The organism is Pseudomonas sp. ADAK21 (assembly GCF_012935735.1).
Taxonomy (GTDB): domain Bacteria; phylum Pseudomonadota; class Gammaproteobacteria; order Pseudomonadales; family Pseudomonadaceae; genus Aquipseudomonas; species Aquipseudomonas proteolytica.
This window is the reverse complement of record NZ_CP052857.1, coordinates 5448951-5504092: the sequence shown is the minus strand read 5'-3', so window position 1 is coordinate 5504092 and position 55142 is coordinate 5448951. Positions and strand designations below refer to the sequence as shown.

General features: G+C 61.5%; 54 protein-coding genes and 1 pseudogene (1 of these 55 only partly in view). 27 read left to right on the top strand and 28 right to left on the bottom strand.

What is annotated here, in order from left to right:
* The 4 genes from HKK57_RS24650 to HKK57_RS24635 all read right to left on the bottom strand — a co-directional run.
* Positions 1 to 4148 carry the 5' portion of a glycosyltransferase family 32 protein gene (locus tag HKK57_RS24650; RefSeq protein ID WP_237150427.1) on the bottom strand. 691 nt of this gene lie to the left of the window's left edge, so 4148 of the gene's 4839 nt are visible here — the first part of the coding sequence; its start codon is at positions 4146 to 4148; the stop codon falls past the left edge of the window.
* A 372-nt stretch (positions 4149 to 4520) separates the two neighbouring features.
* Positions 4521 to 6932, bottom strand: a complete 2412-nt coding sequence (locus tag HKK57_RS24645) for a TonB-dependent siderophore receptor (RefSeq protein WP_169390979.1) — start codon at positions 6930 to 6932, stop codon at positions 4521 to 4523.
* A 65-nt stretch (positions 6933 to 6997) separates the two neighbouring features.
* Positions 6998 to 7933, bottom strand: a complete 936-nt coding sequence (locus tag HKK57_RS24640) for a FecR family protein (RefSeq protein WP_169390978.1) — start codon at positions 7931 to 7933, stop codon at positions 6998 to 7000.
* On the bottom strand, positions 7930 to 8445 hold the full coding sequence (locus HKK57_RS24635) for a sigma-70 family RNA polymerase sigma factor (RefSeq protein ID WP_169390977.1): 516 nt from the start codon (positions 8443 to 8445) through the stop codon (positions 7930 to 7932). The genes HKK57_RS24640 and HKK57_RS24635 overlap by 4 nt, the downstream gene beginning before the upstream one ends.
* A 625-nt stretch (positions 8446 to 9070) precedes the next feature.
* On the opposite strand from HKK57_RS24635, the gene HKK57_RS24630 reads away from it, so the two are divergent.
* Genes HKK57_RS24630 through HKK57_RS24620 form a run of 3 tightly spaced genes read left to right on the top strand, consistent with a single transcriptional unit; the run spans position 9071 to position 13146 of the window.
* Positions 9071 to 10480 carry an NAD(P)/FAD-dependent oxidoreductase gene (locus HKK57_RS24630; protein WP_169390976.1) on the top strand — a complete coding sequence of 470 codons (1410 nt, stop codon included), beginning with the start codon at positions 9071 to 9073 and terminating at the stop codon, positions 10478 to 10480.
* Positions 10467 to 11705 (top strand): NAD(P)/FAD-dependent oxidoreductase, encoded by a 1239-nt coding sequence (locus HKK57_RS24625; RefSeq protein WP_169390975.1) that lies wholly within the window; start codon positions 10467 to 10469, stop codon positions 11703 to 11705. Before HKK57_RS24630 ends, HKK57_RS24625 begins: the two co-directional genes overlap by 14 nt.
* A 25-nt stretch (positions 11706 to 11730) precedes the next feature.
* Positions 11731 to 13146: an FGGY family carbohydrate kinase gene (locus HKK57_RS24620; protein WP_169390974.1), complete on the top strand. Its 1416-nt coding sequence runs from the start codon at positions 11731 to 11733 to the stop codon at positions 13144 to 13146.
* 4 nt (positions 13147 to 13150) lie between these two features.
* On the opposite strand, the gene HKK57_RS24615 is transcribed toward HKK57_RS24620, so the two are convergent.
* Positions 13151 to 13930, bottom strand: a complete 780-nt coding sequence (locus tag HKK57_RS24615) for a DeoR/GlpR family DNA-binding transcription regulator (protein ID WP_029294548.1) — start codon at positions 13928 to 13930, stop codon at positions 13151 to 13153.
* Positions 13931 to 14317: 387 nt separating this feature from the next.
* Between HKK57_RS24615 and eutH the strand changes: the two genes are divergently transcribed.
* The 9 genes and pseudogenes from eutH to HKK57_RS24575 all read left to right on the top strand — a co-directional run bounded on the left by eutH (position 14318) and on the right by HKK57_RS24575 (position 23395).
* Entirely contained in the window at positions 14318 to 15562 is a 1245-nt protein-coding gene (gene eutH / locus HKK57_RS24610; protein WP_029294550.1) for an ethanolamine utilization protein EutH, read from the top strand.
* A 56-nt stretch (positions 15563 to 15618) separates the two neighbouring features.
* Positions 15619 to 15975, top strand: a complete 357-nt coding sequence (locus HKK57_RS24605; RefSeq protein WP_169390973.1) for a DUF1937 family protein — start codon at positions 15619 to 15621, stop codon at positions 15973 to 15975.
* A 180-nt stretch (positions 15976 to 16155) separates the two neighbouring features.
* Positions 16156 to 17007 carry an urea carboxylase-associated family protein gene (locus HKK57_RS24600; protein WP_070996318.1) on the top strand — a complete coding sequence of 284 codons (852 nt, stop codon included), beginning with the start codon at positions 16156 to 16158 and terminating at the stop codon, positions 17005 to 17007.
* 237 nt (positions 17008 to 17244) lie between these two features.
* Positions 17245 to 17880 carry a glutathione S-transferase family protein gene (locus HKK57_RS24595; protein ID WP_092236276.1) on the top strand — a complete coding sequence of 212 codons (636 nt, stop codon included), beginning with the start codon at positions 17245 to 17247 and terminating at the stop codon, positions 17878 to 17880.
* Between the two features lie 23 nt (positions 17881 to 17903).
* Positions 17904 to 18929 (top strand): LLM class oxidoreductase, encoded by a 1026-nt coding sequence (locus HKK57_RS24590; protein WP_169390972.1) that lies wholly within the window; start codon positions 17904 to 17906, stop codon positions 18927 to 18929.
* Between the two features lie 75 nt (positions 18930 to 19004).
* Positions 19005 to 19511: a sigma-70 family RNA polymerase sigma factor gene (locus HKK57_RS24585; RefSeq protein WP_092236282.1), complete on the top strand. Its 507-nt coding sequence runs from the start codon at positions 19005 to 19007 to the stop codon at positions 19509 to 19511.
* A complete protein-coding gene (locus HKK57_RS27455; RefSeq protein ID WP_442962260.1) occupies positions 19508 to 19906 on the top strand; it encodes a FecR/PupR family sigma factor regulator in 399 nt (132 codons plus the stop codon). Before HKK57_RS24585 ends, HKK57_RS27455 begins: the two co-directional genes overlap by 4 nt.
* A pseudogene (locus HKK57_RS27450) lies at positions 19822 to 20052 on the top strand (FecR domain-containing protein); the annotation flags it as partial. The gene HKK57_RS27455 and the pseudogene HKK57_RS27450, both read left to right, overlap by 85 nt.
* A 505-nt stretch (positions 20053 to 20557) precedes the next feature.
* Positions 20558 to 23395, top strand: coding sequence for a TonB-dependent receptor (locus HKK57_RS24575; RefSeq protein ID WP_070996314.1), 2838 nt, complete (start codon positions 20558 to 20560; stop codon positions 23393 to 23395).
* 103 nt (positions 23396 to 23498) lie between these two features.
* Here the strand turns inward: HKK57_RS24575 and HKK57_RS24570 are convergent, their stop codons facing one another.
* Positions 23499 to 24308 carry a helix-turn-helix domain-containing protein gene (locus HKK57_RS24570; RefSeq protein WP_169390971.1) on the bottom strand — a complete coding sequence of 270 codons (810 nt, stop codon included), beginning with the start codon at positions 24306 to 24308 and terminating at the stop codon, positions 23499 to 23501.
* Positions 24309 to 24454: 146 nt separating this feature from the next.
* On the opposite strand from HKK57_RS24570, the gene HKK57_RS24565 reads away from it, so the two are divergent.
* Complete coding sequence (locus HKK57_RS24565; RefSeq protein ID WP_169390970.1) at positions 24455 to 24766, top strand: DUF2834 domain-containing protein; 312 nt, start codon at positions 24455 to 24457, stop codon at positions 24764 to 24766.
* Positions 24763 to 25194, top strand: a complete 432-nt coding sequence (locus tag HKK57_RS24560) for an MAPEG family protein (protein ID WP_029294573.1) — start codon at positions 24763 to 24765, stop codon at positions 25192 to 25194. Before HKK57_RS24565 ends, HKK57_RS24560 begins: the two co-directional genes overlap by 4 nt.
* Here the strand turns inward: HKK57_RS24560 and HKK57_RS24555 are convergent.
* Positions 25184 to 25786: a glutathione S-transferase family protein gene (locus HKK57_RS24555; RefSeq protein ID WP_169390969.1), complete on the bottom strand. Its 603-nt coding sequence runs from the start codon at positions 25784 to 25786 to the stop codon at positions 25184 to 25186. The two genes, HKK57_RS24560 and HKK57_RS24555, sit on opposite strands and share 11 nt — an antisense overlap.
* A gap of 107 nt (positions 25787 to 25893) precedes the next feature.
* On the opposite strand from HKK57_RS24555, the gene HKK57_RS24550 reads away from it, so the two are divergent.
* Together HKK57_RS24550 and HKK57_RS24545 are read left to right on the top strand one after the other, a co-directional pair.
* Positions 25894 to 26796: a LysR substrate-binding domain-containing protein gene (locus HKK57_RS24550; protein ID WP_029294577.1), complete on the top strand. Its 903-nt coding sequence runs from the start codon at positions 25894 to 25896 to the stop codon at positions 26794 to 26796.
* A gap of 135 nt (positions 26797 to 26931) precedes the next feature.
* Positions 26932 to 27108, top strand: coding sequence for a DUF2188 domain-containing protein (locus HKK57_RS24545; protein ID WP_169390968.1), 177 nt, complete (start codon positions 26932 to 26934; stop codon positions 27106 to 27108).
* A gap of 97 nt (positions 27109 to 27205) precedes the next feature.
* Here HKK57_RS24545 and HKK57_RS24540 read toward each other — a convergent pair whose 3' ends face one another.
* Positions 27206 to 27490 carry a hypothetical protein gene (locus tag HKK57_RS24540; protein ID WP_029294579.1) on the bottom strand — a complete coding sequence of 95 codons (285 nt, stop codon included), beginning with the start codon at positions 27488 to 27490 and terminating at the stop codon, positions 27206 to 27208.
* Between the two features lie 295 nt (positions 27491 to 27785).
* Here HKK57_RS24540 and HKK57_RS24535 point away from each other — a divergent pair, with 295 nt between their 5' ends.
* Positions 27786 to 28520, top strand: a complete 735-nt coding sequence (locus HKK57_RS24535) for a tellurite resistance TerB family protein (protein ID WP_029294582.1) — start codon at positions 27786 to 27788, stop codon at positions 28518 to 28520.
* 58 nt (positions 28521 to 28578) lie between these two features.
* On the opposite strand, the gene HKK57_RS24530 is transcribed toward HKK57_RS24535, so the two are convergent.
* The 6 genes from HKK57_RS24530 to HKK57_RS24505 form a co-directional block, all read right to left on the bottom strand.
* Positions 28579 to 29307, bottom strand: coding sequence for a hypothetical protein (locus tag HKK57_RS24530; protein ID WP_029294584.1), 729 nt, complete (start codon positions 29305 to 29307; stop codon positions 28579 to 28581).
* Positions 29308 to 29573: 266 nt separating this feature from the next.
* Complete coding sequence (gene mgtA / locus HKK57_RS24525; protein WP_442962259.1) at positions 29574 to 32285, bottom strand: magnesium-translocating P-type ATPase; 2712 nt, start codon at positions 32283 to 32285, stop codon at positions 29574 to 29576.
* A 204-nt stretch (positions 32286 to 32489) separates the two neighbouring features.
* Positions 32490 to 32774: a hypothetical protein gene (locus HKK57_RS24520; protein ID WP_154905812.1), complete on the bottom strand. Its 285-nt coding sequence runs from the start codon at positions 32772 to 32774 to the stop codon at positions 32490 to 32492.
* 309 nt (positions 32775 to 33083) lie between these two features.
* A complete protein-coding gene (locus HKK57_RS24515; RefSeq protein WP_092236314.1) occupies positions 33084 to 33695 on the bottom strand; it encodes a LysE family translocator in 612 nt (203 codons plus the stop codon).
* Between the two features lie 52 nt (positions 33696 to 33747).
* Complete coding sequence (locus HKK57_RS24510; protein WP_169390966.1) at positions 33748 to 34575, bottom strand: helix-turn-helix domain-containing protein; 828 nt, start codon at positions 34573 to 34575, stop codon at positions 33748 to 33750.
* Positions 34576 to 34616: 41 nt separating this feature from the next.
* Positions 34617 to 35900, bottom strand: coding sequence for an arsenic transporter (locus HKK57_RS24505; RefSeq protein ID WP_169390965.1), 1284 nt, complete (start codon positions 35898 to 35900; stop codon positions 34617 to 34619).
* 142 nt (positions 35901 to 36042) lie between these two features.
* On the opposite strand from HKK57_RS24505, the gene HKK57_RS24500 reads away from it, so the two are divergent.
* The 4 genes from HKK57_RS24500 (at position 36043) to HKK57_RS24485 (ending at position 37877) form a co-directional block, all read left to right on the top strand.
* Positions 36043 to 36258, top strand: coding sequence for a hypothetical protein (locus tag HKK57_RS24500; protein WP_003212603.1), 216 nt, complete (start codon positions 36043 to 36045; stop codon positions 36256 to 36258).
* A 191-nt stretch (positions 36259 to 36449) separates the two neighbouring features.
* On the top strand, positions 36450 to 37145 hold the full coding sequence (locus tag HKK57_RS24495) for an AzlC family ABC transporter permease (RefSeq protein WP_070996350.1): 696 nt from the start codon (positions 36450 to 36452) through the stop codon (positions 37143 to 37145).
* Complete coding sequence (locus tag HKK57_RS24490) at positions 37142 to 37453, top strand: AzlD domain-containing protein (RefSeq protein WP_029294610.1); 312 nt, start codon at positions 37142 to 37144, stop codon at positions 37451 to 37453. Before HKK57_RS24495 ends, HKK57_RS24490 begins: the two co-directional genes overlap by 4 nt.
* Before the next feature lie 70 nt (positions 37454 to 37523).
* On the top strand, positions 37524 to 37877 hold the full coding sequence (locus HKK57_RS24485; protein ID WP_169390964.1) for a hypothetical protein: 354 nt from the start codon (positions 37524 to 37526) through the stop codon (positions 37875 to 37877).
* 137 nt (positions 37878 to 38014) lie between these two features.
* Here the strand turns inward: HKK57_RS24485 and HKK57_RS24480 are convergent, their stop codons facing one another.
* From HKK57_RS24480 to HKK57_RS24430, 11 genes are all read right to left on the bottom strand, one after another.
* Positions 38015 to 38719 carry a YoaK family protein gene (locus HKK57_RS24480; protein WP_029294615.1) on the bottom strand — a complete coding sequence of 235 codons (705 nt, stop codon included), beginning with the start codon at positions 38717 to 38719 and terminating at the stop codon, positions 38015 to 38017.
* An 80-nt stretch (positions 38720 to 38799) separates the two neighbouring features.
* Positions 38800 to 40434 (bottom strand): ABC-F family ATP-binding cassette domain-containing protein, encoded by a 1635-nt coding sequence (locus HKK57_RS24475; protein WP_169390963.1) that lies wholly within the window; start codon positions 40432 to 40434, stop codon positions 38800 to 38802.
* A 255-nt stretch (positions 40435 to 40689) separates the two neighbouring features.
* On the bottom strand, positions 40690 to 41706 hold the full coding sequence (locus HKK57_RS24470; RefSeq protein WP_070996300.1) for a DNA topoisomerase IB: 1017 nt from the start codon (positions 41704 to 41706) through the stop codon (positions 40690 to 40692).
* Positions 41707 to 41772: 66 nt separating this feature from the next.
* Positions 41773 to 42858, bottom strand: a complete 1086-nt coding sequence (gene modC, locus HKK57_RS24465) for a molybdenum ABC transporter ATP-binding protein (protein WP_178121972.1) — start codon at positions 42856 to 42858, stop codon at positions 41773 to 41775.
* Entirely contained in the window at positions 42858 to 43538 is a 681-nt protein-coding gene (modB, locus tag HKK57_RS24460; protein ID WP_070996299.1) for a molybdate ABC transporter permease subunit, read from the bottom strand. Before modB ends, modC begins: the two co-directional genes overlap by 1 nt.
* Positions 43539 to 44294, bottom strand: a complete 756-nt coding sequence (gene modA, locus HKK57_RS24455) for a molybdate ABC transporter substrate-binding protein (protein ID WP_371923826.1) — start codon at positions 44292 to 44294, stop codon at positions 43539 to 43541.
* Between the two features lie 113 nt (positions 44295 to 44407).
* On the bottom strand, positions 44408 to 45472 hold the full coding sequence (locus HKK57_RS24450; protein WP_169390962.1) for an NAD(P)H-dependent flavin oxidoreductase: 1065 nt from the start codon (positions 45470 to 45472) through the stop codon (positions 44408 to 44410).
* A gap of 70 nt (positions 45473 to 45542) precedes the next feature.
* Entirely contained in the window at positions 45543 to 46619 is a 1077-nt protein-coding gene (gene ada, locus HKK57_RS24445) for a bifunctional DNA-binding transcriptional regulator/O6-methylguanine-DNA methyltransferase Ada (protein WP_169390961.1), read from the bottom strand.
* Positions 46620 to 47012: 393 nt separating this feature from the next.
* Complete coding sequence (alkB, locus tag HKK57_RS24440; RefSeq protein ID WP_104912233.1) at positions 47013 to 47681, bottom strand: DNA oxidative demethylase AlkB; 669 nt, start codon at positions 47679 to 47681, stop codon at positions 47013 to 47015.
* Positions 47682 to 47713: 32 nt separating this feature from the next.
* Entirely contained in the window at positions 47714 to 47881 is a 168-nt protein-coding gene (locus HKK57_RS24435; protein WP_092236342.1) for a hypothetical protein, read from the bottom strand.
* A 26-nt stretch (positions 47882 to 47907) separates the two neighbouring features.
* The gene (locus HKK57_RS24430) at positions 47908 to 48210 is read right to left on the bottom strand and encodes a DUF1883 domain-containing protein (RefSeq protein ID WP_003173824.1); all 303 of its coding nucleotides are present in this window, start codon (positions 48208 to 48210) and stop codon (positions 47908 to 47910) included.
* A 213-nt stretch (positions 48211 to 48423) separates the two neighbouring features.
* On the opposite strand from HKK57_RS24430, the gene HKK57_RS24425 reads away from it, so the two are divergent.
* The 4 genes from HKK57_RS24425 to HKK57_RS24410 all read left to right on the top strand — a co-directional run bounded on the left by HKK57_RS24425 (position 48424) and on the right by HKK57_RS24410 (position 50832).
* Complete coding sequence (locus HKK57_RS24425; RefSeq protein WP_029294633.1) at positions 48424 to 48774, top strand: hypothetical protein; 351 nt, start codon at positions 48424 to 48426, stop codon at positions 48772 to 48774.
* A 182-nt stretch (positions 48775 to 48956) separates the two neighbouring features.
* Positions 48957 to 49607: a c-type cytochrome gene (locus tag HKK57_RS24420; RefSeq protein ID WP_169390960.1), complete on the top strand. Its 651-nt coding sequence runs from the start codon at positions 48957 to 48959 to the stop codon at positions 49605 to 49607.
* Entirely contained in the window at positions 49604 to 50527 is a 924-nt protein-coding gene (locus HKK57_RS24415; RefSeq protein WP_092236345.1) for a c-type cytochrome, read from the top strand. Before HKK57_RS24420 ends, HKK57_RS24415 begins: the two co-directional genes overlap by 4 nt.
* Before the next feature lie 74 nt (positions 50528 to 50601).
* The gene (locus HKK57_RS24410; protein WP_029294639.1) at positions 50602 to 50832 is read left to right on the top strand and encodes a hypothetical protein; all 231 of its coding nucleotides are present in this window, start codon (positions 50602 to 50604) and stop codon (positions 50830 to 50832) included.
* A gap of 9 nt (positions 50833 to 50841) precedes the next feature.
* On the opposite strand, the gene HKK57_RS24405 is transcribed toward HKK57_RS24410, so the two are convergent.
* Together HKK57_RS24405 and HKK57_RS24400 are read right to left on the bottom strand one after the other, a co-directional pair.
* A complete protein-coding gene (locus HKK57_RS24405; protein WP_029294641.1) occupies positions 50842 to 51123 on the bottom strand; it encodes a hypothetical protein in 282 nt (93 codons plus the stop codon).
* Positions 51124 to 51268: 145 nt separating this feature from the next.
* On the bottom strand, positions 51269 to 51454 hold the full coding sequence (locus HKK57_RS24400; RefSeq protein WP_029294643.1) for a hypothetical protein: 186 nt from the start codon (positions 51452 to 51454) through the stop codon (positions 51269 to 51271).
* Positions 51455 to 51762: 308 nt separating this feature from the next.
* On the opposite strand from HKK57_RS24400, the gene galU reads away from it, so the two are divergent.
* Positions 51763 to 52602, top strand: a complete 840-nt coding sequence (gene galU, locus HKK57_RS24395; RefSeq protein ID WP_029294645.1) for a UTP--glucose-1-phosphate uridylyltransferase GalU — start codon at positions 51763 to 51765, stop codon at positions 52600 to 52602.
* A gap of 101 nt (positions 52603 to 52703) precedes the next feature.
* The gene (gorA, locus tag HKK57_RS24390) at positions 52704 to 54062 is read left to right on the top strand and encodes a glutathione-disulfide reductase (protein ID WP_169390959.1); all 1359 of its coding nucleotides are present in this window, start codon (positions 52704 to 52706) and stop codon (positions 54060 to 54062) included.
* On the opposite strand, the gene HKK57_RS24385 is transcribed toward gorA, so the two are convergent.
* Entirely contained in the window at positions 54063 to 55070 is a 1008-nt protein-coding gene (locus HKK57_RS24385; protein WP_169390958.1) for a DNA-binding protein, read from the bottom strand.
* Between the last annotated feature and the right edge of the window lie 72 nt (positions 55071 to 55142).

Below are 55142 nucleotides of genomic sequence, written 5' to 3'. Positions count from 1 at the left end.
ATCTCACCATTTTTCAGTTGCTTGAACACCTCATCGTCATTGAGGTTCATCACGGTCAGGCCAGGGGCTTTGCGCTCCAGGTCAGCTTTTATTTTTTGAAAGATGGCGGGGTTGTCGGCATCCACGTGCAGGATGGATTTGTACCCCGGGGCCTTGGCTGCATTGTTGGCCATGTTTTCCACCAGGTTTGGCGGGATATCCTGCCCGGCCCAAAAATAGTGCAGCTGTTGGGGCAGGGGCTTTATATCTTTGGGGATGGAAACCGTTGTCGGCGCGGCAACATCTACAAACTGGAAGTGATGGGCGTCAGTCTGCTTGGCCTTTTTCAACTCACTGAACGGCCCCCGCTGCCATTTGCCTTTGCCACTTCTCCAGAAATACGTAGCGCTGTGTGCCTCAATGCCGGTCGAGACGTTGGTGGCTTTCCATGCACCGGCTGAACTGTCGAAGGTGACGCTATGGTCCACGCCCTTGTAGTTGAGCGAGTAGGGGGAAGGTGGATTATTGGTGACTTTGATGTCGTCTATCGGCACGACATAAGTGCTGTCGCCAAGCTTCCAGGGCGTGGGCGCATTTCCCGTACCGCCGAGCAGACGGTGGCTGCGTGAGGTGGGTTCCCATCCGCCGGCACCGAGGTCCCGCACGGGGATATCCGGGCCGGCGCCGCCCGCGTGACGGATCACGCGCTGGCCTTCGCTCAAGCGCGACTCATACAACTGCCCATCGACTTTTACATATTCCTTGCGGCTGCGGCCCACATAGATATTGCTCTGTGGACCCTTGAGCTGGAGCTCGTCTAGCGCGATATGTTTGGCTTCATAACCCAATAAGTCGGTGTTGAGCGATCGCACCTCGCCATTGGCGGCCACCTGATTGGCTTTGAAGTCTTTTAGCGGCGGGCCGAAGGCGCGTTTTTTCAGTGTGTCGTATTGATGCCAGTTGCCTTGGAACATCACCACCGGGCCCTCAACCGTTTCTTGCCCAACCTTGAACGTGCCGGTGGCCGCCAAGCCATGCTCTTGGCTTGCCGCTTGCGCGCCATCCTGGCTGCCGATAGCACGCAGGCTGTTGGGGTCATTTGCCTTGGGGGTATCCACCGCAAATTTTTCCAGGGCTTTGCCGTAGGCCTGTTTTGTACGTGGGTCAAAGGCGTACCACTTGTGGGTCGCCTCATCGAATTTAGCCAGGGTTCTGCTTTCAGCGGCGCCATTGAGCGCCTTGTAAGTGCCTTCGGCCAGGTCGGGTTTTTTGGCCAGTTCAAGCAGATTGATGCTGCGGTAAGAACCGCGCAGGTATTTAACTCCCTTGTGAGCGGTACGCCCCAGGCTCACCACGCCGCGGGCCAAGTCATCCACACCGCCCAATGGGTTGAGCGCGCCGATTGCCGCCCGGCCAATGATCTTGCCGGCGTTGGCAACTTTTGAAAGGGTCGAGGCCCCGACAGCCAGGGCTTTCGCGCCTTTGGCCGCAGCCCCCAGGCCCACGGCGAAACCGAAGATATCAAAGGCCAGGTCGACAATGCCGTTACCGACTTTTCCGTCGATAAAGTTCTTTATCGCGGAGCGGAACGGGATCAGACTCAACGCCACTTCTTCAAGGACTTTGTACGCCGGTACTTCTGTCTGAAAGGTTGTTGCGCCTTTGGCGTAGGCCTCGACCGCCGGCAGTTCCATATCGGTGATTATCGCATCGGCAATGTACTGGGTCCTGGGACTACTGAAACTGTTGGGTGCGCTGTGTGCCGCTGGCTGTTCATCTGTTATTGCGGGCGAAGATTGCCCCGTCGGTTTGACCGTATCAAAGCGTTTACCTTCCGAGTAGTGCACAAAGCCGCTGCGGGGCTCGAGCTCCTTGTAGGCCTGATCTGGCCGTCGAGTCACGGTGCCTTTCAAGCGGTCGATGGCGTAGGTCATGACCTTGCCATTGCGTTCGGTCTCGACCAGCAGCACGCCCGGCTCCACACGAATCGGGTGATCGGCACGGTGGTAGCGTATTTCCTTGCGCACGGATATTTTGCCGAACTCCAGGTTCTCCCGATCTTCCAGCGGCAGTTTCGAGATAAGCAGCTTGATTTGCGCCGACGTAGCTTTTTTGACGGTGTGGGCGTAATCGGCAAATGTCTTTTTGAAGATTTCCAGCGGGCGCGGCAGGTCTTTGAGCTTGGGTAAAACCTTGTTGAAGTCGACCGCACTCGAGGACGAGACCCAGGCGGCCGGTCGGCCATCAGCGGGAATCTTGACTTGGTCAAGTGTCACAACCTGTACAAAACCCCGGCCAAATTCGCCCCAGTTATCGGCCGAGACCGGCGCGCCAAGCAGTGCACGGCCATCGATATACAGATCCAGTATCGAGTAGGGGCCCGGAAAGAACCTGCTGGATGGCTGCGAGTCGATGCATTTTTTTTCGAACAATGCCGGGTCCATGTCCGGCAGCGCTTTCTTCAACTGCTCCAGGGCTATGGCCTTGGTCGTAGGCATCTCTGAGGGGGGCGATTCGGCAGCTTCGCGTAGCTCGCGAACCTGCGCATTGAAGGCCTCGCGCACGGCATCGACTTCGGCTTTGGTCACGGGGTAACGCATGCCGTTGGCGACTCCCCAGTTCTTGATCGCTTCGTTCTGCGCGGCAGATTCAACCTGGCGCTCTTCATCGGTGATCGGCGCTGTCTCGGCTTCGAGCATGACTTGCGCGTAGGTCATGGTTGCCGTTGCCCCTGGCGCTTTTGCTTCAATGCGCGCGGTCGCTGTGACGAAGCTGACCCAACTGTGGGTGCCCACCACCACCTGTTTGGGAATGTCCTTGACCAGGAAGGCGGGCGCCCGGTTGGCCAGTAACAAGTGCGCCTGGATCAGGGCCTTCTCCGGCGACGACGCTCGGTCGACGTCGAGCAGGTGGGCAGCCAATTCCTCGATGATGGTGGCGGGCGACTTGCCGGTGTTGGCCGGCGAGATCAGTCGGTAACCCTGGATCTCGCTGGGCGGTTTACCCGTGCCGCTGTCCAGCTCCACGTTCATCGCCGCCAGGGTCCAGTCGTTGGCAGTGCCTTTGATGCTGCGCGCCTCGAATGTGGATGCGATGGCGTTCCCCAGTTGCTGGCCCCTGGGCGAATTGATCAAGTTGGCAATCAACAGGCGTGGATTGCGCAGCTCTTCAGGGGTGATGGGCCGATTGTTCAGCAGATAGTCGAGCACGCTCCTGAAGGGCGATAACGAGACATTGCCGAACTTGCCGGCGCTTATGTCCGTGCGCAGTTGTGCCTGGCTGCCCTGGTCAAGAGGGGCGGGCCAGGCCAGCGCACCGCCCAGGTTGCCATGGGGGGCAGCCTGGGGAGGCGGGGTGCCAAGGGCAGTTGCCAGGTTTTCCAGTTGTTGGTGGGTGGTGGGGATATCCCAGCCGTGATCCTGCAGCAATTGCAACAGGCTGATCTCATTCCAGGTGCCGCGATTGGCGGGCTGATAGCTGCCGTCGAATGACAGGCTGACGGTCCTGTTCTTCAATTCATCTTTGATCTGCCCGGCACTGTGGCCGCCGTCTTTTACGGCGCTCGCCAGGTGACGCAGTTGGTTGCTGGCCTGGCTGCGGTTGTAGACGTCGCCCAGGTAGGCCTTCTGGACCAGGAGCGCGTTGTCGCTGCGCGCTTGAATCAACGTGCCTGCGGTCGCCGGGTCAAGTTGCTTGAACCCTTGGGCCCGGTCTATCTCTTCTGCACGCCGGCGCATGGACGGCCCGGTCAGGTTCTGTGGCTCATTGTAAAAATTGCCCACGAGCGAATAGGGAACCGGCTGGTCAACGTCGCTTTGCGGGGGGGTGAAGGTGGTATCGCCGTGGCCGGCATCAATCACCCGTGCGGCCTGCAGGATTGGCCCGCTGATCGCGGCCCAGTGCCTGTCGTCTTGCCCAAGGGTGTGACGCTTTTGTTCGGGATCAAGATGACGTCGGCGCTTGAAAGAAATTTCGCCGGTATTCAGATTGAGGGTGATGGAGTCCGGGCTGATGCCTTTTTCGTCCATCCACTGACGCACGTCGGGGGATTTGAGGGTGTCTCGCAAATGCGCCCACCACTGGCCGAAGGTGGAGTCTGGCGCAATGGTGTTGATCGTGACATTTTTCTCGCGATTGGCGGCCAGGATCAGCGCCGAGTGGTACTCCATGGCCAATGCGCGATCACCTTCAGCGCGAGCACTTTGGGGCGATTGCGCCGGCGGTGGGGCATCACGCTTGGGTCGAGCGAGCGCCAGCGCCTGGGCAGGATTGGCTAAGGCGAGCGGGTTAGGGTGTGCGGGGAGGCGATTGGAAACAGTGGTCATAAGGTCGGCTGCCTGAAGGTACGAGAAGGGGCTACGGCGGTTGTGGTCTCAACCTTGTGTAGCGATTTCCCGCAGGTGATTCCCTCGCTCGGCCAACAGTCCATTTGCCTTATGTTTCATGGGATTGTTCTGAAGCAAAAAATCCCTGGTTTTCAACCGCTGCAATCGAGCGTTGAAAACCAGGGATCTACGTGACACCTACACCCTGCGTGTGGCTCAGAAGCTCCAGCGCGTGGTGAGCATCACGTTGCGCGGGTCACCGTAATAAGCGGTGTTATAGAAGCCGATGTTGGTGTAGTACTTCTTGTCGAAGGCGTTGTTCAGGTTCAGGGTCGCCGACAGATTCTCGGTCACCTGATAACGCGCCATCACGTCCACCAGCCAATAGGCCTCCTGGGCAAACTCTTCATTTTTGCTTTTGTAGCGGTTGTACAGCTCTTGCCAGCTGCGACTCTGCCAGCGCGCACCACCGCCTACGGTCAGGCGGTCCAGGGGGCCCTTGAGTTTGTACGTGGTGTAGAAGCTGAGCTGGTCCTGCGGCTCCCAGGTCGAGACTTTCTTGCCGCTTTCGTCGCGGATGATCTTGTGGGTGTAACCGGCCTGGGCCTGCCAGCCGGGCGCCAGTTCCCCGGACATTTCTGCTTCAAAACCCTTGGTCTTGGCTTCGATGCCCTTGGAGGCATAACCCACGGACGGGTTGGTCGGCGCGGCGTTGTATTCGGCGTCGGGTTCTGCACGGTGGCTCTGGTGTACTTCAAAATAGGCCAGGCTGGTATTGAGTCGGCCGTTGAAGAATTCACCCTTGATGCCGCCCTCGTAGTTCTTGCCTTCGGAGGGCTCCAGCAGCTTGTTGTTACGGTCGCGGTTGTAGCTTTCCGGCATGAAGATGTCGGTGTAGCTGGCGTAGGCGGTGAAGTTTTCGTTCAGGTCATAGGTCACCCCGGCGTAGGGCACCAACCGCCCGGTTTCCGTGGAGTCGTCGGTGCCGCGCAGTTTGTAGTTGGCGACGCGGCCGCCAAGGAACAGGTTCAGCGGGTCGGCCAGGCTGAAGCGCGAGGTCATGTAGCCCGCGCTTTGGCGGGTGGTCAGGTCGTTGATGTAGGTGGGCGCGCCCCAGTCAGGTTCGGCAAAATTGCCATCGAAGTTCCAGAAGTCCACCACTTTGCCATTGGCGTGTGTGGGGCTGCCGTAGTCCTTGCCTTTCCAATGGGAGTTGGAGGCCGAGGCGCCCACGACCAGTTCATGCTCACGGCCCAGCAGGCTGAACGGGCCGCTGAGGTATACATCGGCGGAATTGGCGCGGGTCAGGCCGGTGAATTTGTTGGCATACACCGTCGACAGGCCAGTGTCGGGGCTCGGCGCACTCTGGATCGAACCCAGGGGCGCGTCGTAGCCGCTGAGTTGGTGGGTCACTTGCGCCTTGGCTACCCAGCCGTTGGCGAAGCTGCGCTCCAGGGTGGCGAAGGCACCCCGGTTGTACTGTTCCCAGCGGCTCCACTTGGCGCCGTTGTTGTAAGAGCGCTTGACGTCGATGCGGTCGCCGTTGGTGTTGAACAACGGCCGGCTGCCGGACCAGCCCGAGCTTTGCGGATCGTTGTTCTGATAGTCAAAGCCCACGGTCAGCAAGGTGTCGTCGTCGAGGTCCGCTTCCAGCGAGCCGAAGTAGACGCTGGTCTTGCGCTGGTAGCGTTCCATGAACGAATGCTTGTCCTGATAGGCCGCCACAGCGCGCCCACGGATATTGCCGCTGTCGGTCAGGGGGCCGCTGACGTCGACTTGGGAGCGGTAGTTGTCCCAGCTGCCGGCACCCAGTTCGATACTGGCCTTGAAGTCGCGGGTGGGCTTTTTGCGGATCAGGTTGAGGGTCGCGCCCGGCGCCCCGGCACCGGTCAGCAGGCCGGTGGCGCCCTTGAGAATCTCCACACGGTCGTAGATCGCCATGTCGGTCAGGGTCTGCCCCGACGAGTAGGCCGAGTTGCGCAGGGTGGGGATGCCGTCGTACTGGAAGTTTTCGATGGAAAACCCACGGGCAAAATAGTTGGTGCGCTCGCTGTCATAGGTCGACACGGTGATGCCGGGGGTGTGGCGCATCACATCGTCAATGGCGTTGAGGCCGAAGTCGTCCATGTGCTGGCGAGTGATCACGGTGATCGACTGTGGGGTCTCCTTGGGCGTCAGGACCATGCGCGTGGCGGTGGCGATAGTGCCCGGGGTGTAGGACCCGGTGCCCTCGGTGACGGTGCCCAATTGGTTGGAGGTGATTTCGGTGGCAGCCAGTGCCAGGGTGCCATTGGCTTGGGGCAGTGCCTGCAACTGGTAGCCATCGGCACTGGCCTGCGCGGCGAAGCCGGTGCCTTCCAGGACCTTGGCAAAGCCATCCACCACGTTGTAGCTGCCGCGCACGCCAGCACTGTTCACGCCGGCCACCTGTTGCGACTGGAACGCAATCGGTGCGCCGGCAGCCTGGGCGTAACGGCTCAGGACTTCGCTGAGGGGGCCAGGGGCTATATCGAAGGCCTGGACCTGTTGCTGCGCGTAGGCAAAGGCCGGCAGTGCCAGTGGCAGGCAGCCAAGCAGCAAGCGGCTGGCCAGCAGCAGGCTGCCACGGGTGGAGGGGTTGGAAGACATGTAATCGGTGCTCCTTTGGATGTTGGCCAAGGAAAGGACGCGGCAAAACCGAAAACACGCAGACTTTATTGAGAATTGTTCGCGCTGTTTTTCAACGACACGCGAGTGACCCATGGGGTGTAGTTGCTGACCTCGATCGGCAGCGTGCGCTGGAGCAGGCGCAAGGCGCGCGCCGGGTCGTCGAACGGCAGCATCACCGTGACCCGCAGGCCTTGCAGGGCCTGGCGATCGAACAACAACAGGCCGCTGCGATGGCGGCCCAGGCGCTCCAGCACATCCGCCAGGGGCTCGTCGTTGGCCAGCAGCTGATGGGTGTTCCAGGCAGCTTCGTGGGCGCGGGCATCGAATTTTTCTACGTTGCCCGGGCCTTGTGCATCGAGTCGTACGCGCTGGCCGGGGTTGAGGGTCAATTGCTGGGTGGCGCTGTCGATGCGCGTAGACGATTCGAGCATCCTGACCACCGTTGCCTCGCCACTGCGTTCGACGATAAAGCGCGTGCCCAGGGCGCGAATGCTGCCTTGTGGGGTATCGACATAAAACGGGCGCTGGGCATCCTTGGCCACGTCCACCAGTAATTCACCGTGCAGCAGGCGCACCCGGCGTTGGTTGGCGTCAAAGTCCAGGTCCACCGCCGAACCACCATCCAGTTGCAGGGTGCTGCCATCGGCCAGGCGTTGTTGCTGCCATTGGCCGCTGGCGGTGCTGAGGTCGGCGAACAGATAGCCGCGCTGGCTGTACTGATAGGCTGGTAGGGCGAGCAGGCCGATCAACAGGCTCAGTGCCAGGCCCTTGATCGCCTTCGGTTGGCGTGCCCGGCGCAATGCCGCACGGGCCGGAGCCTGCTTGAGGGGCGACAGGTGGCCCTGCAGGCGCGCGATAGCCAGTGGATGTTGTGGGTCGGCGGCGAGCCAGGCATGGAAGGCCTGCTGGCTGGCGGCGTCGGCCTGATGGTCGAGGCGCACCAGCCATTGGGCAGCCTCGCGCAGGATGGCCGCATTCATGGCTGGGCGCACGCGTCGCAGGCCAGCAGGGCTTGCACCAGGTCCTGTTGTACGGTGCGTAACGACACGCCGAGACGTTCGGCGATCTGGGCCTGATCCAGGCCGTCGAGGTGGCGCAGGATAAAGGTCTCGCGGATCCGCGGCTTCATGCGCGCCAGGGCCCGGTCAATCGCTTCGAGCACCTGCACTGCCTGCAGGATCTGCTCGGGCGAGGGCGCCTGCTCAAGGTACTGGGCACAGCGCTCCAGTTCGTCCTGGTAGGCCCGCTCCAGGCGGCGCCGGCGATTGCGGTCCATCAACAGACGGCGGGCCACGGTGGCGAGGTAGGCCTGCGGCTCGCGGGGCGCCACGTAGGGCCCGGCCGACAGCAGGCGGATAAATGTGTCGTGTGCCACATCGGCGGCGTGATGGGAGCAATCCACACGGCGGCGCAGCCAGCTCAACAGCCAGCCGTGGTAGCCGCGGTACAGGGCTTCAAGCGTCGCGGCTTCGGCGGGCTGGGCTGGTTTCATGCGAAAAATTCGTAAGTGGGAATTAATCTTATTCTAGTTGTTTCTGGCGGAGAGCTGCAATGGGCGAGGCAAGCTTGGTCTCAGGAACGGTCCTTTCGACGTCTTTATAGAGGTAGCCAAAAAACTTCTGGAGGCGGCATTGGTTAATACCTCGGATTCTATGTGGTTAGTGGTTGTAAATCGGTCAATATTATTTGGATTGAGTGACTGAACAGTCGCAATGGCTGGCGATATTGAGCCAATTAACGCTCGAAAACCCCTTTACGCCAGCTCTGTAAACCGCAATCTAGGCAGGCCGGGTGTGAAAAAGTAGCAATGCTTGATTTGGGCGGGTAGTCGGGTAGCACTTTTTTGGCGTATTGACCGAATCCACAGTAACGTCGTTTTGACCGAGTCGGGGTTATGCGCAACGAATCGGTCAGTTTTTCCTCGTTGCGTTTAAAGCGCCGGCATCAATAAACACTCGGTGTTTGCCTGGGAGGTTGGGCGCGACCGACGACGCAGCCGCTGGGCTGTGAATGAACCGCCTTGGCCAATCGGTCATTCCAACCTGGGTTCAGTCAGTGGCATATGCCCTGCACCTATCCCAGGCACATCCTGCGCTCACTTCACCATAGGCTTGATCATGACCAAACCCTTCCCGAATCAGAGTGGTATCTACGACGTCATCGTTGTTGGCGGTGGCGTTGTGGGATGCGCGATGGTCCGGCGCTTTACCCTGGAAGGGGCGCGGGTGCTGTTGCTGGAAAAAAGCCCGGACATTCTGTCTGGAGCGAGCAAAGGCAATAGCGCGATTTTGCACACCGGCTTCGATGCGCCAACCGGCAGCCTGGAGCTGCAATGCATGAAGGACGGCTACCAGGAATACCTGCAGATCCACCAGAAGATGTCGCTGCCGCTGCTCAAGACCGGCGCGATGGTGGTGGCCTGGAACGAGGAGGACCTGGGCAAGCTGCAAGGCATCGTCGAGCAGGCGCACGCCAATGGGATTGCCGATGTCCGCCTGATCGGCCGCGAGCGGGTGCGCGCCCTGGAGCCGAACCTGGCACACAATGCCCTGGGGGCGGTCGAGGTGCCCGGTGAGTTTCTGATCGACCCGTGGTCGGCGCCCCTGGGGTATCTGCTCCAGGCGATGATCCATGGGGCACAGGTGCGCTTCAATACCGAGGTCAATGGCGGTTATTTCGACGGCGAACTCTGGGCCCTGGAGACCACCAACGGGTTTATCCGGGGGCGCACGATCATCAACTGCGCCGGGTTGTTTGGCGATGTGCTCGAGCAACAGTTGCTGTGCGCATCGAGCTTTTCCATTCACCCGCGCAAAGGTCAGTTCGTGGTGTTCGACAAGGCCGCCGCGCGCTATCTGGGCAACATCATCCTGCCGGTGCCCAATGAACGCACCAAAGGCATCGTGTTGACCCGTACGGTCTACGGCAACCTGCTGGTGGGGCCGACCGCCGAAGAACAGGAAGACCGCGTGCACGCCGGCCTCGACGGCGATGTGCTGCGTCAATTGGTGGACGCCGCCGTCGAGCGGATTCCGGCGCTCGAAGGCATGCCGGTCACCGCCACTTATGCCGCGCTGCGCCCCGCCACGGAAAAGAAGGAGTACCGGGTGCAGCGGGTCGAAGGCAAGAACTGGATCAGCGTCGGCGGCATCCGCTCCACCGGCCTGACCGCGGCGCTGGGCATTGCCCGGCACGTGTTCAGCCTTTATCAACGCGAGCACACACCGGTCCCTGCGCAAATCCTGCAATGGCCGACACTGCCCAACCTTGCCGAACATTTGCCGCGCGATTATCAGCGCCCGGGCTACGGCGAAATCGTCTGCCACTGTGAAATGGTGACGCTGCGGGAAATCGAGAATGCCTTGGCCAGTGCGCTGCCGCCCGGTGACCTGGGTGGTTTGAAGCGCCGAACGCGGGCCTGTATGGGGCGCTGCCAGGGCTTTTATTGTGGCGCGCGAGTGGCGCAGTTGAGCGCTGGCCATCTGGCCGTTCCCCTTGCAACAGGTGTTTGTCATGCAGCCCATTGAAGTCGAAAACATTGATGTCGCGATTATCGGTGGCGGCCCGTCGGGGCTGTCGGCGGCGATCACCCTGCGCAAGCTGGGCGTCGACAACGTCGTGGTGCTGGAGCGTGAGCCCGAGGCGGGTGGCATCCCGCGCCATTGTGGGCATCCGCCTTTTGGCCTGCGTGAATACGGCAGGCTCTACACGGGGCCGGCCTATGCGCGCAAAAACGTCGCGCAGGCGTTGAAGGCGGGGGTGCAGATCCGCGTCAAGCACTCGGTGACGCAGATGGGCGAGGGCGGGCGCCTGGAACTGGTCAGCCCGGAGGGCGCCAGGGTTATCCAGGCACGCCGGGTGTTGATCGCCACCGGGGCCCGGGAAACGCCGCGCTCGGCGCGCCTGCTGGGCGGCGACCGCCCGCTGGGGGTCATCAATACCGGTGCGTTCCAGTCCTATCTGTACCTGGAGCACCTCAAACCCTTTGAGCGCCCGTTGATTGTCGGTACCGAGTTGGTCAGCCTGTCGGCGGTCATGAGCTGCCGACGTGCCGGGATCCAGCCGGTGGCGATGATCGAGGCCAATCAGCGGGCCACGGCGCGCTGGCCGTTGTCACTGTTTCCACGGTTGTGCGGGGTGCCGATGCATTTCGGCGCGCAACTGCTGCAGATCCATGGCACCGGGCGCGTGGAGGGTGCGACCGTGCGCCTGGCTGACGGCCAGACCACCACCTTGGACTGTGACGGCGTGCTGCTCACCGGCCAGTTCACCCCCGAATCCAGCCTGGTGCGCTTGAGCGAGCTGCGGCTTGACCCGAAAAGCGGTGGCCCGCACATCGATCAATACGGGCGCTGCAGCGATCCGGCCTACTTTGCCGCGGGTAATCTGCTGCGTCCTGTCGAGACGGCAGGCTGGTCGTTTCGCGAAGGCCATAAGATCGCTACGATGATCGCCCGCGACCTGCAGGGGCACTTGCCGGCTGGTGCGCCGAGCGTCGAGATCGCCTGCCAGGGCGACTTGAAACTCTGCGTGCCGCAACGCCTGAGCCCGTCTGCCGTGGCGGGTATGCAGCACCTGCAACTGCGGGTCAGCCGTGAGGTGAAAGGGCGCCTGGTGGTACGGGCCGATGGCACGCAAATCTGGTCGCGTGCCGGCAGCTGGTTGCCGGAGCGGCGGATCCTGATCCCCATCGCCCGCCTGAACCTGCCCCAGGGCGTACAGCAACTCGAAGTCGACTTTGTCGGCCACTAACAAGACCTGCCGAGGAGTCTTTAACATGCGGATTGCCGCGCTCGATCAAGGCACCACCAGCACCCGTGTGCTGGTGGTGAGTGACAATGGGTCTGCTGATATCCAGCTCTCGTTGCGCCATCAGCAACACCATCCCCACCCCGGTTGGGTGGAGCATGATCCACTGGAGTTGCTCAATAACCTGCAGCGTTGCCTGGAGGCCACCGGCCAGGTGGATGCCATCGGTATTGCCAACCAGGGTGAAAGTTGCCTGGCGTGGGATGCCAAGACCGGCGAGCCGTTATCCCCGGTGATCGTCTGGCAGGACAATCGCACCTCGGCCGAGATCGCCCAGTTGCGCGGCGACGGGGGCGAAGCCCTGACCCTGGAGCGTGCGGGGTTGCCGTTGGATCCGTATTTTTCGGCGAGCAAGCTGGCCTGGATCGTACGCAACCTGCCGGTTGCGCAAAGCGCCTTGAAAGCCGGGCGGCTGCGCCTGGGCACCACCGATGCGTACTTTCTCGATCGCCTGACCGGGGTCTTTGCCACCGACGTCACGACCGCCTCGCGCACTTCGCTGATGAACCTTTCGACCGGGCAGTGGGACAGCCAGCTCTGCGAGCTGTTTGGCGTGCCCATGGAAACGTTGCCGCAGATCCGCGACACCGTCGGCCACTTTGGCGAGATCGGCGCCACGCCGGTCACCGCCTCGATTGTCGACCAGCAAGCCTCACTGTATGGCCATGGTTGCCGCAACGAGGGCGACGCCAAGATCACCTACGGTACGGGGGCGTTCGCCCTGACCTTGACGGGCGAGCAGATCATCCGAGCGCCGGACAAAGGCCTGCTGGCAACCATCGCCTGGCAGATCGACGGCAAGCCCACGTATGCCATGGACGGTGGTGTCTACGATGCCAGCGCCGCCGTGGAGTGGGCCGGGCGGCTTGGCTTGTTCAGCGATTTTTCAGAGCTGGCGGCCTTCGACGAGCCGCCGGCCATTGGTCGCCAACTCGCGTTTGTGCCGGCGTTGTCCGGGCTCGCTTGCCCCCACTGGGACCGCAGCGCGGCAGCCCTGTGGGTGGGCATGAATGGCAGCACCACGCGCCAGGATATGTGCCAGGCCGTGCTGGAAGGCGTGGCGTTGCGCAGTGTTGAAGTGATCACGGCCATGGACGGTTTTCTCAGTGTCACCGATCACCTGTCCATCGATGGCGGCCTGGCGCGCAGTCCATATTTTGCGCAGTTCCTTGCTGATGCCTTGCAGCGTTGCATTGTCACCCAGCGCTTCGATGAGCTGACGGCGTTCGGCTGCGCAGCGCTGGCAGCCAAAGGCCTTGGCGTGGCCCTCAAGCCACCGCGTAATACCAGCACCAGCTTTCACCCGAAAGTCAGTGCCGCGCAAGCCCAGCAGTGGCGTGCCACGTTCAGCGATGCGGTGACCCGTTGCCGCGACTGGCGCTGACGGCTTACCACTCCGGCCGGGTCAGGGCAGGGGCCTCCAGGACTTCCACCTGGGCCTCGGCCAGGGCCTTGGCCAGTTCACCCAAGGGTTTGCGGTCGATGATCAGGCGGTCGATGCGTTCCAGCGGGAATACCTGGAACAACGCGCGCTTGCCCATCTTCGAGGAATCGGCAATGACCGTGAGGTAGCGCGTGCGGGCGATCATGGCGCGGGTGATTTCCGCCTCTTCGATGGAGAAGTCGAACGCCCCGTCGGTGTTCAAGGCGCCAATGGTGACCACCGCATGCTCTGCGTTGAAGCGCGCGATCTGCTCCATGGCCAGGGCGCCGATATTCTGTTCCGATTCGGGGCGGTATTCGCCACCGATCATGAATACGCGATTACCACTGGCGCCAATGGCGGAGGCGATCAACAAGGAGTTGGTAATGACCGTGATGCGGTTGAGCTTTGCCAGTTCACGGGCAAAGAACAGGGTGGTGGTACCGGTATCGATCAGCAGGCTGTCGCCCGGCGCATAGAGCCCGGCGGCAAACCGCGCCACCGCACGTTTCTCCTGGGAGAATTCGTTCATCCGGGTCTGGAAGGCGTTCTCATGTTCGCCGCTGGGTGGCAGCGAGGCACCACCATGGAACTTGGTGACCTGGCCATCGTCGGCCAGGGCCGTGAGGTCGCGGCGAATGGTCTCTTGCGAGGTGCTGAGGGTGCGCGCCAACTCATCGACTGAAATGCGTTCACGCTGGCGTAGCAGCTCAAGGATATGTTGGCGTCTTTCATTGGGGCGCATGGGGATCGATCCTCTTGATGCTACGTGAGTGCGCCAGCGGTGCGCAGCGCTGTTACCGAGGCACTCAAATGATGCCGCAGCAGCGTGTGTTGGGGCGCTTGAGCGCCAGCGCAGATGGCGTGAACTTGGTATTGGCGTTTGCCGTTCACGGGCTTAGAGTCCGCTGCCTTGAAAGGTATGACCAGAGATTACGCAATAGAATTGACCGATTCCAGTGTGTTTAACCCGCAAAACCACAAGAAACACACGATTGGCATGGGAAGTGGTTAGTTATAGGGTGTGAAAGCGCAACAAATGGGGCTGTAAAACGCGTTTGGCCAATGGAGCGACCGAACTGGGGCGTACTCCTACAAAAACAATTGATTCAGTACAGATGGAGCGAAAGCAATGGCGGAATTCGGCAACTACGTTATTTACCTGATCATGATCGGCGCGGTGGTGGGCGCGTTTGCGTCCGTGATCAAGCCCGACAGTGGCCTGGGCAAGGAGTTTGTCAACGGCATCCACTCCATCGGCCCGGTGTTCCTGGCGCAGGCGGGCATCATGGTGGCGATCCCGTACCTGTCCAAGTTCATCGAGGTGGCCCTGGGGCCGTACTTTGGTGCGATGGGTTCCGACGTGTCCATTGCGGCACTGTCGATCATCGCCGTGGACATGGGTGGCTACCAGCTTGCCGATGCCCTGGCGGCGAACCGCGACATGTGGATCACCGCTATGATCGTGGGCTACACCTCCGGTGCGACCATCGTCTACCTGATCCCGGTCGGCCTGATGATGCTCGAGCGCAAGGACCACAAGTACCTGGCGCTGGGGGCCATGGCCGGGCTGATCAGCATCCCGTTTGCGGTGCTTGCGTCGCTGATGATGATCACGGCCTTCAACCTGCCGGTGCGTGACATCGTCTCCACCACCTCGCCGGCCCTGCATTACCTGAGCCTGGGTTTTGTCGACTGCGTGCGCTTGCTCGCGCCCTTGTTTGTGTTCTGTTTCCTGCTGGCTGCCGGCCTGCGGTATCGGGCGTCGTGGATGGTGGCCGGGTTTTTGGTGTTCGGTAAGTTGATGGACGCGTTTATCAAGATCGTCCTGGCGCTGGCCATCGTCGAGCACTTCACTGGCTTCTTCATGAAAAACTTCGGCGTGTGGGGTTTCGACCCGATGTTCGCCGACGAGAAGGAATTGTTCCGCGCCATCGAGATTGCCGGCTATATCGGCATCATGCTCGCCGGTACTTTCCCCATCTGCTACCTGTTCAATCGCTACTGCAAGAAACCCATGCAAGTGCTGGGCAAGCACATCGGGCTGTCGGCCGATGGCGCGGCGGCGTTTGTCATGGTGTTTGCCAATATCATCGCGGTGTATCACCTGTTCAAAAAGATGAATGCCCGGGACAAGGTCCTGTGCGTGGCCCTGGGTGTCTGCGCGCAAGCGACCATTGGTGATCACCTGGCCTTTACCGCCAACTTCCAGCCGACGCTGATCATGCCGATCCTGCTGGCCAAGCTGTTCGGTGGCCTGCTCGCCGTGGCAATCGCGATCAAGATCTCCGTGCCCGCCGCCCAGCGCTACGAAGCCCAGGAACGCGAGCGCGAAGAGGCCGACGCAGCGGGTGTGCCAGTCGCCCAGCCGGTATGACGCCAACTGTTTAATCACCGCAAGGGTGCGAGCCCTTGCCTTGCCCTGAGGTAACAATGAGAAAGATTTTTCTGGCCTGCCCCTACAGCCATGCCGATGCGTCGGTCACCCATGAGCGCTTTATCCAGTGCAACAAGGTGGCGGCCACAATCATCGAGTCGGGTCATGGGGTGTTTAGCCAGGTGTCGATGTCACACCCGATCAACCTGGCGTTTGAAGGCAAGGACAGCGCCACCATCGGCAAGCTGTGGGCACCGGTGGATGCGCTGTTCATGGACATGATGCAAGAGCTGATCATCCTCGACCTGCCGGGCTGGGACCTGAGCTCGGGGATCAAGCGCGAAATCGAGTTCTTCAAGAATCGTGGGCAGAAGGTCAGCCTGTGGTCGGACGTTTCTAACGAGTTCATCTGACAACGTATAACCCTTGTGGGAGCGGGCTTGCCCGCGATAGCAGTGTGTCAGTCAAGTATTTCTAACCTGACCCACCGCTATCGCGGGCAAGCCCGCTCCCACATTGGTTTGTGTGTGCTCTTCAAGTCACGCCCGCCCCGTTGTATGGTTTTGCCAAACCCTGCCAACGAGGATCCCATCATGTACAAGGACTATCCCGCCGCTTACCAAGTCAGCAAGGGTGCAGCCTTGCAGGTCGACAAGGCGTTTTACGACCGTGTGCGCGAGTGCGGGGCAGGGCGCACCCTGGTCGAGCAGTTCGACGTGCCGATCCGCACCGGTCGCGCGTGGAAGGTACCGGCCGGCCATGTGTTCCGCGTGACCACCCCGGTCGGGCCGCAGGTCGGCGATTTCAATGTGTGGAATGCCAATGACCCGCGCGAGCGCATGTGGGCTGCGCGCACCCGCCAGCTGCAAGGCGCCCATGTCAGCACCTACGACCGCCTGTGGTCGAACCTGCCGTTCCTGCGGCCGATGGTCACCATCACCGATGACAGCCTGGCCGGCTACGGCATCGACGAGCACGGCGGGCGCCTGCACGATCTGCTGGGCACGCGTTGCGATCCCTACGTGAACAAGATGCTCACCGGCGAGGACTTCCACCATCATTGCCATTCCAACCTGACCCGCGCCGTGTTGCCCCATGGCCTGACCGAGTTCGATGTGCACGACGTGTTGAATATCTTCCAGTGCACCGGCCTGAATCACGACGACATGTACTTCATGAAGGCATGCCCGGCCAAACAAGGCGATTACCTGGAGTTCTTTGCCGAGATTGACTTGTTGTGTGCGCTGTCCACCTGCCCGGGCGGTGACCTGTCGCTGCCGATGTGGGGCCCGGATGCCCAGGACCCGCTGACGGTGTGCCGGCCGCTGGGGGTGGAAGTCTACCGGCTCGACGACGGGTTGCTGGAGGGTTGGAAGTCGCCTGAGCGCGCCGCGTACAACGGCAATCACGGCTTGTTGATTCCCAAGGCCGCGTGGGAAAAATAATCGAGTGGGGAAGGAACGCGCTATTGCTTTATGGGGGCTTCTGTGGGAGCGGGCTTGCCCGCGATGCGGTGGATCAATCGGCACATTAGCTTGCTGACACACTGCTATCGCGGGCAAGCCCGCTCCCACAGAAGGGTTTAGAAAATCTAAAGCAGTGGTTAAGAACGTATCGTTTCCACGCCCGTTTTTACCTCCTTAGTATGGCGCTCAAGCAATTTCGCCTGAGGTAAACCGACCATGCACAGCCCTGATCTGGTGCTCTACACCGACAGCTCGCCCAATGGTTTCAAGATCACCATCGCCCTCGAAGAAATGGGCCTGGCCTACACCCTGCGTCATGTCCAGATCGATCACGACGAGCATCGTCATCCGGATTTTCTGGCGCTCAATCCCCATGGGCGTATTCCGGTACTGGTTGACCGCGGCGCTGGCATCACCCTGTTTGAGTCCGCCGCGATCCTGCTGTACCTGGCGCAAAAGAGCGGGCAACTGTTGCCCCCTGCCGGCCCGGCGCATTGGGCGGCGATTACATGGTTGATGTTTCACAGTTCAAGCGTGGGGCCGTTGTTGGGCCAGCGCGTGCATTTCGAACTGTTCGACGACAGCGCCAACGCCACGGCAATCCAGCGTTATCGGCAACTGACCGAAGCGGCCTTTGCCACCCTTGACCAACAATTGGCCGCCAACCCCTGGTTGGCAGGGCAGGCCTATTCCATCGCAGATATTGCGACCTTTGGCTGGATGCACATTGCCCGGGTGATTGCCTTCGATTTCAGTCAGTACCGGCACCTGAGCGCGTGGTATGAGCGGGTCAACCTGCGCCCGGCCGTGCAACGCGGTATCCGCCTGCCTGCCCCTGCCACTGGCCCCTGAGTGGCCCATTCCGAGGACCCTGTATGAACTCCACCGCCACCTGTGGCGCCAACGCGTCGGCCTTTGCCAACCACCCCGGCTACCGGCGCATGTTCGCGCCGGATCAACTGACCCTGGGGATCTTCCTGCCGCTGCGTTTCTATGAGGGCGACATGGCAGTCCTCGCCGGCCAGGCGCAATGGGTCAGCGAGATCGATCGCCTGGGCTTTGCCGCAGTCTGGGTGCGCGACGTGCCCTTGTTCGACCCTTCGTTTGGCGATGCGGGCCAAGTGTTCGATCCGTTTACCTATCTGGGCTACCTGGCCGCCCATAGCCGGCAGATTGCCCTGGTGACCGGCAGTGCAGTGTTCTCGTTGCGTCATCCGATTGACTTGGCCAAGGCCGCCGCGACGATTGATCGATTGTCCGGTGGCAGGCTGGTGATGGGCATCGCCTCGGGCGACCGTGCCGTGGAGTTTCCGGCCTATGGCCTGGAGCACGGTGCGCGTGCCGAGCGTTTTGCGCAGTCGGTGGACTACTTCCGGCAATTACTGACGGCCACGGCGCCCACTATTGAGTCACCCCTTGGGCAGTTGAGCGATGCGTACTTGTTGCCCAAGCCGGTAACGGGGCGCATTCCCCTGGTTATCACCGGGTCGTCGCGCCAGTCGATGCAGTGGCTGGGGGAGCAGGCCGATGGCTGGCTGACCTACCCGGACAGCACCCATAACGTGATGGGGCCAAGGCGCCTGGCGGAAAAAATCCGCGCCTGGCGCGATGGGATTCCAGGCGGTGGCTTCCGCCCGCATATGACCAATGAATGGATCGACCTGGCCGATGACCCGGACTTCCCGCGGACGCCCATGCAAGGTGGCTATGTGCTCAAGACCGGGCGCAAGGGCCTGATCGACCTGCTTGGCGAGTGGCGTGAAGCGGGCGTCAATCATGCCGCCCTCGGGATCCAGATGGCCCAGCGCCCGGTGGCCGAGATCATTGAGGAACTGGCGCAAGAGGTGTTGCCGCTGTTTCCGGCACTGGCTGGCCCCGAACCCCATCTGCAACAGTGGTAGCAGCGGGCGCTGTACAAGCGTCAGGTTCAGACACTAAAATGAGAAGTATTATCATTACCGCTCATTGGACCTGACATGTACGACGACAGTCTCGTCTCGCCCGTCGAACAACTCTATACCCGTCATCACCCCTGGCTGCGCGGCTGGTTGCAGCGTCGCCTGGGGCACAGCGCCGATGCCGAAGACCTGGCGCACGACACCTTCATCCGCGTGTTGCGCACGCAGCAGGATGTGCGTGAGTTGCGCCAACCCATGGCATTTCTTGCCGCGATCGCCAATGGCTTGCTGATCAACCGCTGGCGCCGCCAGGCCATTGAACGGGCCTACCTCGAGGCACTCGCCGCGCGCCCCGAAGCTGAGGAACCGTCGCCCGAAACGCGTTACCTGATGATCGAAACCCTGCTGCAACTCGACTCGCTGCTGGTGGGCTTGTCGATGCAGGTGCGCAAGATCTTCTTTTTGTCCCAGCTCGATGGCCTGACGTACCCGCAGATCGCTACGCAATTGAGCTTGAGCGTGGCCCAGGTACAGCGGGCGATGGGCAAGGCTTTCAGCGTGTGCTACGCGAGTCGTTTTGAATGACGGGCATTGCGGTTGCACCGAAAATCCGCGAAACGGCCATCGATTGGATCGTCAGGTTTGAGTCCGGAATGATGAGCCCGGCCGATCACCAGGCGTTGCAGCAATGGCGACTGGCGAGCGCCGAGCACGAATACGCCTGGCAACGCGTCACCAGCTTGCCCCTGGTGCCCACCTGTTGGCGGATGCCACCGCGCGGCGCGCATTGGAATCTGCCGGGGCTGATCCGCTACGGCGCCGGCAGGTGCTCAAGTGCTTGTTGGGGCTGGGGCTGCTGGGTGGCCTGTCGTGGCAGGGCGCCGATTCGACGCTGGTGCGCGCAGCCTTTGCCACGTACCGCACGGCGACCGGTGAGCGCCATCGCTGGACCCTGGCCGATGGCAGTTCACTGTGGCTGAACACCGCCAGTGCCGTCAGCCTGGACTTCAGCGCCTACCTGCGCAGTGTGCAGTTGATCGAGGGCGAGGTGGCGCTGGATGCACAGGTCGAGTCACGCCCGCTGCAACTGGTCACGCCGGATGCGCTACTGAGCAGCCGGGAGGCCAACCTGCTGGTGCGCCACGATCAGCAGGGCACGTGGATTACCGTATTGCGCGGCTGGGTCGACGTGAGTTCGCCGCGCAACCCGTCACCAGTCGCGGTGGCGGCGGGGTGGCAGACCCGGGTGGATCGCCAGGGTGTGGGCGCGCCACGCCAGAGCGACGGGTTTCTGGCCCAGGCCTGGTTGCGCGGGATTCTGCCTGCCGAGCGTATGCGCCTGGATGTGCTGCTCGCCGAACTTTCCCGTTACCGGCCGGGCGTCTTGCGCTGCAGCGAGCAGGTGGCGGGGTTGCGCGTGACCGGGAGCTTCCAGCTGGACGACACCGATGCTGCGCTGGCGTTGGTGGCCCATGCGTTGCCGGTGCGCATCAAGCGTCGTACCCGTTATTGGGTGACTGTGGTGCCGGTCTGAAAATTTTTTTACGTTCCCCCCGCAGTTTTTCAAAACTCGCTTGGCCTATAGGAATAACCCACCGAGACAGGTGGGCCTTCACCTCTAGGAGCCCTGCATGATTTCTCCCGCAAGTGTCTTGCGCACCCGCACATTGGGTCTGTTATTACTCAGCCTGCAACCGCTGTACAGCACCGCGGTTTTCGCCCAGGCCGAGCGTCAGCCCTATAGCATCGACGCCGGTCCCCTGGACCAGGCGCTCTCGCGCTTTGGCGTGCAGGCGGGTATCAGCATGGCGGGCAGTTCGACGCTGACGGCGGGCAAGCGCAGCAACGGCCTGCACGGCAATTTCAGCACCGAAGCGGGCCTGGCGCAGCTGCTGGCGGGCACCGGCCTGAGTTTTCAGCGTCAGGCCGATGGCAGCGTTCAATTGCACCCGGCAACCACTGCGGTGGTGCTGCCGTCGCAGAAAGTCACCGGCGAGGACCTTCAGAAGAAAGCCGTCTACTCGGCGCCACGTTCAGCGGTTTACATCTCCCCGGAAGAAGTGCAGCGCTTTGCCGTGATTTCCCCCGGCGATTTGCTCAAGGGCCAGCCTGGGGTGCAGGTGGGTGACAGTCGCAATGGCGGTGGCCTGGATGTGAATATCCGCGGGATCCAGGGGCAAAGCCGGGTCGCGGTCACGGTCGATGGCTCGCAACAGGCGCTGGATGTCTATCGCGGTTATGCAGGCACGCAACAACGTAGCTACATCGACCCCGACCTGGTCAGTGACGTGGCCATCGACAAGGGCCCCAGCCTGACCTCCAGCGCCATCGGCGGCACGGTAGCGATCCGCACCCTGGGTGTCGATGACATCCTGCGTGATGGCAAGAATGTTGGCCTGCGCCTCAAGGGCGACGTGTGGAACAACGGCGTGGAGCCTGCCTCGCGCAACAGCCATTCGGCCACCGAAAGCCTGTATTCCGAGCCGCACCAGCATCGTGGCGGCCTGTTCGGTTCCGATTCGGAGTCGGGCAGCGCGGCGTTTGCCTACACCCACGAGCTGTTCGACGTGGTGGCGGCCTACGCCCATCGCAACCAGGGCAACTACTTCTCCGGCAAGCACGGCCAGGACCGCTACCGCACCTATGACCGCTATGGCCGCGAAAACATGACGGTGGCCACCACCTACAACCCTGGTGAAGAGGTGCTCAACTCCTCGGCAGAGACCGAATCGATCCTGCTCAAGACGACCCTGCGCCCGGCCGACGACCACACCTTCGACTTCGGCTACATCCGTTACGATGGGCGCATAGGCGAGATCATGCCGTCGGACATCTTCCGTTTCGGCACCGGTGGCATCTACCAGTACCCGCGCGGCCGCACCCAGATCGACACCTACACCGCCCGTTATCACTACCTGCCCACGGGCAATATGCTGGTGGACCTGACGACCAACCTATGGATGACCGACGCCCAGACCAGTCAGTTGACCTCGGTGCTGGCGCCCAAATCCCAGGCCTATCGCTCGGACCGCAACTGGACCCGCCAGGCCGATCGGCGCATCGGCGGGGACCTGGCCAATACCTCGCGTTTTGAAACGCAATACGGCGATTTCAAGTTGGACCTGGGGGGCTCGTTCCAGCTCGAGGAGCTGCAGCCGCAAAAGGGCGTGGTCACCACGCAGAACGATATCAACGCCAACCGCAGCCTGCGTGACGGTTCGCGCAAGGAGTTCAGCCTCAACGGTAAGTTGGAGTACCAGCCGATTGAAGAACTGACGTTGTGGGGCGGCGGGCGCTACACCTACTACCGCACCAAGGACCATGTGCCGCACGCCACCGCCCAGCGCGAGGAGCGTGAGTTGCGCTACGTGAATGTGATCAAGCCGGGCAGCTACGGCAACATGCTGTGGTTCCCCGACGAAAACGGCCAATACACCGACGCCACCGACCCGCGCCTGAACAACGGGATTGTCTTCAGCGACACCAACAATCCATTCGACGGCCCGCGCTACAACGACTACGGGGGCATTGGCACGCGGGTCTATCCGTCACAGGTGGGCGAGGTGGTCACCGGCTACACCTATTCGGGCAAGCAGAGCGACAGCAAGGGCGCCTTTTCACCGGCCATCGGCATCAACTATGAGATCGCGCCGGATACCTTTATCTACGCCTCCTACACCCAGGGCCTGCGCATGCCCTCGCTGTTCGAAACCAGCCAGGGCACCTTGCAGACCATGCCTGGCAAGGGCCTGAAACCGGAGCGTTCGAGCAACTGGGAAATCGGTGCGAGCACCCTGCAAAAAGGCCTGCTGACGGACAACGACACGGCGGCGATCAAGCTGGCGTACTTCAACAACACCATCAAGAACTACGTGACCCGTTACTACGACCCAAGCCCTGGGCTGATGGGCCTGATGAACTTCAGCAATACCGACAGCTTCAAGACCAGCGGCCTGGAGTTGCAATCGAAATACGACGCCGGCTGGGTATTTGCCGACCTGTCGTCGACCTACTACCTGAAGACCGAAACCTGCGACTCGGCCTTCGCCGCGCGCTTGCGGGCCAGTTCCACCCGCTGGCAGAAGCTTGACGACACCCCCAACTGCACGCCGGGCAGCTTCATGGGCTCGTACACCAACACCCAGAACCCGCCACGGGTCGCCGGCAACCTGACCTCGGGCCTGCGCTTCTTCGACCAGACCCTGACCGTTGGCGGGCGCTTGACCTACACCTCGGGCCCGACCGTCACCGCAGACAAATCCTGGCAGACCGGCGCCACCACCCCGCAACTGGTCTACCGCGAAGTGGCGCTGGTGGATCTGTTCCTCAACTACAAGTGGCAGGACCACACCAATCTCAATGTGTCGCTGGATAACCTGACCAATCGTTACTACCTGGACCCGCTGGCCCAGAGCTTCATGCCGGCGCCGGGGCGCACGTTGCGTATGGGGCTGGTGACCAAGTTCTGATGGCGTGGCGCAAATTCTGCGCCCGGCAGAGGTCCTCCGTGGGAGCGGGCTTGCTCGCGAAAGCGCTGTATCAGCAGCGGATGCCCGTCCTGGAACACCGCTGCTACAAGGTTAGAGAATGTTCGTAGGCGGCAGTCATGACGTGCCAGGTGTGGGGGTTGGCCGGGATCAGGTGCTCGATCCGCAATGAGGTGACGGTGATGTCCTGGGGCATGCCGAAGGTGGTGAAGGTGGACATGAAGTCCAACTGCCCCTGCCGCGAATTGATGCGCGTCAGCACCAGTGGCGGCAGTTCATGGGTCAGTGTTGTCGAGCCTTGTGGCACCGGCAGGCTTTCCAGCAGCGTGGCCAGGGCCGGATTGCCCAATGCTTCCCGGGCCGCCCGTTGCCAGGCGAGGTTGCGGATTTCGTCGGCATTGAGCAAATGGTCGCCCAGGCCACCCGGTTGCAGCAGGGTCGTCAACAGGTTCAGGCCTTGTGCTGCGTCGGGCGCCAGGCCCACCAGGTCAAACAGGACCTGGGTACTGGCGTTGGCGGCGAGTACTTCCCAGTGGCTGCCCAGCACGATGGCCGGTGCTGGGTTGTTGGCCTTCAGCACATGGTTGATGGCCTCCCGAATGGCATCCATCGCCGGCGCAGCCAGCGGCGTAGCCTCATAGCGTGGGGCGTAGCCGGCCGCGAGGAACAGGCTGTTGCAGCGTTCCAGCGGCACGTCGAGGGCCCCGAGCAGGTTGTGCAAGGTGCCAGGGCTGGCCTTGGCCCGGCCGGTTTCGATACAGCTCAAATGGCGCTGGGAAATACCGCTGATCAGCGCCAACTCCAATTGACTCAATTTCGCCTCGCGGCGCAACTGCCGCAGTTGCGTGCCGGCATTGGTATCGGGCGTGGCTCGGGGGAAAGGTGGGCGGTTCATGGGTTGACTCTGGCAGGGCGGGGCGGTTGGCGTCCATGACCTCACAGGTCATTGAGATGGCGACGACGTTATCACTAATGTGCGGCTTATTGGGGCCCTCGCCACAACGGCTTCACTCACCTTTACCTATCTAGAGGAAGGACCCTATGCACAGACCCTACATCGCCCTTGCTAGCCTGTTGGCGTTTTCCTTGTATACCCTGGGCACCTTGCTCTGGGCCGAGCAGTCGCTGCTGGCGTTCGGCCTTGAGCTGTTGTCCAGGCCCGACACCGCCCAGGTGGTGATCGACCTGTACCTGATGGCGGCCCTGGCCTGTGTGTGGATGTACCGTGACACCCGCGCCCAGGGCCGGTCGCTGGCCAGTGTGTTGCCGTACTGGCTGCTGACGGCGGTGTTCGTCTCGGTCGGTCCGCTGCTGTACATCGTGGTCAACGGCTTTGCCAGGGGCCGGCAATGAGTAGTCCCCTGCATCTGTTTGCCCTCTGTGTGCTGGTGCTGTTTATCAAGATGCTGGGGATCTCCTGTTACCAGGGTTTTTTCCGCCTCAGGCACCGTGCATTCACCAATCCTGAGGATGCCGGTTTCTTCCAGCGCCCGGCCAATGCCCAGGAACTGCTGCCAGTCAGCCGGGCCGCGAAAGCCTGGGCCAATGACCTGGAAAACATTCCGCTGTTTTTCGTTCTCGGCGGGCTGTGCCTGGCGCTGGACGCCCCGGCAGTCGCGACGGCCTGGCTGTTTGGCCTGTTCACCGTCGCGCGCGTAATGCATACCCTGATGTACCTGGGCGGCCGCCAACCCTGGCGCACCCTGGCCTATGGTGTTGGCCTGGCGTGCCTGCTGGGGCTGGCGGGGTTGGTTGGCGCGGCGTTGCTGCCTATTCGATAGGGTATTTGCCGAACGCCGGGTGTTGCTCGGCCCATTGGGCGTGGCGCTGCAAGTTGGGAAAGTCATCGGCTTTGACCACCGAGGGCACGGCGTACCTTGAAAACGACCAGGCCACCGCGGCGCTCAGCGACGCTAGGTTCAAAGGCTGGCCAGGAGCGTTGGCCAGCAGTTTTTCCAGGCCCCCGTAGGCTGCCAGCAGTTGCCCGGTTACTCGCTCAAGCCACGGTTCATGTAGTTTTTCTGTGGGTCGCAGGTTGTGCTCGTAGTAGATCTGTACGCTCTTGTCACAGGCAGCCAAGGCCAGGCCGATCACTTGCAGGTCCCGCGCACGGGCGGCTGCGGTCTGGGGCAGGAGCTTTTTATCGGCCGGCGCCAGGCTTTCGAAATAGTCCAGGATCAGGCTGGAGTCCATCAGCACCGTGCCGTCGTCGAGCACCAGTGTCGGCGCCTTGACCACCGGGTTGATCCTGGCAAATTCAGCGAAGGTGCTGAACACCGACAGCGACTGCTGCTCAAAATCGACCCCGTACAGGTCCAGGGCAATCGCTACGCGGCGCACATAAGGTGAGTCGAGCATGCCAACCAGTTTCATGAAGCCTCCATTCTTGATGGTGTGATTGTTAATTGCGGATTACTTTATAGCGGCCAAAGTCCTTTCAATATCTATATTTTTTACCTTAAAAGGTTAGTCGAGCTTACATGAGTGCTTTTCCGCCCCTGACCTCCCTGCGCAGTTTCGAAGCCACCGCCAGGCTTGGTAGCGTCACCCTGGCGGCCAAGGAGTTGCATGTCACCCATTCGGCCATCAGTCAGCAGATCAAGGTGCTGGAGCAAATCGTCGGCCTCACGCTGTTCGTGCGCGAAGGGCGCGGCTTGCGCATCAGTGAAGATGGCCGGCTGTACGCGTTGCAGATCCGCCAGGCCCTGGGCGATATCGCCGACGCGACGCGCTTGATCCAGGCCCAGCCCAAGCGGGACGAGTTGGTGGTGGCGGTGTTGCCCTCATTTGGACGCTCCTGGCTGCTGCCGCGACTGCCAGCGTTCCAGCGGCTTTACCCGCACATCAGCATTCGCTTGCAAGCCACCCTGGCCATTACCAACTTGCATCAAGAGTCGGTAGACATGGCGATCCGCATGGGCAAGGGCGAATGGGAAGGAGTGGAGCAGAAACTGCTGTTTCACGACGACGTGGTGGTGGTCGCCGCGCCCCATTTCAACGGCGGGCAATTGCCGCGAACCCCCGAGCAAATCCTGCACAGCCCGATTATCTACAGCAATGAATCCTGGCAGCCGTGGTGCCAGGCCGCTGGCATTGAAATGAGCACCGAACGCAAAGGCCTGTGCAGTAATGACTCCAACCTGGTACTGGAAGCGGTTCGGCTGGGCCAGGGCATCGCCCTGGAGCGGCGTAGCCTGGTGCATGACGCCATCGTGCGCGGGGAGCTGGTGCAGCTGTGCGATATCAGCGCGCCGTATGCCTACCCGTATTGGTTGGCCTGGCCACCTCGGGAAAGCTCGGAAAGCAAACAGCGGGTGTTTTCCGATTGGCTGCATGGGGAAGTGCAGTGCTACATGGCGCAATTGGCGGGCATCGAGCCCTGATTGCAGCGACCACAAAATATCGTGTCACAGGGGCGGTCGCTGCAGTCTGCGACGTTCGGTAGGCGACAGTGCCTGGATCGAGCGTATGGTGGATCGGGCAACCCGTGGATTATCTCTGGAATAGGAGAGGTGACTATGAGCGTTCCCCTGTTGAACAAGATGCATCTCAATGGCTATGACATTGTCCGGGTCAACAGCGGCCCGTGGCGCGTGTGCACCAAGGATGATCGATTGGCTTCCTTTGGCTCCCGTGAGCAGGCAATGGCCTATGCCGCGACGCTACCGGGCTACAAGGTGCGTGCAGGACCTTGAGCCTGCCGGCTTGCCCGTGATGGTGTCGGTTCAGGCAGCACTGCTGCGCCACACAGGCCGCCATCGCCGGCAAGCCGGGGCCTACAAATGGTCCGATCTAGACGAAAGGCTGGCCGCTGAACCCACGTGGCAGGCGCTGCAGGCCGGGTAGGGCAGTCAGCCGTTGGGTCCAGGCGCTGCGCCAGTCATTGCTGGCTTGGCCCGAGCGGGCCTTGCGTGCCGCGCGGCGCGATGCATTGCGCTGGTTGCGGCGGGCTTCCTTGTAGGCATCGGTGTTGCGGCAGGTACGGCATTTGACCCGGTTCAATTCGACCGTGGATGTGAGGTTATTGCCGTGATGGCCGCAAGCGAGGTGCCCGGCGACCTTGAAGTGAGTGACCATGTCAGCGTCTCCTTCTGTGAGGGTACGCGGCACCGCAAATCTGTTGATGCTCGCGCTCAAGGCCAGGCCGGTTGAGGCTGTGCCCTTATATTTCCGACACCATGTGCGGGCCTGCGTTCACCGCGCGCCTGGGTGCGTCGAATCTGAACAATTCTCTCGGGCGTTACAGGTCAGCGGCGGATTTGCTGGGGTACAGGCCGGTCGGCAAAACCACACGTGCTGGCCGATCTTGGCGTTATAGGCAGCAGGGACTATTGTTGGTTGTCTGGCGCACAGCCCATAGGAGGGCGATACCATGAACACCAGTGCTCTACTGGAACAACTGCTACGGGCAGGTCAAGCCTCGATGTCGCAGCAAGGCGGTTCGGCGGCTCCCCAGGGCGGCGCGGGAGGTCTCGGCGGGTTGGGCGGCCTGCTCGGTGGTTTGCTCCGGGGTGGCGGCTCTGCACCCTCTGCGTCTGGTGGTGGCGGCCTGGGCGATCTGCTGGGTGGCCTGGGTGGTATGTTGGGCGCAACCCCGGCGGGCGGTTCGACCCAGGCGCGCAGCGGTGGTACCAACTACGCGGCCCTGGCGTCATTGGGGATGATGGCATTCCAGGCGTATCAAGCCTGGCAGCGCCAGCAGGCTTCGGCACCGCAACAGGCCTTGCAAACGGTTGATCAACTCTCCGGCTCCGACGTCGAGGCCCATAGCCATGCAGTGCTGCGTGCATTGATCGCGGCGGCCAAGGCGGATGGACGGATTGATGAGAAAGAAGAACTGTTGATCTCAACGGAGATCAAGCGCCACACCGACGACCCCGACCTGCAGCAATGGCTCGATGCCCAAGTCGCCAAGCCTTTGGATGCGCGGGATTTTGCCGAATATGCCGGTGACCCGGCCGTAGCCGCCGAGGTCTACCTGGCCAGCGTGATGCTGGTGGATGACCAGCAGGACGCCGAGCGCAACTACCTGGATGAACTGGCGGGAGCGCTGGGCATCGAGCCTGAGTTGCAGCTGCACCTCGAACAGCAAGCCAAACCGGTCTGATACCCGATACCCATGTAGGCGCTGCCTCGCGCAGCGAAACAGCGTCTACATCAGTCCTTCAGAATCGCAGGGTCGCCCCCGTGGTCAGCCAGCGGTCGTGATCCCCCGTCAGGTTGCGCCCGACCACCAGGTCTACATCCACCTGCTTTCCCAGATGCACCCGCGGCCCAGCCTGCCAGGCCTGGTCGCCGTGCTGCTGGCCGTAGCGCTCCGCCAGCAGCGTCAGAGAGTCCGCCACGCGGTATTCCAGGCCGGTGCCCCAGGTCAGCCGCTGGTTTTGTTCGCCATCGTCATAGGCGTGGCTCCAGCCGGCATTGAGGTTCAGGCGCAGTGTTTCAAACGCTTGCCAGGTCAGCGGTACGCCCAGGTCTGCGCCGTCGAATGGGTGCCGACGGTCCACTGCGATATGCGCCGCCGCCGCCCAGGCGATCTCCACGCCCGCATCCTGCCAGGCCCACAGAGACCCCTTGAGTTGCGGGCTGAGTTGGCTCAGCCCAGGCTCATCCTCGATGGCGGCGCCCCATTGCAGATTAGGTAGCGCCCTTGATGTGCAGGCTGCGGAGAGGGTGGTGCGCTGTGTTGAACGGGTGTAGCCAGCGTCGACATTGCATTCGCCCGGGGCGTTGATCGCGCCATCGTCCACCACGTAGCTACCGCCTGCGGCAAAGGCCTTGGACAGCAGGCCCACGGCCAGGGTGGAGCCGATAAAGATCAGGTTGCGGCGCAGCGCCCGTTGCCGCGACGCCGGTAGCCAAGTGAAGGCCGAAAAGAGGGAGTGTTTGTGCATGGGCTCATGCTCCAATTGAACGAGTGTCTGTAGTGATTGGGCGTGGCGAGCGGGCTTGTTGTGGCGAGCGGGCTTGTCGGAACGCCGCATCGCCCGCGCTGGGCTGCGAAGCAGCCCCAAAACCTGCCACCTTGGGCTATCTGATAGAACTCAGTGACTCTATTAGGGCTGCTTCGCAGCCCAGCGCGGGGCAAGCCCGCTCGCCACACCAAGCCCATCTGCCACAAAAAATAGCTGCCACACCCAGCCCTCTTAGCGCCGCAAACTCAGTACCACTGCTTGAACCGGCGGATGTAGAGGGTCTTCATCAGTTGCGCCACGCAGCAGTAGGCCAGCAGGGTGCCGACCAGCCATGGGAAGTACGCCCAAGGCAACGGTTGCAGACCCACGAGGGTGCCCAGGGGTGAGAAGGGCACATAGATCCCCAGCGCGATCACCAGGCTGGTCATCAGCAACACCGGCCAGGCCGCCGTGCTCTGGAAGAACGGGATCTTGCGGGTGCGCAGCATGTGCACCACCAGGGTCTGGGAGAGCAGCCCTTCGACGAACCAGCCGGACTGGAACAGGGTCTGCATTTCTACGCTGTTGGCCGAGAACACGTACCACATCAGGGCAAAGGTGGTGATGTCGAAGATCGACGAGGTCGGCCCGATCCAGATCATGAAGCGCCCGATATTCTGCGCGTCCCACTTGCGTGGCTTGGCCAGGTACTCCTTGTCCATCTTGTCCCACGGCAGGGCCAGCTGGGAGATGTCGTACATCAGGTTTTGCAGGAGCAGGTGGATCGCCAGCATCGGCATGAAGGGAATGAACGCACTGGCCACCAGCACCGAGAACACGTTGCCGAAGTTGGAGCTGGCCGTCATGTTCAGGTACTTCATGATATTGCCGAAGGTCTCGCGGCCTTTAAGCACACCTTCCTCGAGGACCATCAGGCTCTTTTCCAGGAGGATGATGTCGGCCGATTCCTTGGCAATATCGGTTGCGCTGTCCACCGAGATGCCGACGTCGGCATCGCGCAGGGCTGGCGCATCATTGATGCCGTCGCCGAGGAACCCCACGGTGTGACCGTTGGCCTGCAAGGCCTTGAGCACCCGGGACTTTTGCAGCGGGGTCAGCTTGGCGAACACCGTGCGTTGTTCGACCTGCTGCTTGAGGGTGGTATCGTCCATGGCCTCGATGTCCACGCCCAGCAGCGGCTCGCCGGGCTCCAGGCCGACCTGGCGGCAGATGGTGCGGGTGACCACGGCGTTATCGCCGGTCAGCACTTTGACGGCGACACCGATCTCTTGCAGCGCGGCAATGGCCGGGCCGGCGGTTTCTTTTGGCGGATCGAGGAACGTCAGGAAGCCGTGGATCACCAGGTTGCGTTCATCGGCCGGGGTGTATTGCTGGCGCGCCAGGGCCTTGGGGATGTTGCGGGTGGCGACCACCAGCACGCGGAAGCCGTCCTCGTTGAACTCGCTGGCGGTGTGTAGCAATTCCTGGCGACGCCGCTCATCCAGGGCCACGGCGCTGGCGCCTTCCATCACATGGGTGGCGATATCGAGCATTTCTTCCACGGCCCCCTTGCACACCAACAGGTGATCGCCGTGGGCGTCCTTGACCACAATCGACAGGCGGCGACGGACAAAGTCGAAGGGCAGTTCATCGACCTTGCTGTAGGCAAACGGTACCTGGAACTTGGGATTGTGCTGGGAGAACGCCAACACCGCCTGGTCCATCAGGTTCTTCATGCCGCTTTGGTGGTGGCTGTTGAGCCAGGCCAGGGACAGCACCTGGTCGTCCCGCTGGCCGAAGGCGTTGACGTGGTGCTCGAGGATGATTTTGTCCTGGGTCAGGGTGCCGGTCTTGTCGGTGCACAGCACGTCCATCGAACCGAAGTTCTGGATCGCATTCAGGCGCTTGACCACCACTTTGCGCTTGGCCATGGCGTTTGCGCCCTTGGCCAGGTTGGCGCTGACGATCATCGGCAGCATTTCCGGGGTCAGGCCCACGGCCACCGCCAAGGCAAACAGGAAGGCGTCGCCCCAGTCACCCTTGGAAAAGCCATTGAGGAAAAACACGATGGGCACCATCACCAGCATGAAGCGGATCAACAGCCAACTGACGCTGTTCACCCCGCGGTCAAAGGCGGTCTGGACCCGGGAGCCGACGATGGCCTTGGCCAGCGAGCCAAAATAGGTGCGTGGCCCCGTCGCAACCACCACCGCCTGGGCGCGGCCGCTGACAACGTTGGTACCCATGAAGCAAATATTGGGCAGGTCCAGCAGGTTGCTCTGGTCCGTGGCGCTCGGGGTGGCGGACTTTTGCGTGACATCGCCCAGGGTGTCGTACTTCTCCACTGGCAGGGCTTCACCGGTCAGCACGGCCTGGCTGATAAACAGGTCGCGGGACTCGATCAGGCGGATATCGGCCGGGATCATGTCGCCGGCCGACAATTGCACGATATCCCCGGCCACCAGGTCGCGCATCGGCACTTCGCGCAGGGTGGGTTTGGCGCCGACCTGCTCACGGCGTAGCACCGTGGCAGTGGTGCGCACCATGGCCTTGAGGGCTTCGGCGGATTTGGCCGAACGGTGTTCCTGCCAGAAGCGCAGCAGGCTGCTCAGGGCGACCATGGTCATGATGATGATGACCTTGGTCAGGTCCACTTCTTCACCGGCGCGCAGCGGCAGCCAGTAGTCGGTGACAAAGCTGATCACCGCGAGGGTCAGCAGCACGTAGATGAAGGGGTTGTTCAGGGCCTGGAGGAACTGCACCACCGCATGGGGCGGCTTGTCGTGGGCCACCTCGTTATAGCCTTCGCGTTGCAGGCGGGCGCTGGCATCCAGTTCGGTCAGGCCGTCTTTGGTTGCCCGGACGTTGGCCAGGGTGGCCGCCAGGCCGTTTTGCGCTTCGCGGGCGGCGCGCATCGACAGTTTGCTGGCATTGGCGGTGTTGTTGTCTGGACGTTGTTTAGTGTTTACGGCGCTCATGGTTTTTACTCCTGTCGACATACCCGTTACTTGCCTGGCAGGCGAGCGCAAGTATGCCGATTCGCAATGTTTGCGATCAGTTCCAATAACTTTAAAGAGGCGAGTTAATTAACGGGCGCGCAGAAAACTACGGCTGGCTTAGTTCGCAAGGAACGCCAGTTAATTAATTGACCAATAATCAGGAAGTTGCTGTTTCCAGCTGGCTTATGCCACGCGAGCGCTGAGCATCAGGCGCGCTTGGGCAAGCAGGCTGGAAACGCTCCGTCTCTGCGGATCTTGAGGGTCGGCGTGGTCCCATTGCTGAACCAGGTGGCCGGTGGTGGGGCACAGGCGCCAGTGCGCCTGCAGGTGTGCCTGGCTGGTACGCGGGGAAGGGCAGGCAAAGGCCGTGCGCACTGGGGCAACGCCCACGAAAGTACGGCACAGCTTGGCACGCAGGGCTGAGGCCAGCGTGCGTACATCAGGTAGAACAAGGGTTTGGAAATTCATAACACACCTCGGGACCGGACTGGCGCCGGCGCAAGGCAGTTACGTTGGAGCATCAAGCTCTAGCGCAGCTTACCCGGCCTTGAAGGCGAGTCCCGTCATTACACTGGGTTTGGCGCCCGACCCCCGCATTCGCAGGTGAAGGACAGCAACTAGATACTGTGTCCATTGGCTTCTTTTGTGAGGTTGAAAAAAGGCCCGAGTTGCAGGCACGGGCAATCTACTCAGGCAGGCAGTGGATGTCAATCAATAATCAACCTGTTTGTGGGTCGTTCAGACTTCATTCAGATTGGTGTTATTCAATATATAAGTTCAAAGGCTGTAGGCGGCCAATAACGCCAGATAGATCAATACCAACCCACAGGCGCCATGACTGATTCGTTGCCAAGTTGGCGAGGCGTTCTTTCGCAAGACATTCACCAACCCTGCGATCAAAAAGCACGACAGGATCGAGGCCAGCATAAAACCTGCGAAGAACATCAAGGTCTGGCCGTGGCTCGGGGTGGCGCCAACGATGCCTGACAGGGCACTGCCCAAGGCACCCCAGTACACGATGTTCTTCGGGTTGGCCAAAGAGATGGCGGCCCCGACCATCAGCGCATTGCGCCCGCTGCTGGCTGGGGCGCTGTCGGGTTGCGGCAGGCGCCAGGCATCCAGCAGGCTGCGCAGGCCGAGCCAGGCCAGGTATAAGGCGCAAACAGCCGTCAACGGTACGCGCACCGCCTCGTGCTGGATCAACAGGGCCATGCCGGTGAGGCCGATCACCGCCCACGTGGCATCGCCCACCAGCGAGCCTATCTGCACCAGCAGCGCTGGCGTGAACCCATGCAACAGGCCCCGGCGTAGCGTCTCTGCGAGCACGGCGCCGGGGGACAGGCAAAACACAAAGCCAAATACCAGCGCAGAAAAAAAGATCGTCAACATCACCACCCCCATGATTAACCACTAACTCCTGTAGGAGCCGGCAAGCCGACTCCTACAGGTCAGTTTGAGGGCGGGGCAGGTGTGCTGTCTTGGACCGGATTGCGCTTTGATAGCGGCCAGGGGTAATGCCATAGGCCGCACGGAAGTGCCGATTGAGATGGCTCTGGTCGGCAAAACCCAGGTCATGGGCAACCTCGGCGGCGCCCAGGCCACTGCGCAACAAGCCTTGTGCGCGGCGCGTGCGCAGTTGCATGGCCCATTGGCGCGGGCTCAGGCCGGTTTCTTTCTGGAAGGTGCGCAAGACGTGGAATTTGGACAGGCCCAACTCGTCGCCCAAGGCCTCCAGGGCCACGCCCTGATGCAACTGCGCGGCGAGCAGTTCCTGGGCCTGGGCGACTAGCTTTGACCCCGCACTGGCATCTGCCGGCAGGCGCACACCACTGAGCCTGACCACCTCGGCCAGCAGCAACACCAGCGACTCTTCGTTGAGCCCGCGTACCAGCGGGTCGACGCTTAATGCCCCCTTGGCGGCCTGCGCCAGTTGCGCCGCCAAAGCGGGGGCAAAACATAGCGCGCGGTCGAACTCCAGGTGCGCCAGCCCGAGGTCGCTGGCCAGGCGATCGGCACCGGCGTACAGGCTGACAAAGTGCCAGGGCGCGCCCTGGGCCGCGCCGCCACCCTGGATCTGGCCGGGATTGTACAGGGTGATACTGCCGGGCCCGGCCTCAAAGGTGCGGCGGTCCAGCCAGACCTGTTCCTCACCGATCAGGTTGACGCCAATCACGCACTCGTCGTGGCTATGGCGGGCAAACGTCAGGCCGCTACAGGTGGTGCTGCTGATTTCGTAGTGGCCCAGCCAGGCGTGGTGCGCAGAACTCATCGGGTGGGCTCGGTGGCGGCAAGTGGCCAAAGCATACCTTTTTAGACACTCAGTCGCAGGGCCAGCGCGGCCAGGGTGATCAGCAGCACCGGCAGGGTCAGCACGATACCCACCTTGAAGTAATAGCCCCAGGTGATACGAATGCCCTTGCGCGCCAGAATATGCAGCCAGAGCAGGGTCGCCAGGCTGCCGATAGGCGTGATTTTCGGCCCCAGGTCGCTGCCGATAACATTGGCGTAGATCATCGCTTCCTTGACCACGCCCACGGCATGGCTGGCTTCGATGGACAGCGCACCGATCAGCACGGTCGGCAGGTTGTTCATCACCGAAGACAGCAGCGCCGTCAGCACCCCGGTGCCCAGCGCCGCGCCCCACACGCCGTAATCGGCGAAGGTGTTGAGCCAGGTGGCCAGGTAAGTGGTCAGGCCGGCGTTGCGCAGGCCGTACACCACCAGGTACATCCCGAGGGAGAAAATCACGATCTGCCAGGGGGCTTCCTTGAGCACCTTGCGCGTGGATATCTTGTGGCCTTTGGCGGCGATCACCAGCAGCAACAAAGCGCAGGCGGCCGAGATGGCACTGATGGGAATGCCCAGCGGTTCCAGGGCAAAACAGCCGACGAGTAGAATGCCCAGCACCCACCAGGCGGCGTGGAAAGTCGCCGGGTCATGAATGGCGCTGGCCGGTTCGGGCAGGTCGGCGGGGTCATAACTTTGCGGGATATCACGGCGGAAGAACCACAGCAGCACCGCCAGGGTCGCGGCGACACTGACCAGGTTGACCGGCACCATGATCGCCGCATATTCGTTGAAACCAATCTTGAAGTAGTCTGCCGAGACGATGTTCACCAGGTTGGACACCACCAGCGGCAGGCTGGCGGTGTCGGCGATAAACCCTGCGCCCATCACGAACGCGAGGGTCGCCGCGGGTGAGAAGCGCAGCGCCAGGAGCATCGACATGACAATCGGCGTGAGGATCAGGGCCGCACCGTCATTGGCGAACAACGCCGAGACCAGCGCGCCCAGCAGCACCATGTAAGCGAACAGCCTCCGGCCTCGACCACGGCCCCAGCGTGCGACGTGCAACGCGGCCCAGGCGAAAAAACCGGCCTCGTCGAGGATCAGGCTGATGATAATCAGGGCGACGAAGGTACCGGTGGCATTCCAGATGATCTGCCACACCACCGGGATGTCTGCCAGGCTGATCACGCCACAGGCCAGGGCGAGGATCGCCCCCATTGACGCACTCCAGCCTACCCCAAGGCCTTTGGGTTGCCAGATGACCAGCACAATGGTGAACAGGAAGATGGCGACGGCAGCAAGCATCAAGGACATTCTCCGCGGGGTGGCGATTCGACATTTGATTGACCTGTGACAAGGTACTGGGATTGCGTGGCAAGTGCTTGAAATTAAAATGAAACACAACTGTCCTAAAGTGCCCGCCATTGGTGATAAAGGAAGTAACTGTGTGACCCGTGCCACTCGTAACCTGCGCAAGACCCTCGATTCTGTCGCGGACAACAACGAAACCGCGGCTTTCGACTTGATGCGCGCGGTCGAAAAACTCAGCGATGAAGTGCTGCGTCAGCGCCTGCTCAACACCATCCACCGCCTTAACCAGGATGCCCACGAACTGCGGGAGGCCAGGGATGCGGTGGAGCGGGTGTCGGTCAAGCTGGCGTGATAATGGCACGTGCCTCCAGGGCCGGTGAAGTGGCGGCATTTATTGATGAGGCTGCCACGGCCCTGCAGCAATAGTTCCGCTGGGCAACCCTCTGTCCCTGCGCCGGGGCGTTGCCTGCTGCAAGATCGTTCAAGACAATCCTGATTAGCGCTGCCATGCTTATCGACTGTCTGTCGATGAGCCTGTTGTCCATGCCTACTGCCTTGCCGCATTACGCTTTCGCCCGCGGCGCGATTGCGATCATTCCTCTTTCATTGGCCTGCGCCCCATGGGGCCTGTTGGCCGGCTCCCTGGCGATTGACGCCCAGTTCACCCCGCTGGAAAGCCAGGGCCTGTCGGCCATTGTGTTCGCCGGTGCCGCGCAGCTGGTGGCGATTGGCATGGTCAAGAGCGGCGCCAGTCTGATTGCCATTTTGCTCACGACCTTGCTGCTGACCTCCCAGCACTTGCTGTATGGCATGCATATGCGCGCCACCCTGTCGCCTTTGCCGGCGCGGTGGCGCATGAGCCTGGGCTTTTTGCTCACGGATGAGTTCTTCGCGTTGGTCAGCCAATATGACCGCCAGACCTTCAACCGCTGGTATGCCCTGGGTGTGGGCCTGACGTTCTATGTGGCCTGGAACCTGTTCACCCTGGCCGGCATCGTGCTCGGCAAGAGCATCCCCAACCTCGATCAACTGGGCCTGGAGTTCTCCATCGCCGCAACCTTTATCGCCTTGATCACCCCGGTGGTGCGTGATGTGCCAACGGTGGTGTGCGTGGCGGTGGCCTTGCTGTTTTCGGTGCTGCTCAGTTACTGGCACTGGGAGTCGGCGGTGGTGGTGTCGGGGTTGCTGGGGATGTGTGCAGGGTATGCCTGCAAACGCTTGGGAGTGGGGCAGCAATGATTTTTGTGATGATTATCGGCATGGGCCTGGCGGTGTTTTTCAACCGTTACCTGTTTCTTGAGCCGCGCTTGCCGGTGCGCCTGAATCGCGGCGCGCGGGAGTTTCTCGGGTTCGCGGTGCCCGGCATGTTGACGGCTATTTGCGGGCCGATCATTTTCCTCGCCGAGCACAAGCTCAACCTGAGCCCCACCAACCCTTACTTGTTGGCCGGGGTCTGCGCGGTGGCCTTGATGTTCTGGACCCGCAGCGTGTTGACCACGGTGCTGCTGAGCATGGCGCTGTTCTATCTGTTCCGCTGGTTACTTTAAGTGTTCCTGTGACGGCTATCGCCACGAGGTTTCAATGGTAAAGTCGCGTTTTTTCCAAGGAAGCGATGGCATGCGGAAGGTAGTAATAGGTGCGTTGGTCCTGGCGGCGCTGGCCGGTTGCGCAGGTTCGAAGATGAATGACGCACGCTCTGGCGCGCCCTATAAAACCCTGGCCTCAGACAAGGCCGCATTGGTCGTCGCCCAGTGCATCCAGTTCGGCTGGCAGGACGAGGCGGTGTTCGGTGTGGATGCCGGCGGCTTTATGGAGCCGGCGCAAGGCGGGGGCCATACGGTCTACACCACGGGCGGTGACTACTTTGTCGACGTGCGCAGTGTCGGCAGCAGCACTACCGTCAGTTACTACGCAGCCGAAGATAATTTCGCGGCCAAGCGCCGCCTGGCCGCTGCTGCGACCTGTCTGTAAGTTGCTTCCTTAGAATTCTTCAGAAATGCCCGGCGGACACCCCGCCGGCTTTGCCTTAAAATACCCGCGCTTGCCCGACATGATGGCTCTTTACCAGTACATGGATGTCGAGGCCTAAATGTCGGGCAAGCACCTTTTCAGCGTGGCATGTAGCCCAGGTGCCAGCGCCGCGGAATCTTCAGCGACACCAGCCCCAGCAGCGCCGACAACAGGCCGCTGACCAGCAGGGCCTTGATCCCCAACTGATGTTCGAGCAAGGCGCCAATCACCGCGCCGACAAACATCCCGGCCCACGGGATCAACTGCACGCGCCAGCCATTACGGCGCTCCCCCAGCATCCAGCGCCCCAGCCCGCGACCGAAACGCGACAACGCGCCGGTCACGTAAGTCAGCCCCACGGGCAGGCCATTGACCTGTTCCACCGCCGCATTAAGCATGCCCATGGCGATGATCGCGGCCAGCACCGCGGGTAATTGCTCGGCCATCGGCCACGCGGCGGCGCCGCACAGCAGCGTGGCGATACACAGCAACAGCGGCAACGCGTGGCGCTTGCTGATGCGGCTGATGATCACCCCCAGCGCATTGCCCAGGATAAACGTCGCCACCAGCAGGGTGAGGCGCCCGGTCAGCCCCAGGTCGCCTTCACTGATCGCCACCGCCAGCCGCGTGGTGTTGCCACTCATGAACGAGACAAAATCCCCACTGGCCATAAAACCGATGGCGTCGGTCATGCCGGCCAGCACCGAGAGGCTGGCCACCAGTGTCAGGCCGATGCGCCCCCGCCATTTGTGCTGGTGCTGCAGGGCGGTATTGATCAGGGGTTTAGGGGAGGAGGGCAGCACGGCGAGAGGTTCCTCAATGAGATTATCCGGCCACTAACGTAGGACGCTTTCGGGTTGACTGCAATGACTTGGCACATCCTTCAGTGCACCTCCAGGCGCCAGCCCATGGCGTCCCAGGTCAGGACATGGGTCGGTTTGAGCGCGTTGAGAAACGCCGCGTCATGGGAGACCGCAATCAGCGCGCCGGCAAAGCCCTGTAAAGCCTGCTCGAAGGCCATCACCGACTCCAGGTCCAGGTGGTTGGTGGGCTCGTCCAGGAGCAGCAGTTGCGCGGGGATCTTGCGCCATAAAGCAATCGCCATCGCCGCCTTCAAGCGCTCACCCCCGCTGAGTTGGCCGATGGGTTGGGTGACGCGCAACGCGTCCAGTTGCAACAGCGCCAGGCGAGTGCGCAGTTGGGCTTCGGCCAGGGGCGTGTCCATCAATTTGAGTTGTTCGACGATCGATTGCCCATCGTCGAGCAGGGTCAACTGCTGGTCGAGATAGGCACAGGGCACATGAACCGTGCATTGGCCGCGGATGGGTTGCCATTGACCCGCCAGCAGTTTGAGCAGGGTGGACTTGCCGCAGCCATTGGGCCCATGGACCGCGACCCGCACCGGCCCGCTCAGGCTCGCGTTGATAAAGGTGCTTGGCGCGCGCGGATCGAGCCAGGGCAACTGGCAGTCGGCCAGGGTCAGCACTTGGCGACCTGCGGGCAGGGGCGTGCCGGGCAAGGCGAGGAAGGTCGGCGTTTCGTCCACCACCCGTTCGTGGGCGGTGCGTACGCGTTCATTCAACGCCTGCTTTTGCTGCACATGGGCGCTGCGCACGTTACTGACGATTTCGTTGGCGGCGCCTTTCCACCTGGATTTGGTGAAGGCGTCGACATTGGCGGTCTCTGCATATTTACGGGCGCTGGCGGCGTGGCGCTGGAAGCTGTCGATATCCTTTTTCAAGCGTTGATGCTCACGCCGCCGATCCAGCCGGGCGTGTTCCAGGGCCGCCTGGGCGGCGTGCTGTTCGGCATCGCGCTGCGCACGATAGTCGTCGTAATTGCCGCCATAGAGCCGGGCCCCGAGGGGTGACAGCTCGATGATCCGCCCCAGGCTATTGAGCAGGCGCCGGTCATGGCTGACCACCACCAGGCCACCGCGCCAGGCGCTGAGGGTCGCCAACAGCCAGTCGCGGCCGGCGCTGTCGAGATGGTTGGTGGGTTCGTCGAGAATCAGCAACTGCGGCGCACGCATCAGGGCGCCAATCAGGGCGATCCTGGCCAATTGGCCGCCGCTCAGTTGTGCGGCGGGTTGATCGGGACTGATCTGCGCCAGGCCGGCACCGTCGAGCGCCTGGCGCAGGCGCTCGGCCAGGTCCCAGCGATCGTCGATCAGTTCCAGATCGTCAGCTTGCGCTTGACCCTTTGCCAGGCGTTCAAGGGCGGCCAGGATATGCGCACAACCGCTGACCTGGGCCACGGTCTGCCCTGGCAGCAGCTCAATGCTTTGTGGGACATAGGCGATACGGGCCGAGGACTTGATAACGCCATGCGATGGCTCAAGCACGCCGGCCAACAGACGGGCCAACACACTCTTGCCCATGCCATTACGGCCGACAATCCCGGTGGGGGCGTGATCGATAGAGAAGTTGAGGTCTTCCAACAGCGTCTCGCCATTGGCGAATTGGAAACCCACGTGATGCAAGGAAACAAGTACAGGCAGCCGGTTGACGTCAGTCATCAGCACCTCCAGAACAATGTGGCACAAGCCAACAAGCGCGCCAGGCGGCTCGTTGCGTTTACATGTTGGAAGGCTTAGTTGTTCACGTCGGCGGTCGTCCTGCTGTAGGAAAGGACCGATAGCCTAGCGCAGTTGCTGCAGATTTCCTACGCCTTTGGCAAGGTCAATGCCGCCTGTACGAGCGAGCTTGCTCGCCAAGCGCGTGTATGCAGGATAAACGCGGTGTTCTCGAGTTTTTCGCGAGCAAGCTCGCTCCTACAGTTGTTCGAGAAACATTGCCAGCCCGACTTCTTCGGCCTTCAGGCCCTTGCGTACCCTGGGCCTGGGCAGCTTCGCCAGCGCGCCCAGGCTGAAGTGCTCGAGCACGGCCGGGTGGATGTAGCACTTGCGGCACACCGCCGGGGTGTTGCCCAGCTGCCGGGCGACATTCTTGACCATCTGCACCACATGCCTTTTGGCATCCGACTCCGGTTGCCATGCCAGTTCGCGCAAGACTGCCAGGGCCTGGGCGCTGCCGGCCCAGGTGCGATAGTCCTTGGCGGTAAAGTCGGCCCCAGTGAGGCTGTGCAGGTACGCGTTGACGTCAGTGGAGCTGACGGTATGCCGCTCGCCGTCTGCGTCCAGGTACTGGAACAGGTTCTGCCCCGGCAACTCCAGGCAGCGTTTGAGCACGCTCGCCAGGCGCCGATCCTTGATGCTGACCTGGTGCTCGACACCGCTCTTGCCACGGAACTGGAACTGGATTTCGCTGCCCTTGATATCCACGTGACGGGTGCGCAACGTGGTCAGGCCATAGGAGCGGTTATCGCGGGCGTATTGGCTGTTGCCGACGCGGATCAACGTGGCATCGAGCAATAGCACCACGGTAGCCAGGACCTTCTCCCGATTGAACCCCGGTGCCTCTACCTGTGCTTGCAGCTGCTTGCGCAGTTTGGGCAGCGCATTGCCGAACGCCTGCAGCCGTGAGTACTTGTCGCTGTCGCGCACTTCGCGCCAGCGTGGGTGATAGCGGTATTGCTTGCGGCCCCGGGCGTCACGCCCGGTGGCCTGCAGGTGCCCCTTGGGATCGGCGCAGATCCATACGTCGGTATAGGCCGGCGGGATAGCGAGGGCGTTGATCCGCTGGATTTCGGCGGCGTCGGTCAGGCGTTGGCCGTGACTATCGAAATACTGGAACTTGCCCCGCAGTTTGCGGCGGCTCAAGCCTGGTTGAGTGTCGTCAACGTAGTGCAGGTCACGGGGCAGGTCCACGGGCAGGCTGGAGTCGGGCATGGGGCAGAGTCCTTGGCAACAAATCAGGCCGGTATGGCTGATTGACCGCAGCCCTGTGCCGTCCGTTCAAGCCAGTACCGCGACCGCCTTGATCTGTGCCCACAGCGCCTGGCCGGGGTGCACCTGCAGTTGGTCCCGCGAGTAACGGGTGATCCGTGCCAGCAGCGGTGTGCCCGCCGCGTCGAGCCGCACCAGCACATGGGCGCTGTTGTCGGCGGGGATCTCCTGGGTCACGGTCACGGGCAAGCAGTTGAGGATGCTGCTGTGCTCCCCGGGTTGCAGGCTGAGGCTGACATCCCGGGCCTGGACCTTGAACCGCAGGTGCTTGCCCAGGTCGAGCGGGGCATGGGCCACGCGCATTTGCAGCGGGCTGTCGGGCAGTTGCAGGGTCAGCAGTTGGTAGTGGGCGTCATGGCTGCTGACGGTTCCATTGATAACCACGCCGGCATCGTCGCCACGGGCCAGCGGCAGGTCGAGCCGCGCCAGGGTTTCGCCGATCGGGCCGCTGGCCAGGGCCTTGCCCTCACTGAGCAGGACAATGTGATCGGCCAGGCGCGCCACTTCATCCTGGGCATGGCTGACGTACAACACCGGGATTTCCAGTTGGTCGTGCAGGCGCTCCAGGTACGGCAGGATTTCGCCTTTGCGCTTGCTGTCGAGGGCGGCCAGGGGTTCGTCCATCAGCAATAGCTGCGGGCTGGTGAGCAGGGCGCGGGCGATGCCGACGCGTTGACGCTCGCCGCCAGACAAATGCTGCGGATGGCGATCGAGCAGGTGGCCGATGCCCAGCAATTGCGTGGCCTGGGCCAGGTCTACGCGGCGCTGGCCCTTGGGGATGCGCTTGAGGCCGAACTCCAGGTTGGCCAGCACCGACAGGTGGGGAAACAGGCTGGCCTCTTGAAACACATAGCCGAGGGCACGCTTGTGCGGTGGCACAAATACACCGTTGCGGCTGTCTTGCCAGACCTGATCGTTGATCTGCACAAAACCATCGCCGGCCCGCTCCAGCCCGGCAATGCAGCGCAGGCACGTGGTTTTGCCCGAGCCTGAATGCCCGTAGAGCGCGGTGACGCCGCGCCCCGGCAGCTTCAGGTCAACATCCAGGGCAAACCCGGAATAGTTCAGTTGCAGGCGCACTTCAATCATCGACATCAGCTCCAGCCTGCCTTGGTTTTACGGCTGGAGTAGAGCGCCAGCAACACCAGGAAAGAAAACACCACCATCGCCCCGGCCAACCAGTGGGCCTGGGCGTACTCCATGGCTTCGACATGGTCGTAGATCTGCACCGAGACCACGCGGGTCTTGTCGGGGATATTGCCACCGATCATCAGCACCACGCCGAACTCGCCCACGGTATGGGCAAAGCCAAGGATCGACGCGGTGATAAATCCGGGGCGGGCCAGCGGCAGGATCACGCTGAAAAACGTATCCCAGGGATTGGCTCGCAGGGTGGCAGCGACTTCCAGGGGCCGGCTGCCAATGGCCGAGAACGCGTTTTGCAACGGTTGCACCACAAACGGCATGGAGTAGATCACCGAGCCAATCACCAGGCCGGCAAAGCTGAAGGTCAAGGTGCCCAGCCCCAGCCATTGGGTGAACTGCCCGAGGTAACCGTGGGGCCCCATGGTCAGTAGCAGGTAGAAACCAATCACCGTCGGCGGCAGCACCAGCGGCAGGGCGACCACCGCGCCTATCGGCCCGCGCCACCAGGAGCGCGTGTGCGACAGCCATAGGGCGATGGGAGTGCCGATGATCAGCAGAATCACGGTGGTCAGCGACGCGAGTTTCAGGGTCAGCCAGATCGCGGAAAAATCGGCACTCGATAGCGGCATTTACAGTTGATAACCGTAGGATTTGATAACGGCAGCGGCTTTAGGCCCCTTGAGGTAGTCAACCAATGCCTTGGCGGCCGGGTTGTCCTTGCCTTTGTTGAGGATTACCGCGTCCTGTTTGATCGGGTCATGCATCTCGCCAGGGACGATCCACGCCGAGCCGCTGCTGACTTTGCCGTCTTTGTAGATCTGCGACAAGGCCACAAAGCCCAATTCGGCATTGCCGGTGGACACGAACTGATAGGCCTGGGTGATGTTCTGCCCTTCGACGAGCTTGCTCTTGACCTGTTCGGTCAGGCCCAGTTTGGCCAGCACCTGGGTGGCAGCGAGGCCGTAGGGTGCAGCTTTCGGGTTGGCAATGGACAGGTGCTGGTATTCATTTTTCTTCAGCACTGCGCCCTTGGCATCCACATAACCTTCCTTGGCCGACCACAGCGCCAGGGTGCCCACCGCATAGGTGAAGCGCGAACCCTTGACGGTGTCGCCTTCGCTTTCGAGTTTTTGCGGGGTGGTGTCGTCAGCGCTGAGGAACACTTCAAACGGCGCGCCGTTCTTGATCTGGGTATAGAACTGCCCGGTGGCCCCGTAGGCGGCGACCAACGTGTGGCCAGTGTCCTTTTCGAAATCAGCGGCGATGGCCTGGATCGGTGCGGTGAAGTTGGCGGCGACCGCCACCTGGACTTCGTCGGCCTGTGCCGAGCCCAAGGTAAAGAGGGCGATCAGGGCGGTAGGGGCCAGGCGTGAGGCGCGGATCATCATGAAGCAGCTCCTTGGAGTGCCGACGTGGCGGCTTGTTAGAGTTAGTCGCTATGTACGTGAATATATAGCGGTTCGCCATCGTCGGTACAGTGCAAAGTTGCCTCAGGGGTCTAGCCCTTGTTGAGTTGTGCCAGCGCCTGGCGGGCCAGCCTCAGGGTCAGCTCGCGTGTTGGCAGATCCTGGCCCAGACGCAACGCCTGGCCGGCCCACAGGCTGCTGAAGTCGGCTTCATCCAGGGCGCGCAACGGCATCAACGCACCACCGGCCAAGGGAAACGCCGGGGCTGTGGGGTTAATTGGCCCCAGTTCGCGCATCACCCGATTGACGATCCCTCGCGCCGGGCGGCCGGTGAACAGGTTGGTCAGTGCCGTTTCGCTGGCCGGGGCACTATGCAGCGCCTGATGGTGGGAGGGCGTGATAGTGGCCTCGGGCGTGAACAGGTAGGCCGTGCCGATCTGCACGGCCGAGGCGCCAAGGGCGAACGCGGCGACGATCCCCCGCGCATCACCGATCCCGCCGGCGGCGATCACCGGTAAGTTGACCGCATCCACCACCTGGGGCACCAGGGCCATGGTGCCGATCTGGCTGGTCAGGCGGTCGCTGAGAAACATCCCGCGATGCCCGCCCGCTTCATAGCCCATGGCGATGATTGCATCGCAGCCATGCTGTTCCAGCCAGATCGCTTCTTCAACCGTGGTCGCGGACGACAGCACTTTTGCACCCGTGGCCTTGACCCGATCGAGCAGAGACTTTTCCGGCAGGCCGAAGTGGAAACTGACGACCTGCGGGCGAAACTCTTCCACTACGTCACAGGCAGCATCGTCGAACGGTGCGCGATTGGAGACCGGGGTGGGCGCGTCAAAATCGGCGCCCAATTCCCGGTAATACGGCTCCAGGATCTGCTTCCACTGGTGATCGCGCTCGGAGTCGGGTGCCGGCGGCTGATGGCAGAAGAAATTGACGTTCAGCGGGCGCTCGCTGGCCTGGCGAATGGTGGTCAGGGCCTGGCGCAGTTGATCGATGCTCAAGGTGGCGGCAGGCATGGAGCCCAGGGCGCCGGCCTGGCTTGCGGCGATCACCATCTGCGGGCTGGTGCTGCCGGCCATGGGCGCCTGGATGATCGGCAGTTCAATGCCCAGCAGGTCAAGAATCCGCGTGTCTGGCCAGATGCTCATGGGGTGCTTCTCCAGTGGATTAACGGTCTGGCCCTTTTAACAGGGGCGGCCCAGGCAAGGCCAGTCTGTATTATTCACTGGACGTCGCCGATTGTTCATGCGGGGTGTTGTGTTCGCGCTGGAGCAACTGCTGCTTGCGCTCCACGCCCCACCGGTAACCTGAAAGATGGCCATCGCTGCGTACCACGCGGTGACAGGGAATCGCCACGGCCAGGCAATTGGCGCCGCAGGCCTGGGCCACGGCGCGAAAGGCCGTGGGCGCGCCGATGCGCTGGGCGATCTCGGCATAGCTGGCCGTGCTGCCTACCGGAATTTCCCGCAAGGCCTGCCAGACCCGCTCCTGGAAGGCGGTGCCGCGCAGGTCCAGGGGCAGGTTCAGGCCCAGGGCCGGAGCTTCGATAAACCCCACCACCTGGGCAATCAACTGTTCAAAGTCGGGGTCGGCGCCGATCACATTGGCCTGGGGGAACTGGTCTTGCAGGTCGCGCGCCAGTTGATCCGGATCATCGCCCAGCAAGATGGCACACACGCCGCGATTGCTCTGGGCCACCAGAATTGCGCCCAGCGAACACTCGCCGACAGCGAAGTGAATGTCGTTATGGCTGCCACCGGCCTTGTAGTCGCTGGGCTTCATGCCAAGCAACTGGTTGGCTGACGCGTAGAAGCGGCTGTTGGAGTTGAAGCCTGCATCGTAAAGAGCGTCGGTCACCGACAGATTGTCCAGCAGGTGCGCCCTGAGCTTGCGTGAGCGATGGGCGCGGGCGTAGCCCCTTGGCGTCAACCCGGTCAGGGTCTTGAACACCCGATGGAAATGGAACGGGCTCAGGCCGGCGCCTTGGGCCAGGTCCTCCAGGGAGGGCAGCGCCTGGGCCTGTTCGATGTGACGGCAGGCCGCAGCGACCAGGTGCGCATGGCGCTGCGCGACCTGGGTTTGATCGGCCGAGGTACGTTTATTGGGGCGGTAGCCGGCTGCTTCGGCCTGCTGCGGGGTGTCGAAAAACTCGACGTTCTTGCGCAGTGGCTGACGTGCGCTGCTGCTGGGGCGGCAATACACGCCGGTGGTCTTGACCCCGTAGACGAACGTCAGGTCCGCTGTGGCATCGCGGGCGACAATCGCGGCCCAACGCAGGTCATCTTCAGTGGTCATGGCAATGGCTCGACAGCGCAACAGTGTCACCCAGAATAACCGCTGAGGTGGAGTTGGACACTCCGTTACTTGCGGTCGAATTCACCCTGGCAATGACGCTTGCCGTAGCGCGCTCAATGAGGCGAGCGGGCTTGCCCCGCGCTGGGTGGCGAAGCCGCCCCAATAGTCTCACTAAGTTGTGCCAGGTACACCGAGGTGGTTGGTTTTGGGGCTGCTCCTGCAGCCCAACGGGGGCGATACGGCGTTCCGGCAAGCCCCCTCGCCACAGGGTTGCAACTTACTGTGGATCGCAGGTTTCCTGTGGCGAGCGGGCTTGCCCCGCGCTGGGCTGCGCAGCAGCCCCAAGAGTCCCGCCAAGTTCTACCAGGCACACCGAAGTGCCAGTTTTCAAGGTCAGCCTGCCTTGCGAAACGTCAGGTTGATCCGTTGTGGACCCATGCGCGGGTGTACGCCGTGTTTGATCGGCAGCACGCCATGAAAGCGCAGGCGGTCGACACCGCCCCAGACCACCACATCGCCATGGAACAGGGAAGTTTTCTGGGTCTTGTCACTACGCTGATGCCCACCGAACAGAAACACCGCCGGCAGCCCCAGGGAGAGCGAGACCACAGGCGCGCTGAAGTCGCGCTCGTTTTTGTCCTGGTGCAGCGACATCCTTGCGCCTGGAACGTAGCGGTTGATCAGGCAGGCATCCGGGGCAAAGCCCTCGAACCCCGCAGCGGCGGCTGCCGTTGTCGCCAACTCGCGCAGGACGTTCGGCAATGCTGGCCAGGGCTGTTGGCGCTCGGGGTCGATGGGGCTGTAGCGGTAGCCCTGGCGGTCAGTGGTCCAGCCCAGGTCACCGCAACTGCTCAGCGCGGCCGACATGGTAAAGCCACCGGGGGTGACCATTTGCCGGAACGGTGACTGGGCCAGTACCGCACGCAACTCCGGTAACAAGCGCTCAAGCCAGGGCAGGGCATAGCCCCTGAGGACGTAAGACTGTTCGCCAATCTGCTCGCGACGGGCCGGCTGCTGCAAGGCCTCGTCGCTGAACAGATCGCCGGTGGAATGAGGGTCCATGTTGCACAATCACTCCGTTGCAGGTGAGGATTTTACAGGGCCTTGCTCACAGTGATTTCAGTTATCTGGTCACTGGCATCGTGAATCTTGGCCAAGGCCTGTTGGGCTTCTTCGATGCTCGCCGCGTGTAACTGGGCAAATTCGAAGCGGCGCTCGCCGTTGAGTTTGTACTTGATGACGTATTTGGTGGTTTGAGTCACGGTCGTTCCTGTGGCGTGGGGCGCAATCAGCTGAGTTTGGTGCTGGTGCGGCGAACAATGCGGATTTTATGGGACAACGCCGGCTTGCGTGTAACGCTGATGGCACGGCGCGTCACCACGTCCAGGGTAATGTTCCAGAACCCGGTGCTCGGCGCGGTGATCTTGGCCGGGAACTTATCGAATGCACCGCCGTGATAAGTGTGGCGACCGCCGTTTTTGAAGCTGCGAAAATTCGCATCGCTCATCAGACGAATATTGCAGGTCTGCGAGCATTCAATGACGACAATATCCCCTTCGTTCAAGTGTTCGCGCTGGTGGATGAATTTCATGGGGGGTGTCTCCAGAAGGGCTTTTTCTGAAAAATCAGAACGATACGTAGGTTAAGATGGAGTTTATCAGCCCCAGCACGTTTATTATCGGGTCGTCGTCGACGTCTTCGACAATTTAAAACAGTTATTTACCGATATATCAGGGATAAATCCTACGTGGGCGGGAGAAAAATACCATCCCCGCTGTCGTAGGGTCTTTATCGGAGGTTTTGTATGAAGTGGAGTGTATTGGTTCTGGCCCTGGCAATAGGTGGATGTGCTTCGGTTTCAGACATCAAGCAGACACCGCCGACACTGGCGGTTATCTCCGGGAAAAAACCGCAGGAATACGCGGCGTGTGTGGTGCAAAAACTGTCGTCGACCCGTCGTCCGTCGCAGATCGAACCTCACAAGGAAGGTGTGCGGGTGATTGTGCCGCAGAAGTTTTCGGCTGACCCTTCGGCCATTTTTGAAATTGAAGACCGCTCCAGCGGTAGCAGCATCAAGCTCTACGAGAGCATGTCCAATGTGCCGATTCGTCCGGGTGACGTGAAAAAAGCTGCGGAAGACTGCATTTCCGGCTGAGCTCACGGCGCCGCTCATACGCGATCAACTCCGATCAAGAAGCCCGGCCTGCGGTTGCAGTGCCGGGCTTTTTATTGTCCGCAATTTCTTACGCTGCGGTTGTGACTGTCAGCTCATTACCCTACCATTTGTAGGCTTATGCATTGTAGGTCTAAGCATATAACTATAAAAATGGAGTCGTGATGATGTCTGTGGAGAGAGTGTTGATGGGTGGCGCCTTGCTACTCATGCTCGGCAGCGCGCAAGCGCTGGAGGGCAAAAAGGTATTCAGTGAAGGTGGCGCGCAGCCTGGCGCTGCCGCGTGCATGGCGTGCCACGGGGCGGATGGCCTGGGGTTGGCTGCTGCGGGGTTTCCCAGGCTGGCGGGATTGTCGGCGGCTTATCTGACCAAGCAACTGCATGACTTCAAGAGTGGCACGCGCAGCAACCCGGTGATGACGTCGCTGGCCAAGGCGCTGACCGAGGAAGAAATCGCTGCGGTGAGCCAGACACTGGCGGCGATGCCGGCGCCGGTTGTGCCCGCCGGCCATCGCAGCGCTACCCCCACTAATCCTGCCGAAAAACTGGCGTTGCAAGGTGCCTGGGAGCGGCAGATCCCGGCGTGTGTCAGTTGCCATGGCCCGTCGGGTGTGGGGGTGGGCGAGGCGTTCCCGCCGTTGTCAGGGCAGTCTGCGGCTTATCTGGCTGCTCAGCTCAATGCCTGGCGCAGTGGCACCCGCAACAATGATCCCAATGACTTGATGGGGCATGTGGCCAAATCCCTGACCGATGACGAAGTGCAGGGGATCGCAAACTATTTCGCCTCCTTGCCTGGCCAGGAGGTCAAACCATGAAGAAGCTGTCATTTGCACCCGTGTTCGTCGCGTTGATCAGTGCGCCTGCCTGGGCGGCACCGATTGCCATGGAAGATCAGTCGCAACTGAAGGTGCCCGCTGCGGTGCCTGCCGCCACGGCGTTCCAGCCGCCGCAGGAAAGCGAATTGCCCGACAACGCCTACGGCAAGCTGGTGATGCAGGGCTATGCGTTGTTCGTCGATACCAAGCGCCTGGCGCCACAGTTTGTCGGCAACGGCCTTAACTGCAGCAACTGCCACCTGGATCAGGGGCGGTTGGCCAATTCGGCGCCGCTGTGGGGCGCCTACCCGATGTACCCCGCGTACCGAAAAAAGAACGACAAGGTCAACACGTTCGCCGAACGTCTGCAGGGCTGTTTCCAGTTCAGCATGAACGGCGGCAAGCCTCCGGCAGCCGACAGTCACGAGATTACCGCGCTGTCGACCTATGCCTACTGGCTGGCGAGCAAGGCACCTTTGGGCGTGGAGCTGCCGGGGCGCGGCTATCCCGAGGTGCCACAGCCGGCCAAAGGCTACAACCTGGCGCAAGGTGCCGAGGTGTACAAGGCGCAGTGTGCGGTGTGCCATGGCGCCGAGGGGCAGGGGCAGAAGGTGGGCGACAACTACGTGATGCCACCGTTGTGGGGTAAGGATTCCTACAACTGGGGTGCCGGTATGCATCGGATCAATACGGCGGCTTCTTTTATCAAGCACAACATGCCGCTGGGCAAGGGCGGGAGCTTGACCGACCAGCAGGCCTGGGACGTGGCAGCCTACGTCAATCGCCATGAGCGCCCACAGGACCCGCGACTGGTGGACGGCTCCGTGGAGAAAACCCGCGTCAAGTTTCACGCCAATGATGGGGTAAACCTGTACGGGCAAACGGTCGATGGCGTGCTGATTGGCCAAGGCATCCGTTAAACTACTGCCTGAACACAAAAAATGCCGCTCAAACCCCGGGGTTTGAGCGGCATTGTCATTCTGGAAAACCAATTATGAAGCGTGAACGTGTCAAAGAGCGGCATGCAGAGGGTCACATCTCTGCGACCCATGTGATTCAAAATCCGGCCAACTCAGGGGAGTGGATCGTGTTTTTCAAGAAAAGCGGCGGGCGCAGCTTTTTCCTGGTGGATGATCATGATGAGGTCGAATCCTTTGAGAAGCTGGATGACCTGATCGACACCATCCGCGGCCTTGGTATCAAGTTCGCCGAGATTCACATGTAAGCGCCCGTTTTACTTGCAGACCACTACCACACTGCGGCCCTTGAAGTTGCCCACATCGGCGCCCAGGGTCTTGTCGCTGTCCTTCAAGGCTGGCGTGCCTTCGGTGCCGACGATACGGTATCCGGTACCCGCGCAAGAGGCGTCGGCCTTCTCGTAGCAGCTGGCCCAGGAGTTGGCCTCGCCTGAACAATCAATGGTCAGGCCTTGTTCGCCGTTTTTCAGGTAAATGTCGGAAGTGGTGGTGCAGCCGGCGAGCGCCAGTACCGAGATCAGTGCCAGAATCTTGTTCATGTAAGGTTCGTCGTTGAGAAATGTTAAGGGGCGCGCAGACACTGTCGTGGGGCGTTTTCAGCGAGATTATAGCCAACGGCCATCAAGGTACAGACATTCACAAAAAAGCCCCGTTCACCGGGGCTTTTTGCGCAATCGCAAGGGCTTATTTGCCCTTTGGTCGTTTGCTCGACGCGTGGCCGGCCTCATCCACAAACACTTCGGCTACTGCAATCGCCTGGCTTTCGGTAGCGAATGCCCCTGCAACGCTGTCGCCATGAAAATTGATCAGGTGCCAGCCGTCTGCTCGCTTGGTGATCAGGTAGCCGTTTACGCCTTTTGGTTCTGACATCTATTAACAATCTCGTGGTCTGGTTCAAGCGAGCAATGATAGCGCCAAATGCCATGGGCGCGCGCAAGTTGTTGCAGGTCAGTGCCGAACCCCCTAAAGCGTGCTAAAAAGAATACGGCCCTTTGAAATCGGGGGGCGGGATGTTTTTCCGCCGCCATTGGGTTCGCTTGTTTGCACACGGGCGGAACTAACGCCGACATTTTTTCTCTATGTTGACATCGCAACGCCAGCAGCGCCCATTGTAAGGTCGCTGCGGCCTGATTAGACTGCGCCGAATTTCGTACGCACAGCCCTTATTAAGGACTTATATGATCAAGAAATGCTTGTTCCCAGCAGCCGGTTACGGCACTCGCTTCCTGCCAGCGACCAAGGCCATGCCTAAAGAAATGCTGCCGGTGGTAAACAAGCCACTGATCCAGTACGGCGTCGAAGAGGCACTGGATGCCGGCCTGAACGAAATCTCCATCGTTACCGGTCGTGGCAAGCGCGCCCTGGAAGACCACTTCGACATCAGCTATGAGCTGGAAAACCAGATCAAGGGCACCGACAAGGAAAAATACCTGGTTGGTATCCGCAAGCTGCTCGACGAGTGTTCGTTCTCCTACACTCGCCAAACTCAGATGAAAGGCCTGGGCCATGCAATCCTTACTGGTCGCCCACTGATCGGTGACGAGCCGTTCGCCGTTGTCCTGGCGGACGACCTGTGCGTCAACCTGGAAGGCGACGGCGTCTTGACCCAGATGGTCAAGCTGTACCAGAAGTACCGCTGCACCATCGTTGCGGTGCAGGAAGTCGATCCTTCGGAAACCAACAAGTACGGCGTGATCGCTGGCGACGACATTGGCGATGGCCTGATCCGTGTGCGCGACATGGTCGAGAAGCCGGCGCCGGAAGATGCCCCGTCGAACCTGGCGATCATCGGTCGCTACATCCTGACCCCGGATATCTTCAAGCTGATCGAAGAAACCGAGCCAGGCAAGGGCGGCGAAATCCAGATCACCGACGCCTTGTTGAAGCAGGCCAAGGACGGTTGCGTGATTGCCTACAAGTTCAAGGGCCGTCGTTTTGACTGCGGTGGCGCTGAAGGCTACATCGAGGCGACCAACTTCTGCTACGAGCACTTCTACAAGACTGGCAAGGCTTACTGATTTAAGCATTGCCTGTTGAACCTCAAGAAAGCCACCTTCGGGTGGCTTTCTGGTTTTTTGGGCGCAAGCGGGTATCCTGATGCCCTGCCGAGGAGAGTGAGATGGCCTACGATTTTGATCTGTATGTAATTGGCGCCGGTTCCGGCGGTGTGCGAGCGGCGCGGTTTGCCGCCGGGTTTGGCGCAAAGGTGGCCGTGGCGGAAAGCCGCTACCTGGGCGGGACTTGCGTCAACGTTGGCTGTGTGCCGAAAAAGCTGCTGGTCTACGGTGCGCACTATGCCGAAGACTTCGAGCAGGCCAGCGGCTTTGGCTGGTCCCTGGGCGAGGCGAGCTTTGATTGGGCGACACTGATCGCCAACAAGGATCGCGAAATCAATCGCCTCAACGGCATCTACCGTAACCTGCTGGTCAACAGTGGTGTGACCCTGCACGAAGGCCATGCGCGCCTGACCGGGCCCCACGAGGTCGAGATCAACGGCCAGCGTTTCACTGCCAAAAACATCCTGATCGCCACCGGCGGCTGGCCGCAGATTCCCGAAATTCCAGGGCATGAGCACGCCATTGGCTCCAACGAGGCGTTCTTCCTTAAAGAGCTGCCCAAGCGAGTGCTGGTGGTTGGCGGTGGTTACATCGCGGTGGAGTTCGCCGGGATTTTCCATGGCTTGGGCGCACAGACGTCGCTGCTGTATCGCGGTGATCTGTTCCTGCGAGGGTTCGATGGTGCGGTGCGCAAGCACTTGCAGGAAGAGCTGATCAAGCGCGGCCTGGACCTGCAGTTCAACGCCGATATCGCGCGTATCGACAAGCAGGCCGATGGCAGCCTCAAGGCCACCTTGAAAGACGGTCGTGTGCTGGAGGCTGATTGTGTGTTCTACGCCACCGGTCGGCGCCCGATGCTGGATAACCTGGGTCTGGAGCACACAGGGGTCAAACTGGACAAGCGTGGTTTTGTCGAGGTCGACGAGTTGTACCAGACTGCCGAGCCTTCGATCCTGGCCATTGGTGACGTGATTGGTCGTGTGCAATTGACCCCGGTGGCACTGGCCGAAGGCATGGCCGTGGCGCGTCGCCTGTTCAAGCCTGAGCAGTATCGCTCGGTGGACTACGCGATGATTCCTACGGCGGTGTTCAGTCTGCCGAATATCGGCACCGTGGGCCTGAGCGAAGAACAAGCCCGGGCCGATGGGCATAACCTGCAGATCTTCGAAAGCCGCTTCCGGCCAATGAAGTTGACACTGACCGAATGCCAGGAGCGCACGCTGATGAAGCTAGTGGTGGACGCCGACACCGACAAGGTGCTGGGCTGCCACATGGTCGGGCCGGATGCGGGCGAGATCGTCCAGGGCCTGGCGATCGCCCTCAAGGCGGGGGCGACCAAGCAGCATTTCGACGAGACCATCGGCGTGCATCCTACGGCGGCGGAAGAATTCGTCACCATGCGCACACCAGTGGCTGACTGATCAGCTTTCGGTTGCTGCCTCTGGCGCCGTTGCAACGACGGTGGCCAGGCGCAGCGCCTCGATGGTGGCCTGGGCCTTGATCAGGTCCAGTTCCAGGGTTTTGTGAGTGTGCTGTTGCTTGGCAAGTGCCTCCTGGCGTGACTGACTGTCCAGCATGGCTACCCGCAGACGCTCCTGGAGCAGGGTGCGTTCGCTATCAATCAGGCTCACCTGTTCGCTCAACTTGAGCTGCTGGGCCTGATCTTTGCGGCTTTGTTCCTGCAAGGCGGTCAATTCCTTGGCCGTGACTCGGTGTTCGATCAATAGCCGTTCATTATCACGATGCAACTGGGTGATTTCATCCTGGCGCACCATGGCGCTCTGCTGTGCCTGGCGCAACTCGGCCTGGAGCTGCTGCAACTGGCCTTCGTGGCGGCGTTGTTCCTGCTCGCGCTGGTCTTTGATCGCGTTGCGGTAGTGCTCAAGGGCGTCGCGCGCGTGCAGGTGTTTTTCTTCCAGCGAACGAATCTGTTCGTCCTTATCCGAAATCCGCAGCTCGTAATCGCTGCACGCCTGGCTTAACCCGGCGTTACGGGTTTGCTCGGTCTGCAAACTGGTGCTGGCGGTTTGCAGGGCGGCGCTTTCTTCGGCGAGGGCGGCGGCCTGGATATCGAATTGCTGCTGGAGTTGGCTGCGCGCCGCTTCAAGCGCTTCTACCTGGGCGAGCAGGGCGCTTTTGTGCTGTTCGAACTGCGCCAGCGCCAGGTCGATAGGCTCCTGGGCTTTCTCTTTGAGGCGCTGGGCCAGGCGTGCGACCAGTTCGCCAAGCTCATCGTCGATGGGCGCTTCGGTGATGGAGAGGCGGGTTTCGCTCTCGTCCAGCTCCTTCAAATAGCGGTGGATGGTGGTTTTCGAGCCGGTATTGCCCATCTCGATGCGTACGGCGTCGATGCTGGGGTTTTCGCCACGGGCGAGGATTGCCAGGCGTGCCGTTTGAACTACTGCTTTATTGATGCCGCCGCGAGCCATGGGGTCTCCGTCGATTTGATACTGTGGTATGTATTATGTATATACGTACCATATCACAAATTAAAATACGTT

What these genes read in the sequence shown, in the direction of transcription:
- HKK57_RS24510 (WP_169390966.1), bottom strand. Translation starts at nt 34,575, where the DNA reads ATGAGTTCTGCGCACCACGCCTGGCTGGGCCACTACGAAATCAGCAGC.
- HKK57_RS24415 (WP_092236345.1), top strand. Translation starts at nt 49,604, where the DNA reads ATGAAGAAGCTGTCATTTGCACCCGTGTTCGTCGCGTTGATCAGTGCG.
- HKK57_RS24560 (WP_029294573.1), top strand. Translation starts at nt 24,763, where the DNA reads ATGAGTAGTCCCCTGCATCTGTTTGCCCTCTGTGTGCTGGTGCTGTTT.
- HKK57_RS24625 (WP_169390975.1), top strand. Translation starts at nt 10,467, where the DNA reads ATGCAGCCCATTGAAGTCGAAAACATTGATGTCGCGATTATCGGTGGC.
- HKK57_RS24605 (WP_169390973.1), top strand. Translation starts at nt 15,619, where the DNA reads ATGAGAAAGATTTTTCTGGCCTGCCCCTACAGCCATGCCGATGCGTCG.
- HKK57_RS24430 (WP_003173824.1), bottom strand. Translation starts at nt 48,210, where the DNA reads ATGAAATTCATCCACCAGCGCGAACACTTGAACGAAGGGGATATTGTC.
- HKK57_RS24405 (WP_029294641.1), bottom strand. Translation starts at nt 51,123, where the DNA reads ATGAACAAGATTCTGGCACTGATCTCGGTACTGGCGCTCGCCGGCTGC.
- HKK57_RS27455 (WP_442962260.1), top strand. Translation starts at nt 19,508, where the DNA reads ATGACGGGCATTGCGGTTGCACCGAAAATCCGCGAAACGGCCATCGAT.
- HKK57_RS24635 (WP_169390977.1), bottom strand. Translation starts at nt 8,445, where the DNA reads ATGAAACCAGCCCAGCCCGCCGAAGCCGCGACGCTTGAAGCCCTGTAC.
- HKK57_RS24645 (WP_169390979.1), bottom strand. Translation starts at nt 6,932, where the DNA reads ATGTCTTCCAACCCCTCCACCCGTGGCAGCCTGCTGCTGGCCAGCCGC.
- HKK57_RS24490 (WP_029294610.1), top strand. Translation starts at nt 37,142, where the DNA reads ATGATTTTTGTGATGATTATCGGCATGGGCCTGGCGGTGTTTTTCAAC.
- HKK57_RS24585 (WP_092236282.1), top strand. Translation starts at nt 19,005, where the DNA reads ATGTACGACGACAGTCTCGTCTCGCCCGTCGAACAACTCTATACCCGT.
- HKK57_RS24540 (WP_029294579.1), bottom strand. Translation starts at nt 27,490, where the DNA reads ATGGTCACTCACTTCAAGGTCGCCGGGCACCTCGCTTGCGGCCATCAC.
- HKK57_RS24600 (WP_070996318.1), top strand. Translation starts at nt 16,156, where the DNA reads ATGTACAAGGACTATCCCGCCGCTTACCAAGTCAGCAAGGGTGCAGCC.
- HKK57_RS24545 (WP_169390968.1), top strand. Translation starts at nt 26,932, where the DNA reads ATGAGCGTTCCCCTGTTGAACAAGATGCATCTCAATGGCTATGACATT.
- HKK57_RS24420 (WP_169390960.1), top strand. Translation starts at nt 48,957, where the DNA reads ATGATGTCTGTGGAGAGAGTGTTGATGGGTGGCGCCTTGCTACTCATG.
- HKK57_RS24530 (WP_029294584.1), bottom strand. Translation starts at nt 29,307, where the DNA reads ATGCACAAACACTCCCTCTTTTCGGCCTTCACTTGGCTACCGGCGTCG.
- eutH (WP_029294550.1), top strand. Translation starts at nt 14,318, where the DNA reads ATGGCGGAATTCGGCAACTACGTTATTTACCTGATCATGATCGGCGCG.
- modB (WP_070996299.1), bottom strand. Translation starts at nt 43,538, where the DNA reads ATGCCGCTATCGAGTGCCGATTTTTCCGCGATCTGGCTGACCCTGAAA.
- HKK57_RS24520 (WP_154905812.1), bottom strand. Translation starts at nt 32,774, where the DNA reads ATGAATTTCCAAACCCTTGTTCTACCTGATGTACGCACGCTGGCCTCA.
- mgtA (WP_442962259.1), bottom strand. Translation starts at nt 32,285, where the DNA reads ATGAGCGCCGTAAACACTAAACAACGTCCAGACAACAACACCGCCAAT.
- HKK57_RS24425 (WP_029294633.1), top strand. Translation starts at nt 48,424, where the DNA reads ATGAAGTGGAGTGTATTGGTTCTGGCCCTGGCAATAGGTGGATGTGCT.
- HKK57_RS24385 (WP_169390958.1), bottom strand. Translation starts at nt 55,070, where the DNA reads ATGGCTCGCGGCGGCATCAATAAAGCAGTAGTTCAAACGGCACGCCTG.
- HKK57_RS24620 (WP_169390974.1), top strand. Translation starts at nt 11,731, where the DNA reads ATGCGGATTGCCGCGCTCGATCAAGGCACCACCAGCACCCGTGTGCTG.
- HKK57_RS24640 (WP_169390978.1), bottom strand. Translation starts at nt 7,933, where the DNA reads ATGAATGCGGCCATCCTGCGCGAGGCTGCCCAATGGCTGGTGCGCCTC.
- HKK57_RS24410 (WP_029294639.1), top strand. Translation starts at nt 50,602, where the DNA reads ATGAAGCGTGAACGTGTCAAAGAGCGGCATGCAGAGGGTCACATCTCT.
- HKK57_RS24400 (WP_029294643.1), bottom strand. Translation starts at nt 51,454, where the DNA reads ATGTCAGAACCAAAAGGCGTAAACGGCTACCTGATCACCAAGCGAGCA.
- HKK57_RS24590 (WP_169390972.1), top strand. Translation starts at nt 17,904, where the DNA reads ATGAACTCCACCGCCACCTGTGGCGCCAACGCGTCGGCCTTTGCCAAC.
- modA (WP_371923826.1), bottom strand. Translation starts at nt 44,294, where the DNA reads ATGATCCGCGCCTCACGCCTGGCCCCTACCGCCCTGATCGCCCTCTTT.
- HKK57_RS24450 (WP_169390962.1), bottom strand. Translation starts at nt 45,472, where the DNA reads ATGAGCATCTGGCCAGACACGCGGATTCTTGACCTGCTGGGCATTGAA.
- HKK57_RS24565 (WP_169390970.1), top strand. Translation starts at nt 24,455, where the DNA reads ATGCACAGACCCTACATCGCCCTTGCTAGCCTGTTGGCGTTTTCCTTG.
- HKK57_RS24505 (WP_169390965.1), bottom strand. Translation starts at nt 35,900, where the DNA reads ATGCTTGCTGCCGTCGCCATCTTCCTGTTCACCATTGTGCTGGTCATC.
- HKK57_RS24485 (WP_169390964.1), top strand. Translation starts at nt 37,524, where the DNA reads ATGCGGAAGGTAGTAATAGGTGCGTTGGTCCTGGCGGCGCTGGCCGGT.
- alkB (WP_104912233.1), bottom strand. Translation starts at nt 47,681, where the DNA reads ATGGACCCTCATTCCACCGGCGATCTGTTCAGCGACGAGGCCTTGCAG.
- HKK57_RS24470 (WP_070996300.1), bottom strand. Translation starts at nt 41,706, where the DNA reads ATGCCCGACTCCAGCCTGCCCGTGGACCTGCCCCGTGACCTGCACTAC.
- HKK57_RS24570 (WP_169390971.1), bottom strand. Translation starts at nt 24,308, where the DNA reads ATGAACCGCCCACCTTTCCCCCGAGCCACGCCCGATACCAATGCCGGC.
- HKK57_RS24630 (WP_169390976.1), top strand. Translation starts at nt 9,071, where the DNA reads ATGACCAAACCCTTCCCGAATCAGAGTGGTATCTACGACGTCATCGTT.
- gorA (WP_169390959.1), top strand. Translation starts at nt 52,704, where the DNA reads ATGGCCTACGATTTTGATCTGTATGTAATTGGCGCCGGTTCCGGCGGT.
- galU (WP_029294645.1), top strand. Translation starts at nt 51,763, where the DNA reads ATGATCAAGAAATGCTTGTTCCCAGCAGCCGGTTACGGCACTCGCTTC.
- HKK57_RS24595 (WP_092236276.1), top strand. Translation starts at nt 17,245, where the DNA reads ATGCACAGCCCTGATCTGGTGCTCTACACCGACAGCTCGCCCAATGGT.
- HKK57_RS24555 (WP_169390969.1), bottom strand. Translation starts at nt 25,786, where the DNA reads ATGAAACTGGTTGGCATGCTCGACTCACCTTATGTGCGCCGCGTAGCG.
- HKK57_RS24475 (WP_169390963.1), bottom strand. Translation starts at nt 40,434, where the DNA reads ATGACTGACGTCAACCGGCTGCCTGTACTTGTTTCCTTGCATCACGTG.
- HKK57_RS24575 (WP_070996314.1), top strand. Translation starts at nt 20,558, where the DNA reads ATGATTTCTCCCGCAAGTGTCTTGCGCACCCGCACATTGGGTCTGTTA.
- HKK57_RS24615 (WP_029294548.1), bottom strand. Translation starts at nt 13,930, where the DNA reads ATGCGCCCCAATGAAAGACGCCAACATATCCTTGAGCTGCTACGCCAG.
- HKK57_RS24515 (WP_092236314.1), bottom strand. Translation starts at nt 33,695, where the DNA reads ATGTTGACGATCTTTTTTTCTGCGCTGGTATTTGGCTTTGTGTTTTGC.
- HKK57_RS24495 (WP_070996350.1), top strand. Translation starts at nt 36,450, where the DNA reads ATGCCTACTGCCTTGCCGCATTACGCTTTCGCCCGCGGCGCGATTGCG.
- HKK57_RS24550 (WP_029294577.1), top strand. Translation starts at nt 25,894, where the DNA reads ATGAGTGCTTTTCCGCCCCTGACCTCCCTGCGCAGTTTCGAAGCCACC.
- ada (WP_169390961.1), bottom strand. Translation starts at nt 46,619, where the DNA reads ATGACCACTGAAGATGACCTGCGTTGGGCCGCGATTGTCGCCCGCGAT.
- HKK57_RS24535 (WP_029294582.1), top strand. Translation starts at nt 27,786, where the DNA reads ATGAACACCAGTGCTCTACTGGAACAACTGCTACGGGCAGGTCAAGCC.
- modC (WP_178121972.1), bottom strand. Translation starts at nt 42,858, where the DNA reads ATGTCGATGATTGAAGTGCGCCTGCAACTGAACTATTCCGGGTTTGCC.